We start from the raw sequence: 55492 nt of genomic DNA, 5'->3' as shown, positions 1-55492 counted from the left end.
AAAGTCGTCACGGGAGTATGAGCGCGAGTACTCAGTCCTGATACAGGGCGACTTGAGTAGACCCCGACTCAGGCGCCCGTGACCTGGATCGGGGCAGGCTGTGCGCATGACCGGACGCTACTGCTCCCTCGCGCAGCAGTCGGCCCCCGCCTTCGCGGCAGGGCTGACCGCCGAGCGGCGCAGCGCGCTCATCTCGGGCAACCGGATGTGGGTCAACGGCACGGTTCTGCACTACTGCTTCTTCGACGGCGAAGGCGACGCCTCCGTCATCCCCGTCCCGGGCACCGGGGCGATGCGGCGGGTGTCGTGGGTCGGCGCCAAGGAGCAGCGGGACGTGGTACGCGAGTGCTTCCAGGAGTGGCGGGATCTCGGGCTCGGCGTGTCCTTCGTCGAGGTCGCGGACCGCACGGAGGCCGAGGTGCGCATCGGGTTCCAGCTCGGCGACGGCTCGTGGTCGACGGTGGGCCGGGACGCGTTGCAGGTCGGCGTGCACGACCGCACGATGAACTTCGGCTGGGACCTGACCGCGCCCGGGGAGCGCGGGACGGCCCTGCACGAGATCGGGCACGCGCTCGGGATGCTGCACGAGCACCAGAGCCCGTTCGCCGGGATCCACTGGGACGACGAGGCCGTCTACGCCGATCTGGCGGGCTCGCCGAACTTCTGGAGCCGGGACAAGACGTTCTTCAACATCCTGCGCAAGCTGGACCCAGACGAGGTCAACGGCTCCGTCTGGGACCCGCAGTCGATCATGGAGTACCCGTTTTCGGGCGGGCTGATCCTGGAGCCGGAGCAGTTCCGGGCGGGTCTGAATCCGCCGGGTTCGCTGTCGCCGGCCGACAAGGAGTTCGTGCTGCGCTGGTATCCGCCGGCGGATCCGCCGCAGCCGCCCGCGCTGGTGCCCTTCCGTTCGGCGCCGCTCGGTCTCGGACCGGGCGAGCAGGCGGACTTCGTGATCGATCCGCCGGAGACCCGCGAGTACACCGTGGGCACCTTCGGCGACAGTGACACCGTCGTCGTGGTCTTCGAGGAGCGGGACGAGGAGCCCCGCTACCTGACCGGCCGCGACGACGGCGGAACACCGCACAACGCCACCATCAGGGCCCGTCTCGTCAAGGGCCGCCGCTACTACGTCCGTGTGCGTCTGTACTCGGCTTGGGGACCGGGGCAGACAGCGGTCATGTGCTGGTGACAGCACGGGAAACCGCGCCACTCGGGCGTCGCTGGACCACCTGTCCGGCGCCGGGGGAGCGGTCGGGCAACGGTCACCTTCGGGGGAGGGAGACCGTTGCCCGGCCTCGCCACGTGTCCCGGAAGCGGCCGTGATCGTCGTACGGTCCGCCCGGCACCCGCAGAGCAGCGTCGCCCTCCTCGACGTCCTCGCCTCCGGCCTCGCGCTCCCGGTTCGGCGCGGCCTGTCGATCTAGGACAGAAACCGGCCTAGTCCGCTCCTATCGTCGTCCACGACAGCCAGTACGAGTGGAGGGACCGCGATGTCCGAGCAGGCCGGCGTCACGCCGCAGGGATACACCACCGTCGCGCCCTGGGTCGTCACCGACGACACCGGGGCCTTTCTCGACTTCGTCGCCGGGGCCTTCGGCGGTGTGGAGCTCGCGCGGGTCGCCACCGAGGACGGTCTGATCGGGCACGGTGAGATCCGGATCGGCGACACCGTGGTGCTGGCCTTCGACCGGCGTACGGACTGGCCGGTCCTGCCCAGCCTGCTGCGGGTGTTCGTCGCCGACGCGGACGAGGCGTTCTCCCGGGCCGTCGAGGCCGGTGGCAGTGTGGTGACGCCCGTGGCCGACGACGCCTTCGGGACGCGCGGCGGGCGGATCAAGGACCCCTTCGGCAACATCTGGTGGGTGGTCGCCAAGGTCGAGAACGTGTCCGAGGACGAGATGTGGAAGCGGCTGCGCGACCCGGGCTACGCCGAGATCATGCGCGTGGCCCAGGGGACGCTGGACGCGGAACTCAGCGGTCGGCGCCACGGACGCAGCAGCGCGCCCGTGGGGCCGACCGGCTGAGCTCGCTCCAGTCACTCGGCTCCGGTGCTTAGGCTCCGATACCTCGGCTCCGGTACTTCAGCGTCGGCCCCACTCCCGTGCAAGCAGCTCGTACGACCGCACCCGGTCGGCGTGGTCGTGGGTGATCGTCGTGATGAGCAACTCGTCGGCGCCGGTGGCCTCTTGGAGCTGTTCCAGCTGGTCGGCGACCCGGCCCGGCGAGCCGACGAACTGGGTGTCGAGGCGGTCCTGGACCAGTTCCCGGTCCTCGTCGCTCCAGACGTGCGCGCGGGCCTCCTCGGGCGTCGGGAACGCGATCGCGCCCTCGGCCGTACGGATGCTGCGCACCCACAGGCCGTAGCCGGTGGCGAGTTCGCGGGCGGTGGTGTCGTCCTCGGCGACGACGACGTCCGCGGAGACGCTGACGTGGGGTTTGTCGAGGTGGTCGGAGGGCTGGAAGTGGGCGCGGTAGCCGTCCACCGCCTCCAGTACCGTGGCGGGGCTGACGTGGTAGTTGGCGGCGAAGCGCAGGCCCCGGGCGCCCGCGACCTCGGCGCTCTGGCCACCGCTGCTGCCCAGGATCCACAGCTCCAACTCCGCGCCCTCGCCGGGCACTACGTGTGCCTCGACGCCCTCCGGGGAGCGGTAGGTGCCGGCCAGCAGGGCGAGGATGTCGTCGATCTGCTCGGCGTAGTCCTGGGACTCGGCGTTCGGCAGCAGGAGCAGCCTGCGTTGCAGGGCGATGCGGGGTGAGCCGAGGAGGCGTTCGAAGGAGAAGCGGGGCGGGATGAGCAGTCCGTTGGGGGCGCGTCCGTCGACGACGGGTGTGGCCGTCGGCCCGGTGGCCCGCTCCGCCGGCGGACGGCCGCCCGAGCGGCCGAGGCCCAGGTCGAAGCGGCCGGGGTGCAGCGCGTCGATCAGTCCGAACTCCTCCACCGTCGACAGCGCGGTGCGGTGGCCGAGTTGTACGGCCCCGGAGCCGAGGCGGATCGTGGAGGTGGCGGCGGCGGTCAGGGCCAGGACGACCGCCGGGGAGGTGCCCGCGACCCCGGGGTTGAGGTGGTGCTCGGCGAACCAGTAGCGGGCGTAGCCGAGTTGTTCGGCCTGTCGGGCCAGGTCGATGGAGTTGCGCAGGGCGTCGGCGGCGGTCGAACCGGACGAGATCGGGACCAGGTCGAGCACGCCCAGGGGGATGTCAGACACGGACCGGCTCCTCGCTGCTGGTCGACGGTGTCGGCAGGACCGGGCCCCAGTCGAAGGGCGGGTCGGGGATGTCCTTGCGCAGGACGGGGGCGACCGCCGACTGGAAGAGTTCGAGCGAGTCCCGGTGCTGTGCGTCGGACAGACCGCTCGCGTCCGCGTGCAGGTGGACCACCGTGTGCCCGAACTGCTCGTGGTAGCGGTGCACTTTGTCGATGACCTGCTGCGGGCTGCCGATCAGGGCCGAGCTGCGCTCGACGTAGTCCTCCAGGGTCTCGAAGACCACGGGCAGACCCGCCTGCTTGAAGAAGGCCAGGTTGGACTCGAAGATCGGCCGGTACGCGGCCAACGCCTCCTGCGAGGTGGGCGTGACGAGGACGCCCGCCGTGCCGGCGCCGATCGCGATGTCGGCCGGGTCGTGTCCGTGGTGCTCCCAGCGCTCGCGGTAGTAGCGGATCAACTCGGCATACGGCTCTATGGGGTTGGTGACGTTCGCCGAGAACAGCGGGTCGCCGTAGCGGGCGGCGAGGTCGACGGACTCCTTGCTGGTCGCGCTGCCGTGCCAGACCCGGACCGGCTTCTGGTACGGCCGCGGCCACACCTCGGCGTCCTCCAACGGCGGGCGGAAGCGGGTCGCCGCCGTCACCTTGTCCTGCCGCCAGATCTGCCGGAACACCTCGTAGCTCTCGGCGTTGCGGTCCCACTGGTCCTCGGGCGTGACCTGGAACAGGTCCCGCTGGGCGGCGCCGTTGCCCTTGCCGATGATCAGGTCCAGGCGCCCGTTGGACAGGTGGTCGAGGGTCGCGTAGTCCTCGTACGCCCGGACCGGGTCCAGCAGGCTGAGGGTCGTGACGGCGGTGAACAGGCGGATCCGCTTGGTCAGGGCGGCCACATGGCTGAGGACGACGGTCGGGGACGAGGAGATGAACGGGCGCTCGTGCCGCTCCCCCACCCCGAAGCCGTCGAAGCCCAACTCCTCGGCGAGCACCGCGTTGTCGAGCACCTCGCGGAACCGTTCGTGGGTCGGTTTCAGCACCCCGGTGACCGGGTCGGGGCGGTGCACGATGAGCGTGATCGCGAGGAACTTCACGACGCGGCCCGCTCGGCCGCCGCCTCGTCCGGGTGGGCGAGACCGAGCTGGTGGCGCAGCGTCGGGCCCTCGTACTCGGTGCGGAACACGCCCTGCTCCTGGAGCAGCGGGACGACCTTGTCGGCGAAGTCGTCGAGGCCGGTCGGGGTGATGTGCGGGACGAGGATGAAGCCGTCGCTGGCGTCGGCCTGAACGTACTCGTTGATGGTCCTGGCCACCGTCTCCGGGGAGCCGATGAAGTTCTGCCGGTTGCCGGTCTCGATGACGAGGTCACGGATGGACCAGTTGTTGGCGGCGGCCAGCTCACGCCACTCGCGGGCGGTGGCCAGCGGGTCGCGGTACATCCGCACCTGGGCGCGGCCCTTGGAGATGTGGTTCTCGCCGAGGTCGGGATCGACGTCGGGCAGCGGGCCCTCCGGATCGTACGAGGACAGGTCCCGGTTCCAGACGAACTCGAGGTGCTTGATGGCGGTGGCGCCGCTGACCTGCTGGCGGCGCACCTCCTTCGCCAGTACCTCCGCCTCGGCGTCGGTGTCGGCGAGGACGAAGCTCGCGGCGGGCAGGATCAGCAACTCGTCATGCCGGCGGCCGTACTTGGCGAGGCGGTTCTTGACGTCGGTGTAGAAGGCCTGCCCCGATTCCAGCTGGGCGTACCGGCTGAAGATGGCGTCGGCGGAGGAGGCGGCGAACTCGCGGCCCTCGTCGGAGTCGCCGGCCTGGAAAATGACCGGGCGGCCCTGCGGGGAGCGCGGGACGTTGAACTGGCCGTGGATGTCGAAGTGTTGACCGTCGTGGACGAAGGAGCCGGCCTTCGCGTCCCGCAGGAAGGTGCCGCTCGCCTGGTCGGCGACTATCTCGTCGCCGTGCCACGAGTCGAAGAGCTCGTTGGTCGTGGCGAGGAACTCCTTGGCGCGGGAGTACCGCTGGTCCTGCGGCAGGAAGCCGCCGCGCCGGAAGTTCTCGCCGGTGAAGGCGTCCCAGGAGGTGACGACGTTCCACGCGGACCGGCCGCCGGAGAGGTGGTCGAGGCTGGCGAACTGGCGGGCCACCTCGTAGGGCTCGTTGAAGGTGGAGTTGATGGTGCCGGTCAGGCCGAGGTGCTCGGTGACGGCGGCTAGCGCGGCCAGCACGGTGAAGGTGTCGGGGCGGCCTACGACATCCAAGTCGTAGATTTTTCCGCCCTGTTCGCGCAGGCGGAGTCCTTCGGCGAGGAACAGGAAGTCGAACTTGGCGCGTTCGGCGGTCTGCGCGAAGTGCACGAAGGAACTGAACTCGATGTGGCTGCCGGCCTTGGGGTCGCTCCACACGGTGGTGTTGTTGACGCCCGGGAAGTGCGCGGCCAGGTGGATCTGCTTCAGCGGCTTGCTCATGGGTGCGGTCGGTCCTTCCGGCTCAGGCTGCGGCATAGCGGTTGGCGGGGCGGGCGAGGCCCAGCAGGCCGCGCAGGGTGTCGGCCTCGTAGGCCGTGCGGAAGGCGCCGCGGCGCTGGAGTTCGGGAACCAGGCCGTCGGTGATGGCGGGCAGGTCATGGCCGAGGACGGCGGGCCGCAGCCGGAAGCCGGTCAGGCCCTCGGTCGCCAACTCCTGTAGCAGGTCGGCGAGTTGGGCGGGCGTACCGGCGAAGATCCGTGCGTCGCTGTCGTACGGCTCCCCCGCGAGGGCGTCCAGGCGGGCGCGTCGGTCCTCCGCCACGGCCTGGTCGTCGTCGAGGAAGACCACCAAGTCGCCGAAGACATGGACGAGTTCGTCCGCGCGGCCGGCCGCTTCCTGCTCGGCGCGGATCTCGGCGACGATCGCGCGGGCGTCGTCGGCGTCACGCGGGGTGACGTAGCCGATGTCGGCCTGGCGGGCCACCAGCCGGTAGGGAACGGTCTGATGGGCGAGCGCGGTGACGAGGGGCTGCCCCTGCGGCGGGCGCGGGGTGATCGAGGGGCCCTTGACGCTGAAGTGCGCGCCCTCGAAGTCGATGTAGTGCAGCTTGTCCCGGTCGACGAAGCGGCCGGTGGCGGTGTCCCGGATCTCCGCGTCGTCCTCCCAGCTGTCCCAGAGCCGGCGCACGACCTCGACGTAGTCGGCGGCCTCGTCGAAGAGGTCGGTGAGCCGCTGCTGTCCGGCCGGGGTGCGCAGCTCCGCCAGGTCCAGCGGCGGGAAGGTGCGGCGGCCGAAGTGGTCGGCCTCGTGCGGACGGGCGCTGACCTGCACCCGCAGGCCCGCACGGCCGCTGCTCACGTAGTCGAGAGTGGCGATCGCCTTGGAGAGGTGGAACGGCTCGGTGAGCGTGGCGATCACGGTCGGTACGAGGCCGATGTGCCGGGTCAGGGGCGCGATGCGGGACGCGGTCAGGACGGCGTCGAGACGTCCGCGGACCTGGTCGGTGCGGCCGTCCAGCTCGGCGTAGTGCGAGGACTGGAGGCCCAGCCCGTCCTCGAAGGTGACGAAGTCGAGCAGGCCGCGCTCGGCCTCGGCGACCAGGTCGGCCCAGTAGCCGGCGGTGAACAGGTCCCGGGGGCGGGCCACTTGCTCGCGCCAGGAGGCGGGGTGCCAGCCGGTGCCGTCGAGGGCCACGGCGAGATGCAGATGCGAAGGGGAGGTCGATGACACGAGTAGGTGCCTTCCTGGAGGTCCGTACGAGATCGCCGGCCCAGGGAAATGGGCTCACGGCGCTGGGGCAACGGCGTCAGGGGCGACAGAGCGCGCCGGCGACACGCAGCAGGTCGATGTGCTGCCGCGTGGTGAGACACACGTGCACGAGGGACGCGCCACTCATGTGCTCCACCTCCACGGAGTCCGGCTTCATAAAAGACAACGGCACGGCTATGCCGTTTCTTCCGGATCCGGGGCAGCGGTCGGCCCGATGAACCGGACGAGCGAGAAGACCGTACGGGCGCGCAGCGTGAAGCCGATCGACTCGTACAGGCGGATCGCGTCGGTGTTGTTCGCCGCGGCGTGCAGGAAGGGCTGCTCGCCGCGTTCCTTGATGCCGGCGGCGACCGCGCGGACCAGGCGGGTGGCCAGGCCCCGGCCGCGATAGTCGGGGTCGGTGCAGACCGCGCTGATCTCGGTCCAGCCCGGCGGGTGCAGGCGCTCGCCCGCCAGCGCGACGAGCCGGCCCTCGTGGCGGATGCCCAGGTAGGTGCCCAGTTCGACGGTGCGGGGCAGATAGGGGCCGGGTTCAGTGCGGGCCACCAGGTCGAGGATCTCGGGTACGTCGGCGGGACCCAGGCGTACGGCCTCGGGGGCGGGCTCGGCCCACAGCGCGGTGTCGACGAGCTGGACGCCCTGGCCCGAGCGGACGATCTCCCAGCCGGCCGGGGCCTCGCTCACACCGCGCACCGCGGCGGTGCCGCCGGGGCCGACGAGCGTGGCCCGGTCGGCCCAGGCACGCGGGTCGTCGTTGTCGGTGATGGCGTGGAAGCCGGCCACGTCGACGGGGTAGCGGACGGCGCGGCCGACGCGCTCGGCGAAGTGGGCGTGCGGGCCGGTGAGCGCGGCCCAGGCCGGGTTGTCCAGGACGTGGGACGTGGTGGTTTCGAGACTGGCGGTGGAAGACATCGGGTGACGGCTCCGGTACTGGTCGCACGGGTCGGGGACCCCGCCGGGACGCGGCGGGGTCCCCTTGCTGAGAGGGTGGGTCAGGAGTCGCTGAGCGGCAGTCCGGGCGGGTTGATCTCGGACTTGGCGACGGCCTCGTTGGAGAGGTTCCAGGCGGCCAGCCACTTGGCGTACTGCCCGTTCTTGATCAGGTAGTTGATCGCGTCGGCCAGCGGCTTGGCGAGGCCGCTGTCCTTCTTCGCGGTGGCCGCGATCAGGCCCTGGAGGGAGGATCCGGCGCCGGAGTAGGTGCCCGCGTTGCGGATCGCCTTCGCCGTGCCCTTGGTCGAGGAGACCTGGTAGGCGACCGAGGGGTTCGGGGAGAGGTAGGCGTCGATCTTCCCGGAGGTCAGCGCGAGGTAGGTGCTGTTGTTGTCCTGGAAGTACTTGACCGTGAGCGGCTTCTTGCCCTCGGCGGCCAGCTTCTTCTTCCACTCCAGGAGGATCCGCTCCTGGTTGGTGCCGGCGCCCACGGCGACCGTCTTGCCGGCGAGGTTCTCGTAATTGCCGTCGAAGTTCCAGGAGTTGTCGGCCTTCACCGCGAAGCCGAGGTTGTCCTCGCGGTAGGAGGCGAACTCGTACTTCGCCTTGCGCTCCTCGGTGTCGGTGACATTGGAGAAGGCGACGTTCACCTTGCCGCTGTCCAGGCCGATGAAGAGGTTCTCCCAAGTGGAGTTCTTCAGCTCGGGCTTGAGGCCGAGGACGGCGGCGACCAGACGGGCGATGTCGGTCTCCGAACCCGTGAGGGTCTTCTGGTCGGAGCCGACGTAGCCGAGCGGCGGGGAGCCGGCGGGCAGGAAGCCGACGCCGATCTCCAGCTTGCCGCTCTTGGCTATGTCCTTGGGCAACTCGGCGCTGATCGACTTCACTTCGGAGACCTTCAGCGTGGTCTCCTTGGCGGCGCCGAGGGACAGGGCACCCACGGTGACCGAGCCGGCGGCGGCGTTGTCGGTCGTGGTGGCCGCGTCACTGTCTCCCCCGCAGGCGGCGAGCCCGCCGGCGAGGGCGGCGACGACGGTGCCGGCGGTGAGTCCGCGAGTGAGTCTGCTGCGAAGGCTGAGGGGAGACATGGCTGTTCCTAGGCTCGGTGTTCAGGACTGTTGAGGGTGAGAAGGGTGAGGCTCAGAGGACCTTGCTGAGGAAGTCGCGGGTCCGTTCGTGCTGCGGTTTGTCGAGGACCTCGTGCGGCGGGCCCTGCTCGACGATCTTTCCGCCGTCGATGAAGACGACCCGGTCGGCGACCTCGCGGGCGAAGCCGATCTCGTGGGTGACGATGACGAGGGTGGTGCCGCTGGTCGCCAAGTCCTTGATGACGGCGAGGACTTCGCCGACGAGTTCGGGGTCGAGGGCGGAGGTCGGCTCGTCGAAGAGGATGACGCCGGGGCGCAGGGCGAGGGCACGTGCGATGGCGACGCGCTGCTGCTGGCCGCCGGACAGCTGCCTCGGATAGGCGCCGGCCTTCTCGCCGAGACCGACCCGGCCGAGCAACTCGCGGGCCAGTTCCAGGGCTTCGGGCTTGCCGAGCCGGCCGGTGGCGACGGGGGCCGCGGCCACGTTGTCGAGGACGGTCAGGTGCGGGAACAGGTTGAAGTTCTGGAAGACGAAGCCGATCCGGCTGCGCTGGGCGAGGATGGCCCGCTCGCTCAGCTCCTTCAACCGCTCCCCCTGCCGCTTCACGCCGATCAGTTCGCCGTTGACGCTGACGTAGCCGATCTCCGGCTTCTCCAGGTGGTTGATGACCCGCAGCAGCGTGGACTTCCCGGAGCCGGACGGGCCGAGGATGACGGTGACCTCGCCGGGCCGCACGGTCAGGTCGACGCCGTCCAGCACCCGGTGGGCGCCGTACCACTTGTGCACGTCGTGCACCTCCACCGCGGCGGGCGTGATGTCGGTCGGCGCTTCGAGGGTCTTGGCGCTCATATCGCGGCCTCCCGGCGGATACGGGCCCGCAGATCGGTGAGGCCGGTGCGGAGCTTCTGGATCGGCGTCGGCGGCAGGGAGCGCGTGGCGCCCCGGGCGTAGTACCGCTCGACGTAGAACTGGATGACCGACACGACACTCGTCAGGATCAGGTACCAGACGGTGACGACGAGGAGCAGCGGCACGATGTCACCGGGGTAGGTGGAGCCCATCGTCTGCGCGGAGCCGAACAGGTCGAGCAGGGAGACGTAGAAGACCAGCGAGGTGCTCTTGATCAGGCCGATCAGCTGGTTGACGTAGTTCGGGGTGATGGAGCGCAGCGCCTGCGGGAACACGATCCTGCGGAACTGGTAGCTCTTCGGCAGGCCGAGGGCGGAGGCCGCTTCGTGCTGGCCCTGGTCGACGGAGAGGATGCCGCCGCGGACCACTTCGGCCGCGTAGGCCGCCTCGTTGAGGCTGAGGCCGATGACGGCCACGACCATGTCGGTGGCCAGTTTCGACTCGTCGAAGGAGAAGAAGGCCGGCCCGAAGGGGACACCGACGCTCAACGTCCGGTACAGAGCACTGAAGTTGTAGAGGAAGAGCAGCACCACGATGAGCGGGATCGAGCGCAGCGCCCAGACGTAGGTCCAGCTCACCGCGCGCAGCACCGGGGACCTGGAGAGTCTGGCCAGGGCGAGCAGGATGCCGCCCAGGAGGCCGAGGACCGCGCTGTAGGCGGCCACTTCGAGGGTGATCAGCAGCCCGTCGAGGATGGTCGGCCGCAGGAACCAGTAGCCGAAGCGGTCCCACTGGTAGAACGGGTTGGTCGCCAGGCCGTGCACGAACTGGGCCGCGAGGACCAGCACGACCGCGGTGGCGATCCAGCGCCCCGGCCGGCGCAGCGGCTGAACTCGCTGTGCCGTGAGGGGTTTTGACGGTTCGTCGGCAGGCGGTGCCTCGGCGAGGGACACGGCGGCGCCAGGGGGTTCACTCATGGTGGGCTCCGGCAGGTTCGGACACCCCGGACCCCGGCGGTGGACGCGCGACGACGGGCGGCGCGCGCGGCTGCGCGGGACTGGGGGCGGGGAGGGGAACTGCACACCGGCGGAGGCGGGTGTGCGTCAGAGGTGCGCGGGCTGGCTGGTCGTCAGCCCCGACAGCGGGCACGGCCCGGTGCGGTACACAGTGCGCTGCTGACCCGGAGCAGATCGACGGCGCGGTCGGCGACGAACAGGTTCGCGTACGACAGCACGCAGCTCTGTGGGCGGCATGCGGCCGTCCTGAGAGCTGCGTACATGGCGTCACCTGTCACTGTCGGAGGCCCCCGGAAGGGGCCGCGCGCTTACCGAAACGTCATCCGGTCCGGTCGTCACCTGGGGCACCCCACCGCGGTGCGAGGGTTGCCGGTCAGCAAGCCAGGGCTTGTCGCTGACACTCATGACCGTTCTGGGCGATATTCAAGACACTTGCCCGAACGAATGTCAACGCCGGTCCACGAAGTGGAACGACTGTGGAGCTGCTGTGGACGGGCGGTGAGCGGCTATCGGGCCGCGTGGGCCGCCCAGTCGAGGATCTGCACGGCCGCGCCGGCCGCCTCCAGACCTCGGCAGTGGGCGTGGTGCCGGCGGGCGATGCCGTCCAGGTCGAGATGGGTGCCGAAGGCCGGGTGGGCGGCCAGGCGGCGGGCGTACGCCCACAGGGTCGGGTGGTCGGCGATGCGCTCGACCGCGCAGGCGTCCAGGTGATGCCGGTGCACGGTGTCGAGTTGGACCAGGGTGACCCACAACTCGACGTCGGCCGCGGTGATCTGATCCCGGATCATGTAGTCGCGTCCGACGAGCCACCGCTCCAGCGCACCCAGCGACTCCAGCAGCGTTTCGAGGGCCGCGTCCCGCTCCGCCTGCTCTCCGCCGGACTGTCCGGCACGCTGGGCGGCTCCCTCGATGTCCTGGGCGCACATCCGCTCGACGGCCTCGATCTCCGACTCGGCGCCGCACGGGTACAGCGAGAGCCGGTCGGCGCCGAAGCGGCGGGCGAGGTCGCGGGTGATGTCCGGGGCGTGGGTGCTGACGATCCGCCCGGACCAGTCGTCGCTGAGCACCGGTCCGACGGCCGGCCCCGAGTACCGGTGGGCGCTCGCCTCGTACAGCGGGCGCAGCACCGAGTGGCCGCCCTGCGGGGAGTCGGGGACGGCGGGCAGGTAGGTCGCCGGACAGACGGTGTCCAGGCCGAGCAGGCTGTGGGTGACGGCGATGCGCAGGCCGTCGGGACACGCGGTGGACAGATGGAGGCGGTAGCGGCGCGGAACGGCGTAGTGGCCGCTGCGCGGATCGCCGCCGATGCGGCCCCGGAAGGCGGGCGCGGACGGAGTGGTGGTGTGGGCGGCCAGCGGTGTGACGGACATGACTCTCCCCGGGAGCGGGCGCGGACGTACGCGCGGCGGAAGCGACGTCGGACGGGAAGGGGCCGGGCTCAGCCGTGCGGTGCGGACGGACGACGCCGGTGGCGTCCGGTCGCGGGACGACGCGTGGGCGTCGCGGGCACGGGAGGGGCGCGGCTCAGCCTTGGCGGCTGATCGCGCTGCAGACGCGCAGCAGATCGATGTGGCGGCGGGAGGTGAGGAGAGGCGAGCGGCTCACGCGTACGGTGACCGGTCCAAGGCGCCTCATGTCATTCCCTACCTGTTCACTAGGATTCCCTTCTGGAGTGTCGATCCCCCTGGCTGCGGCGTCAAGAGGGCGTCCACCGACCGGTCGGTGTCCCGTTCGGTTTCGGTGTGCCGTTCGGTTCACATCGGCCCGTTCAGTTCACGTCGGCCCGGGCGGCACCGTCGTCCAGGGCGTCGTCCTCCTCCGCCGGGCTGTCGGAGAGGAAACCGCCTGACTGGTGGCGCCACAGCTTCGCGTAGGTGCCTTCGGACGCGAGCAGTTCCTCGTGCGTGCCCTGCTCGACGATCCGGCCGCGGTCCAGGACCACAAGGCGGTCCATGCCGGCGACCGTGCTCAGCCGGTGCGCGACCACGAGCGCGGTGCGCCCCTCCATGAGCCGCCACAGTGCCTCCTGGACGAGCAGTTCGCTCTCCGAGTCGAGGGCGCTGGTCGCCTCGTCGAGGAGCAGGATCGGCGCGTCGCGCAGGATCGCCCGGGCCAGCGCGACCCGCTGGCGCTGGCCGCCGGAGAGCTTGATGCCGCGCTCGCCGACCATCGTCTCGAAGCCTTCGGGCAGCGTGTCGGCGAACTCCGTGACGTGCGCGGCCTCGGCCGCCCGGCGGATCTCGGCGTCGGTGGCGTCCGGGCGGGCGAAGGCGATGTTGTCCCGCAGGGTGCGGTGGAACATGGCCGGGTCCTGGGGCACGTACGCGATCAGACCGCGCAGGTCGGCCTGACGGAGCCTGCTGATGTCCTGGCCGCCGATCAGGATGCGGCCGGCGTCCAGGTCCGTCATCCGCAGCAGCAGCCGGGTGAGGGTGGTCTTGCCGCCGCCGGACCGCCCGACCAGGCCGATCTTCGCGCCGCCGGGCACGGCGAGGTCGAGTCCGTCGAAGAGCGGGGCGCCGGGTCCGTGGGCGAAGGTGATCCGCTCGAAGCGGACCGAGGCGGCCCGCGCAGGCAGCGGGTCCGGCTTCGCCGGGTCGAGCACGGTCGGGGGCGAGTGCAGCAGCTCGGTGAACTGCGCGGCCTCCGTCATCGAGCTCTCCAGCCGCCGGTAGATCTGGTTGAACTCGAACATGATCCGGGTGGCGTTGGTGTAGTACGTGAACGCGACCACGACCGCCTCCACGCCGTGCCCGCCCCGGCTCAGCGTCACCGCGAGCAGCAGCCCGAGCGCGTTGGTCGCCACGGACAACGGCGCGACCAGCGTGTCGATGCGCAGATTGCCGTAGTCCCACGACATCAGCGTCAGCCGGCGGGACGTGGCGACCCGGGAGCGGTGCTCGGCGGCCTCGCGCTCCTCGGCCGCGAACGCCCGCACGGTGTCCATGTTCATCAGGCTGTCGGCCACATGCCCCGACACCCGCGCGATGGCCGCCTCACGCTGGTCCACCAGCCGCTGGCGACGCCGGATGAGGGGCGCCACGCACAGCGCCGTCACGGTGATCATCGTCAACAGGCCGACGACCAGGAGCGGTTCGTAGCGCCACAGCACAACGGACCCGAACAGCAACGGAATCAGGCTGCCCATGATGTTGAACGTCAGCGTGTCGACGAACTCCTCGAACCGCGAGGCGAAACTGAGGACCCGCTTGGTCAACGAGCCGGCGAAGTTGTCGTGGAAGAACGAGGCGTCCTTGGCGAACAGTTCGTCCAGACCGATCACGTAGAGGTGCTCGATACCGAGCGCGTCCAGGCGGTTGAGGCAGTGCAGTCCGATCCGCCAGAGCGTCTCCGCGAGCAGCAGGACGACGGTGAAGGCGAGGACGTACGGCAGTGTCGCGCGTACGCCGATGCCGTCGTCGTCGGCGATGCGGCCGACGAGCTTGGCGACGACCAGCGGCGCGATGTAGGCGATGCCGACGTTGCCCAGCGCGGGCAGCAGCATGGCGGGCAGCGTCAGCCGCCGCAGCCGCGCCAACTCCCGCCCGTAGAACCGAAGTGCGAGCAGTACCGAGCCGCGGCCCGGTACTCCGTCGTGCGATGCAGGCGTTCCCATTCCCACCCTGTCGTCGTGTCCCCGCGTACGGCCAGGCATGGCAGTGTCCTGCGACCGGTACGGCCCGGTCCATGCGTTTTTTCCGGCCTGCGGCGAGTGGTGTCCGGCTGTCGGCGGGTGGTGGGACGGCATCGCGCGTATGCGGCTCAGGAGGTGTCAGAGGTCGGCCGTACGCTGGAAAGGTGCCCCCGAACGCGCCGATGCGCCTGCCCGACATGCCGTTGCACGACCCGTTCGTGGTCGCCGACGAGCTGACCCGCACCTACCACCTCTACACGTCCAACGACCCGTCCGTGTCGGGCGTGGACGGCACCGGCACGATGGTCTACCGCAGCCACGACCTGCGCGACTGGACGCGCCCGGTCGTCGTCTTCCGCACCGAGGACCAGCCGGGCATCTGGGCGACCGACGGCGCCTGGGCCCCGGAGGTGCACCGACGGGACGGCAGGTACTACCTGTTCACGACCCTGCACAACGCGGACAGACCGCTTCCGGTCCCACCGCCCGGCCGCTGGGGCACGCCGTTCCGGCTCCCCACCCACATGCGCGGCACGGTCACGGCCGTGTCCGACTCCCTGCTGGGCCCCTTCACCGTCGTCGACCCGTCCCGCCCCACCCCGCCCGAGCACCTCATGACCCTGGACGGCACGCTGTACGTCGACCCCTCCGGGCTGCCGTGGATGGTGTACGCGCACGAGTGGCTCCAGACGATCGACGGCACCATGGAGGCGATCCGGCTCGCTCCGGACCTGACCCGGACCGTCGGGGACCCGGTGCTCCTGTTCAAGGCCTCGGACGCGTCCTGGATCACCGAGCAGCTCCCCGCCGGCGTCCCGCACCAGCTCGCGCCCTACGTCACGGACGGCCCCCAGCTCCACCGCACACCCGACGGCACCCTGCTCATGCTGTGGTCGACGTACGAGAAGAACGTCGCCGCGGAGGACGGCACGCTCAGCGGCGGCTACGTGCAGACGTACGCCGTCTCGGAGTCCGGCGACCTCACCGGACCGTGGCACCAACGTCGGCCCCTGGTCCGGCAGGACAGCGGCCACGGCATGCTGTTCCACACCTTCGACGGACAACTGATGATGATCCTGCACCGGCCGTTCGAGAACGCGCGGGGCAAGCTGTACGAGATGGAGCTGGACGGCGCGGAACTGCGCGTGCTGCGCCAACGCACCGACCTGGACGGTGAGTTGGCGTGACGGACATCGATGCCCCTCAGCCGCTGCCGCATGTCGATCTCCATCAGCACCTGTGGGGCCCCGCGTTCCTGGCCGCCCTGCGCGCCCGCACCGAACCGCCGTACCTCGACGGCTGGACCCTCCACACGGTCGGTGAGCCGCCCTACGAGGTCTCCGCCGCCGATCACGACATCGCGCGGCGCGCCGAACTGGCCGCCGCCGACGGCCTCGGCCGAGCCCTCGTCTCGCTGTCCGCCCCGCTCGGCATCGAGTGGCTGCCGGCCGAGGAGGCACGGCCACTGATCGACGCGCACCACGAGGACGCGGCCGGTCTGCCGGAACCGTTCGGGGCGTGGGCGGCGGCCGGTGTGCGGGACATCGACGCGGAGGCGACGGCCGAGGCCCTGGATTCGGGGCTGGGGCTGGCCGGGCTTCAGCTTCCGGCCAACTCCCTTACCGACGCGGCCGGTTACGCCCGATGCGCCCCACTGCTCGACCTCCTCGAAGAGCGCGATCTCCCGCTGTTCGTGCATCCCGGACCGGCGCTGTTGGGGTCGTCGGGCTCGGGGGCATCGGTCTCGGGGTTGGCGGGCCCCGTGATGCCAGGGCCCGGCTGGTGGCCCGCGATGGTCCCCTACGTCCAGCAGATGCACGCCTCTTGGTTCGCGTTCCGCGCCTTCGGGCGGCCACGCCATCCCCGGCTGCGGGTCTGCTTCGCCCTGCTGGCCGGGCTCGCCCCGCTGCACGGGGAGCGCTTCGCGGCGCGGGGTGACGGCGCGGACGAGGTGGACCGGAACGTGTTCGTGGAGACGTCCTCTTACGGTCCGCGCGCCGTCGAGGCGATCGTGGCGGCGCTCGGCGCGGATGCCGTCGTCCAGGGCACCGACCGGCCCTATGCCGGGCCACCGGAGCGACCGGGCTTCGGTCTGGGCGGAGCGGCGGAGCGGGCGTTCCGGGTCGACAACCCGTGGCGGCTGCTCAACGGGAAGGGGTGACCAGTCGACTGGTCGCTTGCCTGCCGCCGACGGCTTGCTTACCGCTCGTCGGGCGTGGGGAAGTCCGTCGACCGGCTGACGTCCGCCCACTTCTCGGCCTCCGCGGAGCGCTCCGCACCCGACTCCAGCGCGATGCGCAGCGCGTCCGAGCCGAGCAGTAGGCGCCGCGGCGGCTCTTCGGTGTCGACGGTCTCCGCGATGACCTGCGCCGCCCTGGCCGGGTCACCGGGTTCGTTGCCGTTGTACTGGGCGAACATGCGCGCCCACTCGCCGACGGTCCGGTCGTAGTCCTCGCCGATCGGAACGGGTGAAGTGGCGGCTCCCGCGACCCAGTTGGTGCGCAGTCCCCCGGGCTCGACGATGATCACCTTGATGCCGAGGGGGGCCACCTCGTTGGCGAGCACCTCCGAGAATCCCTCCACCGCGAACTTCGCGGTCTGGTAGGCGCCCAGCCCCGGGGTGCCGCCCACCCGGCCGCCGATCGACGAGATCTGGACGATGTGCCCGGAGCGCTGCCGACGCAGGACGGGAAGCACCGCCTTGGTCACGTTGACCACGCCGAACAGATTGACGTCCAGCTGGGCCCGGAACTCGCCGTCCGGGATGTCCTCGATCGCCGCGCTGGTCGCGTAACCGGCGTTGTTCACCACGACGTCCACCGTCCCGAAGCGTTCGGTGGCCGCCGTCACCACCGCGCGGGCGTCGTCGGGATCGTTGACGTCGAGCGCGACGGCGAGCAGTCGGTCGCCGTGCTCGCGCGCGAGGTCGTCGAGGCGTTCCGGCCGGCGGGAGGTCGCCACCACGCGGTCGCCGCGGTTCAGCGCGGCCAGCACGAGTTCGCGTCCGAGTCCGGCGGAGGCGCCGGTGATGAGCCAGGTCCTGGTAGTCATCGTGATCTTCCTTCTTCTTCGCAGGTCGTGCTTCTTCTGTGCGGGTCAAGTGAGTTGGGTGATCACGCCGGGACGGTGATCGTCTTGTGCTCGACGTACTCGGTGAGGCCGACGGCTCCGTACTCGCGCCCGGTGCCGCTCGCCTTGTAACCGCCGAACGGGCCGTCGAAGCCGATGGGCGCGCTGTTGACGGTGAAGGTGCCGGTCCTGATCCGGCGGGCGAGCTCGAGGCCGTGCTCCACGTCCGCCGTCCAGACGCCACCGCTGAGGCCGTACTCGGAGTCGTTGGCGATGCGCACGGCGTCGTCCTCGTCGTCGAAGGGGATCACCACCAGGACGGGACCGAAGATCTCCTCGCGTGCGATCCGCATGCTGTTGTCCACGTCCGCGAACAGGGTCGGCCTGACGTAGTTGCCCTGCTCGAGACCGGCCGGCGACTCGGGTCCTCCGGTGACCAGGCGGGCGCCTTCCTCGATGCCGAGCCGGATGTAGGACCGCACCCGCTCCTGCTGTTCGGCGCGGACCAGCGGGCCGACGAAGGTGTCCTCCGCCGACGGGTCGCCGACCTTCAGTCCGTCGAGCAGGTCCTTGAGGGCGGTCACCACGTCCTCGTACCGGCTGCGCGGCGCGAGAACTCGCGTCTGCGCGATGCACGCCTCGCCGTTGTTCATCAGCGAGGCGAACCGCAGCGCGGGCACGGCCTCGGTCAGGTCCGCGTCGGGCAGGATGATCACCGCGGACTTGCCGCCCAACTCCAGGCTGACGCGCTTGAGTTGGCGGCCCGCGACGGCCGCGATGGAACGGCCCGCGCCGGTCGAGCCGGTGAAGGCGACCTTGTCGACGCCGGGATGGGCGACCAGGTACTCGCTGGTCTCCCGGTCGGCCGGGAGGATGCTGACCACGCCCTCGGGCAGCCCCACCTCGTCGAAGAGGTCGGCCAGCAGCATCATGCTGAGGGAGTTCTCCGGCGAGGCCTTCAGGACCACGGTGTTGCCCGCGAGCAGCGCCGGGATCATCTTCGCCAGCGCCGCCGAGAACGGTGAGTTCCACGGGATGACGGCGGCCACTACGCCGATGGCCTCGCGGCGCACGACGCTGCGGAAGGGGGCGTCGGGGACGGACGGGTCGAGCGTCTCCTCCCAGCCGAACTCGCGGGCGGCCTTGAGGTAGCCGAGCGCCTGCCGGGTGAGTCCGCCCTGACCCGCCCTGTTGAACCAGAGCGGATTGCCGCGCTCGGTGGTGATCAGCCGCGCGATCTCCTCGGCCCGCCCCTCGCGCAGCTTGTTCAGCCGCACGATCAGGTCCTGGCGCTGCTCCGGAGTCGTGTGCCGCCAGGGCCCTTCGTCGAAGGCCGCCCGGGCCGCCGCGACCGCGCGGTCGATGTCGGCCGGCCGGGCCTGCACGGACCGGCCGACGAGCGACTGGTCGTGGGGTGAACGGATGTCGAGCGGGGTGGTGTCGCTCGGGTCGGTCCAGAGACCGCCTGTGTAGAGCTTGTCGCGCACGATCATGGCGCCGTCTTCTCTCTGTCCCTGTCGTGTAGAGGTTGACGCAACAAACGCTACGTCGATGTGACAGTTAATGCAACAAGCGTAATGTTATTGTGGCGCTACAGCACCCTGGAACTACGGAAGGTGATCACCGCGATGAGAGCCGACGCGGCCCGCAACCTGGACTCGGTCCTACAGACGGGGGCACGGCTGCTCGCGCGGGACCCGGCGACGACCATGGCCGCGATCGCGGCGGAGGCCGGGGTGGACCGGCGCACGGTCTACCGCCGGTTCGCGAGCAGGGAAGCCCTGCTGTCCGCCGTCTACGCGGCGAAGCTCGACGCCGCCGAGGTGGTCATGGACGCGGTCCGCCTGGAGAAGGCGCCGGTCGCGATCGCGCTGCACGGATACGTCGAGTCGATCATCCCGGTCAGCCGGCGCTGGCCGGTGGACATCCGGCGGATGATGCAGGAGGACCCCGAGGCCGAGCAGCGGGCCGAGGCGCTGCGCGAGCGGCTGGAGGCGTTCCTGCGGCGCGCGGCCGACGAGGGGTTGGTCCGGCAGGACCTGCCGCCCGGGTGGGCGACGGCGCTGTTGAGCAACCTGGTCGACACCATGGCCCATGTGTTCGTCGACATCGAACCCGGCCCGGCCGCCGACCTCGTGGTGGCCTCGCTCCTGCACGGCGTCGGATAGGGCCTGTTGGTTCTCCGCGTGGACGTGGTCAACTGCTGATCCGGAGCGGCGTCATGGCGGCGCCGGAAATGACCGCGGCCGATCATCCTGGAGGAATCGTGGTCGACAAGTGGACCGCCGAGGACGTGCCCGACCAGCGGGGCCGGGTCGCCGTGGTCACCGGCGCCAACACCGGGATCGGTTTCGAGACCGCCATGGTCCTCGCCGCGCGCGGTGCGGCGGTGGTGCTGGCGGTACGGGACACGGCCAAGGGCGAGCGGGCCGCCGGCCGGATCACCGCCGCCGCTCCCTCCGCGGACGTCTCGGTGCAGCACCTCGACCTCACCTCGCTCGACTCGGTGCGCGCCGCGGCGGACCAACTACGGTCCAGGCTCCCGAGGATCGACCTACTGATCAACAACGCCGGGGTGATGTACACACCCAAGAGCACCACCCATGACGGGTTCGAACTCCAGCTGGGCACCAACCACCTCGGCCATTTCGCCCTCACCGGGCTGCTGTTGGACCGGATGCTGACGGTCGAGGGCTCCCGAGTGGTGACGGTCAGCAGCCTGGCCCACGACCTTCGGGCCGCCATCGACCTCAACGACCTCCAGTGGGAGCGCCGTTCCTACAGCCGGGTGGGCGCGTACGGCCAGTCGAAGCTGGCGAACCTTCAGTTCACCTACGAGCTCCAGCGCCGGTTGGCGGAAAAGTCTCCGACCGTCGCCGTCGCCGCGCACCCGGGCCTCGCGTCCACCGAACTGATCCGCAACTCGGTGTTCGTCGTACGCACCTTCGTCAGGGCGTTCAACCCCCTGATCTCGCAGCCCGCGGACCGCGGTGCGCTGCCCACCCTGCGCGCGGCGACCGACCCCGACGTGCGAGGCGGCGAGTACTACGGCCCACGCGGACTCCGGGAGCTCAGGGGTTATCCGGTGCGGGTGCGGTCCAACCGGCTCTCCCACGACGAGTCCTTCCAGCGCGGCCTGTGGGCGGCGTCGGAGGAACTGACCGGAGTGACCTTCCCGGTCTGACGCGTCGCCGTTCGCGCTTCCGGTTTCGTCTGTCCTGTCATCACGCACGCTCCGAGGTGGATTCAACAGGCGCGGCCGGACCGTGGTGCCGGGCCCCCACGGCGACGGTGGCCAGCAACGCCAGCACCACCGCGGTGAACCACGTCGTCGCATTCCCCAGGCTCATGTGGAGACTGGCGACGCCGAGTCCGACGGGCAGCAGGGCCAGTCCGAGGTAGGAGACGAGGAACAGCCCGGCGAGGGCCTCACCGCGCTGGGCCGGGGCGGCCGTCGCGGCCACATGCCCGACGGCCGACTTGAACAGCACCCCCGCGCCCGCTCCGGCGAGAACGCCGGCCAGCAGGAACACAGGCAGGCCCGCGAGGTGTACGCCGATCGCGAGTACGGCCATCCCCGCGGCCTGGGCGAGGAGTCCCACGTACCAACGCGTCCGGTCGCCGAGCCGGCCGGTGCCCGTCTGGGCCGCGGCGGCGGCACCGAACACCGCGAACACGACCAGTCCCGCCAGCGCGTGGGACGGGTGGTGCAGAGTGCCGGCGACGAAGCCGGGCGCCACCGAGGTGAACAGGCCGAACACGGCCATGGAAGTGAAACCGGCCGCCGCCGCGGCGAGGTATCCGCGGTCGCCGCGGGCCACGCCGACCCGCTGCGGCCGGTACGCCGGCCGCACGGCAGGCTTCCGGACCGTCTCGGGTGTCAGGGCGACGGCGACCGCACCGATCAGCAGCAGCACGACGAAGACGGCGTACGGCAGCCGCAGCGGCGCCCCCAGGTACTCGGCGAGCGCGCCCGCGACCAGGGGCCCCACCCCGAGGCCGCCGATGTTCGCCGCGGTCGACACGATCTCGAACCGTCGCGTCGAGGCTCCGGGCCGATGCGCGGCGTGCAGTTCGTGCAGATACGCCGTCGCGGTCGCCGTCAGCATGCCCACGCCGAGGCCGGTGACCAGTCGGGCGACGATCAGCACCGGGAGCGAGGCGGTGGAAAGGAACAGCACGGCGGCGAGCAGTTCCAGCGCCAGCGCCGAGGTCAGGACCTTCTTGCGGCCCAGCCAGTCAGACACGTGCCCGGCGAGCAACAGACTCGTCAGCACACCGACGGCGTAGACGGCGAACACGACGGTCACCGTGAACGTGGAGAACCCGTCGCGGGCCTGGTACAGCGGATACAGCGGGGTGGGGACGGTGGAGAACGCCATCGCCGTCACGAACACCGCGGCGACCGTCCAGAAACCGCGGCCGTACCGGCGGACGGTGTCCGGAGCCTGGGCGACTCCGTCCTTCGGGGCGGGCGCGGGATCCGTGCGCGGACCCTTGGCCGACGTCGACAACATCGCAACACTCCGATCCATTGACGGTGGATTCCGTCGGCGGCGGACCGGCCGGCCGGCATCGAACCGACCGGCTCTGGTTCACCGTCCGGTGTTGCCAACATGCGGGCGGAGTGGTTGTTTCCCGTTCGGCGGAGATGGTTCGAGATGGCGGTTATCTGTATCGGAGATGGCCGCGCAGGCATGGCATCCGGCATGACATCCGGCACGACAGGGCCCTCTCACCGGGGGCGTCACCGGCGCGGCCTCACCTCGACTGCCGCATGATCCAGTCCCGGATGCCGGGGATGGTGCGGACGCCACGCAAAAGGGCCCTCACAGGCTCTCGCCCGTGAAGACCCTTCACACCGTCGGGACGACAGGATTTGAACCTGCGACCCCTTGACCCCCAGTCAAGTGCGCTACCAAGCTGCGCCACGTCCCGGTGCGGCTCACCCGTCGAAACGTGTGATCACGCAGGTAAACCCTACCGCATGCACACGGCCACCCCGCACGGTCACGGATCGGTCACTGCACCACGGAACGTCTCCTGCCGCATGCTGCGCAGCACTACCGTCCCCTCACGCGAAATACGCAGGGGGGTACGAAAATGACCAATCCGTACAACACTTCGCCCACCATCCCGCCCAACCCGCCGGCCGGCATACCGTCGGCCGGTCCGGCGCCGCGCTGGGCGAGAAAGCGCTATGTCGTCCCGGCGGTCGGATTCGCCTTCCTGGTGGGCCTGTTGGCCGATGGAAGCGACGACGGGAAGGAGCCGGCGTCGGCGTCGACCGCGCCTCGGGTCACCGCCACGGTCACGACGACCGCCACGGCGACCGCCACGGTCACCGAATCCGCGGATCCCGAACCGGCCGCCACGGTCACCGTCCGGGCGACACGGACCGTCAAGGCGACGGTCACGGCCGAGCCCGCCGAAGTCGCCGGTGGGAGCGACGATTCCGGCGGGCAGGACGTGTACTACGCCAACTGCGACGCGGCCCGCGCGGCCGGTGCCGCCCCCGTCCGGGTCGGTGACCCCGGATACGGGCGGCACCTCGATCGGGACGGGGACGGCACGGGGTGTGAGTAGCGGGGTGGGCCCCACGTAGGAGTGGGTCAGCCTCGCGGGCCGGAGGCCAGTGGCTCCGGGTTCGGCTCCGCCGTCTGCGAGCGGTCGCTCGGCAGGTCCGTCGACACGTCGGTGGCCGCTCGGAGCGAACCCGAGAATCCGCGGGCCCGCGTCGGGACCAGGAGTGCCGCCAGTGCCGCCGCCAGGCACAGCACCGCCAGCAGGGCGAAGCCGTGGGTGTAGCCGGACTCGTACGGCAGGCCCGAGGGCTGGAGGTGGCCGGTGACCAGGACGCTGGTCAGCGCAGCGCCGATGGAGCCGCCGATGGTGCGGATGTTGGCGTTCATGCCGGTGGCCGCGCCGGTCTGGGAGGCGGGGACGCTGCCGACGATGAGGTTGGCCATCGAGGCGAAGGCGAGTCCGATACCGAGGCCGAACACGCCCGAGACCAGGGCGACTTGCCACTGCGCGTCGTGCCACAGGGCGAGCATGCCCAGGGCCACCGCACCGAGCGCGGCACCGGTGGTGAGGAGCGACTTGGCGCCCACCGCCGGTTCCAACCGGCCGCTGAGGATGCCGGAGACGAACATCGCCACCAGCATCGGGAGCATGAGCAGCCCGGAGGCCGTGACGCTCGCGCCGAAGCCGTATCCGGCGGAGGACGGGGTCTGCACGAAGCCCGGCAGGAAGGACCACAGCGAGTACATGCCCGCGCCGAACAGCAGCGCGGCGGCGTTGGTGGTCCACACCGCGGGCAGCCGCATCACGCGCAGGTCGATGAGCGGGGACCGGGAGCGGGCCTCGGCCAGCAGCCACAGCGCGAACAGCACGACGGCCGCGGCGAACAGGCCGATCACCCGGCCCGAGCCCCAGCCCCACACGCTCGCCTGGCTGAGCGGTAGCAGCAGGGCGACCAGCCATGCCGAGAGCAGCCCGGCGCCGAGCCAATTCACCTTGCCCTCCGCCCTGTTGGGCGACTCGGGCACGTAACGCAGGGCGATGAGCGTGGTCACCGCGACGACGCCGACCGGGATCCAGAACAGCCAGCGGTAGTTGAGCGCGGACACGATGGGGCCGGCCGCCACGATGCCGACGCCACCGCCCGCGGCGATCACGGCGGACAGGTTGCTGATGCTGCCGCTGACCCGGGAGGCGTCGAACTCGTCCCGGATGATGCCGAACGACAGCGGGAACAGGGCGCCGCCGATGCCCTGGACGACCCGGGCGACGATGAGCACGCCGATGTTCGGCGCGAGCGCGGCGAGCAGACAGCCGAGCGCCACGACGACCAGGACGGACACCAGCGTGCGCTTCTTGCCGATGAGGTCGCCGACCCGGCCGAGGATCGGCGTGAAGACGGAGGCGGACAGCAGATAGGCCGTCATCACCCAGGTCGCGGTGGACTGCGAGGTGTGCAGCGCGTGCTGGACGGTCGGCAGGGCCGGCGCGATCAGCGACTGCAGCATGGAGAACACGCCGGCACCGGTCGCGAGCACCGCGAAGGTGAGACGGGTGGACTTGCGGGGCATGAAAAGGCCTCTCCGAACCGAGGGGAGATGGAGACAGGGAGAGAAGAAGAGAGGAGGGAGCAGAGATGGGAGATACGGGGGTGGAGTCGCGTCGGCCGGGCGTGCGGCCGCACGCATCCGCACCGGGCCCACCCACACTGGTAAAGTGGAGGTACCCCTCCACTGTAGCGGAGGCACACCTCCGGTTCAACCCGTCCCACCCCGGGAGGCACCCGTGACCGCCCAGCCGTCGCCCACCAGCGAGGCCCTGACGTTCCCCGTCAGCGAGATCGTCGCGTCCCAGCGGCCCCACCGTAAGGACGCGGCCCGCAACTACGACGCCCTGCTGGTCGCGGCCCGCGAGGCCTTCGCCGAGAACGGCGCGGAGGCCTCCCTGGAGGACATCGCCCGCCGCGCGGGCGTCGGCATCGGCACCCTGTACCGGAACTTCCCCACCCGCCGCCATCTCTTCGAGAGCGTGTACGCGGACGAGGTCAACGACCTGGTGCGGGTCGCCCGGCAGGTCGCCGACCAGGAGCCCTGGGAGGCCCTGACGTCCTGGCTCGCCCGGTTCGCCGCCTACATGGTGACCAAGCGGGCGATCCGGGAGGCCCTCGACGGGGAGTCGGAGATCCTCAACGCCTGCCGCGACTCCATGTACGCCGCGGGCGGTCCGCTCTTCGAGCGCGCCCAGGCGGCCGGCGTCGCGCGCAAGGACATGGACTTCGGCGATCTGATCCGGATGGTCGCGGGCGTCACCGGCACGACCTTCCTGGACGACGCCCAGCGCGACCGGGTCCTGGCCATCGCCCTGGACGGCGTCCGCGTGATCCACTGAGAACGGAGCCCGCATGTCCTTCCTGGCCAGGCCGGCGGTGGCCGCGTTCGTCGCGAAGGCGATGCAGCGCGCGACCCTGTCCGCCGAGCGTCGCTCCGGCGGGCGCGGATCCGCTGCCGCGTCGCACGCACGGTTCCCCGAATACCCGCGTGTGGTCACCGAGTTGACGATCCCGACGTCGGTCGCGCCGGCGCGGGCCGTGGTGTACCTGCCGACGACCGAAGGCGACGATCCCCCGCCGGTGCACGTCAACTTCCATGGCGGCGGATACGTGATGTCCGTGACGGAGATCGACGATCCGCTGTGCCGGTTCCTCGCCGTCGAGGCGGGGGCGGTGGTGATCAACGTCGACTACGCCGTCGCCCCGCAGCATCCGTTCCCGGCTCCCCCGCGACAGGCCTACCAGGTCGTCCGCTGGGTCGCCGAGCACGGCCCGGAGCACGGGTGGGACGGCGGGCGTCTCACCATCGGTGGGCAGAGCGCCGGCGGTGGGCTCGCGGCGGCCGTGGCGCGGCAGGCGTTGGAGGAGAGCGGGCCGTCGATCGCGTTGCAGGTGCTGCACTATCCGCCGCTGGATCTGACGACCGAGGCGAGGTCCAAGCGGGCCGCCGTCGACAAGCCGGTGCTGCGGCCCTGGATGACCGACGTGTTCGACACGGCGTACATCCCTGACGTCGAGCTGCGTCGGGATCGGCTCGTGTCGCCCGCGCATCCGTCCGACACGGTGGACTTGACGGGCATCGCTCCGGCGGTGGTCATCACCGCGGAGTTCGATCTGCTCAAGGCCGAAGCCAAGGCCTACGCGGATCGGTTGCGGCTGGCGGGGGCACTGGTGGAGTACCGGGATGTGGGTGGGGCCGATCACGGATATGACGGCCAGGACGATCAAAAGGCCCGCGAGACCTATGAGTTGATTGCCCGTCAGATACGGAAGGCGACTAGCGGCTGATCCCGCAGTTCCCCGCGCCCCTAAGAGAAAAGGGCGTAGGGAGAACCGCCGATCCAAGCACTAGCCGATCACCCTCGGCAGCCTCACGCCCAACCTCTCCGACTGTTCCGTCAGGTCGCGCCACACCTTCGGGGCCACCGGGATGCCCCGCTCACCCCGCTCGGCGGCCACGGCCGCGCTGCGTTCGCCGGGGTAGTGGACACCGTCCGCGCCCTCCGCCACCGGCAGGTCCTTGAGCGTGGCCAGAGTGGTGTCGACGTTCGCTGTGAAGGCGTCGGGGTCGCCGAAAGCGGCCGGGTCGAGGGCGATGAGCAGGGCGTTCTGGCGGTGCTTGCGGCCGGCCGGGTCGTCCGAGTGGAAGGCGGAGAAGATCGGCGCGCCCACGAGGACGCTGGTCAGCAGCTCGAAGGCCAGTGACATGCCGGAGCCCTTCGCACCGCCCAACGGCAAGGGCATGACCGCCAGTTCAGGGTCGGTGGTGGGGGTGCCGTCCTCCGTGGCCGCCGCGCCCTCGGGCAACGGCGCGCCGCTCGCCTTCGCCTGGCGGATCCTGCCGAGGGCGATGGTCGCGGTGGCCATGTCGAGGAGCAGCGGGGCGTGGTCGCGGGCCGGTACCGCGACGGCGAGCGGGCTGGTGGCGACGGCCGCGCCCTTGACGCCGGTGTAGCCCATGTTGGGCATGCCGGCCACGAACCCGATCCCGACCAGGCCCTGTTCGGCGATCCTGGAGACGTAGTAGCCGATGGCGCCGGTGTGCACGGTGCGGCGGACGCCGACGGAGGCGATGCCGGTCACGCGGGCCCGCCGTACGGCCTCGTCGGCGGCGGCGCTGAGGGCCACCGGACCAGGGGCGCGGTCGGCGTCGAGGACGGAGGCGGCCGGTGTGGTCGACTCGACGGTGATTTCGGCGTCCGCGTTGGCGACACCCTTGGCGAGCAGCTCCAGGTAGGCGGGGACGCGGGCGATGCCGTGGGAGTCGACTCCGCGCAGCGCGGCCCAGACGAACACGTCGGCGGTGGTGCGGGCGTGTTCGGGACTGAGGCCGCCCTTCTCCAGGAGGGCCGCGGAGAAGGTGCGCAGGTCGTCGGCGGGGACCAGGACCTTCGACGGTGTGGTGGACATGGTGGCGGGTGCCTCCTGGATCAGGCGTTGCGGATGAGCGGATCCGAATCAGCGGGTGACGAGCACGTCGACGACGGCGGTGGTGCCCCCGGTCACAGCCTTGAGGGCGCGCTCCAGCGCGGGCGCGAGCGCGTCCGTGGTGTCGACGGTCTCGGTGTGCATGCCGAACGGCTCGGCGAACCCCGCGAGTCGGGGCAGCCGGCGCAGGTCGGTGCCGAGCCATTCGCCGGTCTCGGCGGCAGCACCGTCCGGGTAGAACCGTCGGTGGTTGAGGTTCATCGACTTGTACACGCGGTTGTTGAACACCACGATCAGCAAAGGGAGTTCGTACGCCTTGGAGGCGTCGTACGACGGGATGACCGGGTTGTAGGTGAAGGCGCCGTCGCCGATGGTGAGCACCACCGGGCGTTCCGGCGCGGCGAGTTTGACGCCGAGGGCGACCGCGATGCCCTGGCCGAGGCCGCCTTGGACGTAGAAGTAGGAGTCGGGAGTGTCGGTCCGCAGGTGCCGTTTGACGATCCGGCTGTGGGTGATGGTCTCGTCGACGACGATGCCGTCCCGGCCGTCGAGGAGCGTGCGCAGGGTCGCGGCGACGAGCACCGGGTCGATGCCCTCGGCGTCGGCGGACCGACTCTCGGCGTCAGCGGCCCGGCTCTCCGCGTCGGTGACGGCGGCCAGTTCGGCCGCGTGCCGCTGCTCCTGCGCCGTACTGCGGACGGCGATCGCCGCCTCGTCGAGATCCTTCGCCCGTTTCGTCAGCTGGCGCAGGGTGTTGGTGACGTTGCCTTCCAAGTAGCGGTCGGCGAAGAGGACTTGGTAGACGACGTGCGGGCGCTGCGGCACCTCGTCGATGACGACGACCTTCGCCTTGGCGGGGCGGCGGGACGGCGGGTAGAAGGGGGCGCGGCAGTTGACCAGGAGGATCAGGTCCGCCTCCGCCATCCACGGTCCGATGTCGCTGCCGGCGTGCAGCGGGTGGGTGCGCGGGAAGTTGCCGCACACCGCCGAGTCGGGCTCGACGACCGGGATGTGCCAGGCCTCGGCGAAGGCGACCAGGGCCTCGAAGCCGCCTTCCTCCCGGCCTGCGGTCTCCGTGACGATCACGGGGTTGGCGGCCTCACGGATCAACTGGCCGACGGAGTCGACCTCTTCGGGCGAGCTGTGCGTGGAGCCCGGCGCGACGATCGGCTTGGCCGCGCGGCCGTCCCACTCCTCCAGAAGGATCTCCAGCGGGATGTTGAGGTACGCCGGTCCCGCCGGCGCCCGCCAGGCCAGCTCCGCCGCCCGGGTGATCATGGTGGGCAGGGTGTGGACGCTCGCGGCCTCGTTGGACCACTTGGTGAAGGGCTGCGCGATGCCGTGCGGGCCGCCCACGACGGACAGATTGCGGTACCACTGGCCGCCCGGATCATGGCCGGGGGCGTCGCCGTACGTGGTGGACTCCGAGGAGGCGACCACCATCGGGACGCCGGCGAGGAGCGCGCCGTGCACGGCCATGGAGCCCTGGAGCAGACCCGGGGCCGCGTGCAGCAGGACGCCCTGGGGGCGCCGCCTGAGCAGGCCGAAGCCGGTGGCCATGCCGACGGCGACGGTCTCGTGGGTCAGGTCGAGGTACTCCGGGGCGGGTTCGCCGTCGCGGTGCCGGCGGGCCAGCGCCTCCCACACGGGGGCCCACTCGGATCCCGACGAGCAGAAGAGGTACTCGGCGCCGACGGCGTTCAGGGCGGAGACGACGGCGTCACCGCCGTCGACGCCCGGGTTGTGCGGGTAGTCCGTCATCTCTGGTGCTTCCTCAGCCCTCGATCGGCCAGTTCAGGACCTCGGAGATACCGCGGCCCATGATCCATTCAAGCTCCTCGGGCGTGAAGTCCCAGTGCTTGGTGAACTGCTCGATCGTGTCGGTGTAGGTGATGCCGTGGCCGAGCAGGCGGGTGATGTCAGTCCCGTAGAAGCAGCGCTGCGGTCCCATCCTGTCGACCATCTCGCGGACGTACTTCTGGATGTTGTTGTTCGGGAAGGGCTGGGTGGAGTAGCCCGGCAGCGCCGACACCTTGACGTAGATGTTCGGGTGGGCGGCCAGGTCGGCGGTCTCCGAGACCCAGTAGCCGATCGCGTCGTCCACGCAGCGGGCCATGATGCCCATGTGGTCGATGATGATCTTCAACTCGGGGTGCTTGTCGGCGATTTCGCCCAGCTCCCGCTTCCAGATCGGGGCGTGGACCATGGTCGGGATGCCCAACTCGGCGGCGACCGGCCAGTACCAGTCGTTGGTGCCGTCGATCATCCAGTTGCGGTCCTGCGGCCGGTGGAAGGTCAGACGCGTGCCCTTCACATGCGGGTTCCGGGCGAAGTCCTTGAGCATCGCCGTGCCCTCTTCGGGCTTGTTCTGCGGGATGCGGGCCATGATGCCGAAGCGGTCGGGATGCGCCTCGCACGCCTCCAGGGCGTAGTCGATGCGGTCGCCCTCCCAGGACGGCGGCAGGATCAGCGCACGGTTGACGCCCGCCTCGTCCATCAGCTCCAGGGCCTCCTCGTAGGAGAAGGGGTCCTCCCGGTGGCCGTTGAGACGGATGCGCTCCCGGGCGCCGGGGACCCAGGGGCGGTCCGGGGTCTCTTCCTTCCAGATGTGAATCTGGGTGTCGACGACGAACATCCTTCAACTCTTTCTGTCGAACGGGGTGATGGGCGGTACGGAGGGAACGCTAGGCGGGTCCCGCGGCCTTGCGGAGTCCCCTGGAGCGCAAGCAGTTGTTGCGTGAAAGTGCGCCGCACGCAGGGCATTTTCAGTTTGCGGAGGCATCTTCGAAGACCGCGCGCACGATGTGTTCGGCGATCGCCATCGACGCGGTGGCGGCCGGCGAGGGCGCGTTGCGTACGGCGGTGACGCGCCCGGCGCGATGGATGCGGAAGTCGTCCACCAAGGTGCCGTCCCGGTCCAGGGCCTGGGCCCGCACACCCGCGCCGCCGCGCACGACGTCACGGACGCCGACTCCGGGGACGTACAGCCCGGCGTCCCTCATGAAGGCCGCCGTGGAGAAGGAGCCGCGGTACTCCTTGATTCCGGTACGCCAGTGCTGGGCCGCCATCTTCCAGGTGCCGGGGTAGGCGGCGAGGCCCAGCAGGTCCCTCGGTGAGATCCTCGTCCGCGTGTAGCCCTCCCTCGCGAGGGCCAGCACCGCGTTGGGCCCGACCTCCACGGAACCGTCCACGCGAGGCGTGAAGTGGACGCCGAGGAAGGGGTAACGCGGGTCCGGTACCGGGTAGATGAGGCCGCGCACCAGGTTCGTACGCTCCGGCCTGAGCAGCATGTACTCGCCCCGGAACGGGATGATCCGCGGTTCCTTCGTGTCCTTGGCGAGCCGCGCGACCGAGTCGGACCAGAGGCCCGCGCAGAGGATCAACCGATCCACGCGGATACGTTCCTGCCGCGACCCCACTTCGATGCCGCCGGGCACGTCACGGAGCGAGCCGACCTGGAAACCCAGCTTCACCTCGCCGCCGGAGTCGACGACATCCTTGGCGAAGGCGCGGGCGACGGCCGGGTAGTCGGTGATCGCGGTGCGCGGGGAGTGCAGGGCGGCGATTCCGCCGGCGTGCGGTTCGATCTCGCGGATCTCCTCGCGGGAGAGCTTGCGCAGGTCGGGCACGTGGTTGTTGCGGGCCCGCTCGAAGAGGGCGTTCATCCGGCCGAGTTCGTCCTCGCGGACGGCCACGACCAGCTTGCCGGTCTCGCGGTACGGGAGTTGGCGCCGCCGGCAGTACTCGCGCAGCAGGGCCACGCCCCGGACGCACAGGTCGGCCTTGAGGCTGCCGGGCGTGTAGTAGAGACCGGCGTGCACGACACCGGAGTTGTGGCCGGTCTGGTGGCGGGAGACCGCCGGCTCCTTCTCGAAGACGACGACCCGGGTACCGGGACGACGCAGCGCGATCTCGCGGGCGGTGGCCAGCCCCACGATGCCGGCGCCGACGACTCCGACGGTCTCGTCAGCCACAACTCTGCTCCGGATCACCGAGGTTGACGGCGACCGTCTTGACCCGGGTGGAGAAGCGGAGCACCTCGTCGCCCTGCTCCTTGTACGCCGTACCGGAGTCGTGGAACCCGCCGAAGGGCAGATGGACGTCCCAGCCGGTGGTCGTGGAGTTGACCGCGACCTGCCCGCACTCGGCCGCGTCGACGAAGCGGTACGCGTGGCCCAGATCCCGGGTGAAGACGGCGGCGGCGAGCCCGAAGTCGGAGTCGTTGACCGCCTCGACGGCCGCGTCGAAGTCGGCGACGGCCCGCAGGACAAGCACGGGACCGAAGACCTCCTCGCGCCAGATCGCCAACTCGGCGGTGACATCGGCGAGTACGGTCGGCTGGACGTAACAGCCGTGCATGCGCTCGCCGTTGGTGTCGGCCTGGCCGCCGGTGAGGACGGTGGCGCCCTGGTCGAGTGCGCGGGCCAGGTCGGCGAGGACGGAGTCGCGCTGCCTGGGGCTGGAGAGAGGGCACAAGGTGGTCGCCGGGTCGCTGCCGGGGCCGACGGTGAGCGTCTCGACCTCGGCGACCAGCAACCGCGCGAACTCCTCGTACACCGGCTGCTCGACGATCACCCGGCTGGTGGCGGTGCAGCGCTGTCCGGCCTGGCCGAAGGAGGCGGCGACGACGGCCTTCGCGGCGGTCGGCAGGTCGGCGTCGCGCAGGACGACGGAGGCGTTCTTGCCGCCGAGTTCGCCCTGGAAGCGGACGTTGCGGTCGGCGAGGCGGCGGCGGATGCGGTGGCCTACGGCGTTGGAGCCGGTGAAAGTGATGCCGACGATGCGTTGGTCGTCGAGGAGGGCCTCCTCGATCTCCGCCGTGCGCCCGGTCACCACGTTCAAGACGCCTGCCGGCAGGCCCGCGTCGTGCAGGGCGCGGGCGAAGTGCAGGGCGGACACCGGGGTTTCGGTGGCCGGCTTGAACACGGCCGCGTTGCCGGTGGCGAGCAGCGGGGCGAGCTTGCGGGCCGGGGTGATCAGCGGGTCGTTCCAAGGGCTGATCACGAGGATCACGCCGATGGGTTCGCGCTGGGTGTGCGTACGGTGGTCCGGCCGTGCGTCGTGCAGGAGCGTGCCGTAGCCCTGCCGGGCGAGGGCGGCGTAATACTCCAGGAAGTCGGCTGCTTTCAGGGTTTCTCCGGTCGCCTCCGCGCGGGTCTTGCCGTTCTCTGCGGTGACGTCGGCGGCGATCTCCTCGACCCGCTCTCGGATCAGGCGGGCCGCGTCGGTGAATATCCGGGCCCGCTCGAAGGGGCTCGTGCGCTTCCAGACGGCGAACCCGCGTTCGGCGTGGTCGTAGGCCCTGGTGACGTCCTTGGCGGCGAGGGCGGGCACGCGGGCGAAGGGGGCGCGGACGTCGGCCGGGTCGTGGACGTCGATCCAGTCGCCGGTCGTGATCCACTCCCCTCCGGAGAGGGTTTCGAGAGTACGCATGCGGTTCACCACATCTCACTGAGCAAAGGGGGACCAGTCCCGCGGCGGCACGCATTGGTTGCGCTCCGCGCGAGCCGCTCATCAGGGGAATCGTGTTGGAATCGGCGGGTCGGAGGATCGGAATCGCCGAGGAGAGAAGAGGAGAGAACAAGACATGGCTTATGCAGTCATCGCCCGGTACCAGTGCGCGCCGGAGGACGCGGCCGCGGTGCGTGACGCCCTGCTGGAGATGCGCGAGGAGACCAGGGCCGAGCCCGCGAACGAGGCGTACGAGGTTCATGTGGTGGCCGACGGGTTTCTGCTCTACGAGCGGTATGCCGACGAGGCCGGGTTCGAGGCGCACAAGGCTGCGCCGCATTTCAGGACGCTGATCGCGGAGACTGTTTGGCCGCTGCTTATTGAGCGAACGGTGACCTTTGCCGAGGCGCTTTAGCGTCTGCCTGGCTTGTGTGCGATGTGGGGCGCGGGTTGTGTGTGGCTTGTCGCGCAGTTCCCCGCGCCCCTAAGGGCGTTCTAGAACTCGTTGCCCCAGCAGTAGCGGGCGATTGTCTCGACCAGGACCAGCTTCTGGCGCTGGGCCTCTGCCGTCAGCAGCGGCCGGCTTGCCACATCCGCGAAGCCCCGGGACGGAGAGACCGCTCCGTCCTCCAGGTCCTTGAACTCCCCTACCGCATCGATCCGTTCCATCACCGTGTCGATGTCTTCCAGCTCCGGCGTGGTCGCGTCGACGACGCCCAGGCAGAAGTCGCGGTCCTCCGGGAGCGCCCTGACCAGGTCCAGTTCGGCCTGGGTGCCCTGGTCGAAGGGGAGGATCCAGCGGTCGGCCGGGATCTCGGCGTACAGCTTCTCGGTGCGGGCTCGGTCCGCCTCCGCCGGTGCCGCCCAGCCTGGGCAGACGCCTATGCGGACGCCCTCGGGGCGCTCGTCCATGCGTACCGTCAACGCCTCCACGGCGAGCGTGTCCTCGAAGGACAGCGCGCCCCGGTCGCCTGCCAACTGGTCGAGGAGCAGCGGGTTGTTGAGCTGGATGAGGCGTACGCCCTTGGCTACCAGCAGCTCGATCTCCGCCCGGATGATCTCCGCGAGGGCCTCCCCCAGCTCGCGGGCGGAGGACACGCCCAGGCCGGGTTCGTAGGTCGTGGCGGCCAGGTATGCCGGAGAGGGCAGCGATGCCTTCGGGGCGATCACCGTCAGTTCGGCGAGCTTGGCGGCCGAGTCGGCGAGCAGTGGTCCGGCCGCCTTCGGGAGGGACTCTGCGACCCAGTGGGCCAGGCCGTCGGGGTCCGTCTCGTTCGTACGGCTGAAGCCTGACACGCCGTCAAGTACCGCGCTGCGGAAGTCTTCTCGCGGGAAGTCGCCGTCGGTGACGACCGTGGAGCGCAGCTTGCGCTGGAAGGTCACGGCGTCCTTGACCGCCTGCTCCACGCCGATCGCGGCGAGGTCGCCGGGGCGGACCAGGCTGCCGTGGTGGTCGATGCGGTAGTTGAAGGTGTCCGCCATGACGTCACGCGTCCTTTCCGGACGGGGCCGACTTGCTCTCGGTACCCGCTGTGCCCCAGGCCGCGAACTCCAGCTCGTAGCCGAGGGATTCGAGGACCTCCTCGGCGATCCGCTGGTCCTCGTCCGCGGTGCCGCCGGCGATGCCGAGACCGCCGATGATCTCGCCGTTCCTCTTGATGGTGAGGCTGCCTTCGGTGGCCATGATCGGCATGGAAGCGCCGGGGAGTTGGGACAGCTGGGAGAAAAACACCGGCTGGCTCTCCTGCCACTTCTTGAGCATCGTGCCAGGGCGTTGCATGATCGCGGCGGTGTAGGCCTTGGCGCGGGCGATGTCCGGGGTGAGCGGGCGGGCGCCGTCCGGGCGGCGGATCGCGATCGGGAAGCCGCCGGCGTCCACCACGGCGACGCTCACCGCCTTCCCGATCGCCTGGGCGCACTTGTGGGCGGCGTCGATGATCTCCTCGGCGGCGTCCAGGGTGAGGCTGCTCATGCGGCTTCCTTCGGTGCGGTGAGGGTGCGGCGCAGGTGAGTGACGGCCGCGTTGTACTGCGCGGGCGCCTCCCAGTACATGGAGTGCGGGGCGCCCGGGACGATCTCCAGGTGCGAGCCGGGAAGGAGTTCGTGGGCGCGGGTCACGGTCTTCACGCTGAGCACCGCGTCCTTCTCCCCTGCCAGGAAGGCGACTTGTACGCCGGAGGCCTGGATCTCTTCCAGGGACGGGCCGTTGGTGTCGAGGTTGCGCAGGTCCTGCATCCGGGCGACGTTGAAGGTGCCCATCTGCTGGAAGAGGAAGGTCAGATCGGCGCGCTCCCGCTGGAACGGCTGGGTGAGCAGCCGGTCGATGACGAGCAGCTTCACGGCCTCGGCGCGGTCGGCGGCGGCCAGCTCCTTGAGCTCGGGGTGGCTGATGCCGCCAAGGGAGTGGCCTAGGACGACGGAGGAGACGCGCTCGGGGCGCAGCAGTCCGGCACGTAGGGCGGCGACGGAGCCGATGGACTGGCCGACGAGCATGGCGTCGGTGATGTCCTCGGCGTCGAGGACGGCGACGACGTCACCCGGGAAGTCCTGGCCGTCGAACTCGGGCCTGGACGAGTGCGGAGGGGTGGGCGAGTCGGACTTGCCGAAGCCGCGCAGGTCCACGGTAAGGATCGTGAACTGCTCGCGCAGGGCAGCCACTTGCTGCCACCAGGCCGCGTGATGACCACCGCTGCCGTGCACGAACAGGATCGCCGGGCCGCTGCCGTGGCGCTCGTAGTAGATGGAGGTGCCGTCTGAGTCGGCGATAGGCATGAGGATGGACTCCCGTGCGTGCAGGCTCAGTTGGGGCGCTTGGCGTGGTGGACCAGCTCGATCATGGTGTGGTCGGGGTCGTGGATGTAGCAGAACCTGGACTGGTTCTCGGGGCGTTGGATCGGGCGGGTGTGCCGGATGCCCAGGTCCTTGAGGTGGTCGAGGAAGTCGTCCCAGTCGTCGACCTCGACGGCGAAGTGATAGGGCGCCATGCGCTCCATCTCCTCGACCGGCGTGAAGTGGAGGTCGAAGTTGCCTCGCGTCATCAGCACCACACGGGTGTTGGACTTGGGCATGATCCGCTTCATCCCGAAGACCTTGGTGTACCACTCGGCGGTCCGGTCGGGGTCGGTGGTGGGGAAGTTGACGTGGTGGATGTAGCGCGGTTCCTTGCTCATGGCTCGTTCCCTTCGAGGTGTACGGGGTTGGAGAGCACGCCGATACCGCTGATCCCGATCTCCACGGTGTCCCCGGGCTCCAGTTGGCAGGTGGCCTCGGCGCCCATCCACAGCACGTCACCGGGGTGCACGGTGGTGTGCCGGGTGATCTCGACGAGGTGGTCGAAGGGGTCGAACACCATGTCGCCGGTGGGGAATTGGGCCCGCGTCTCGCCGTTCACACGCAAGGTGGTGGTCTGGGCGAGGGCGTCGACGTCGGTCTCGATCCAGGGCCCCATGGGCTTGAACGTGTCGCTGTTCTTGCTGCGCCAGAAGGTGCGGTCCTGGTGCTGCCAGGTGCGAGCGCTGACGTCGTTGCCGATGGTCCAGCCGAAGACCGACTCGCGCGCCTCCTCGTAGGTGGCACGCCGCAGCGTTCGCCCGATGACGGCGACGAGTTCGGGCTCGGCCTCGAAGCGTCCGGTGACCTCGGCGGGCTTGACGATGGGTGAACGGTGGCCGGTGAGCGCGTTGTTGGCCCGGTAGCCGACCTCGGGGCGCTTCGGGGTCTCGACGCCGGTGTGCGCGATGTGCCGCGGGTAGTTCATGCCGACGGCGTAGAAGACGGGCGGGAGGACGGGCGGCAGCCAGACGGCCTCCGCGACCGGCACGGTGCCGATCACGTCCGGGGCGCCGTCGAGCGAGGAGCCGGACAGCGACTCGTGAGCTGAGCCGGACGGCAACTCGAACGGAGAACCGGCCAGCAGCTCGATGCCCCGCTCCCCCACCCGGCCCCAGACCGCCCGCCCGTCGACCGAGATCCGCGCGTACCTCATGGCACCAGCAGGTGGGAGACGCGCTTGGTGACCAGGTAGGAGTCCAAGGCCTCGGGCCCGCCCTCCCGTCCGTAGCCGCTCTCCTTGACCCCGCCGGAGGGCGCCTCGTGGACCGAGCCGCCGCAGTGGTTGAGGGAGAGGATGCCGGCCTCCAGCTCGGCGGAGAGCCGTTCGGCGGTGGCCGCGCTGCGGGTGAATCCGTAGGCGGCGAGGCCGTACGGCAGTCCGTTCGCGGTCTTCAGGGCCTCGTCGAGGTCGGTGAACGGCACGATGGGCGCGAGCGGTCCGAACGGCTCCTCGTGCATCACTTCCGCGTCCGCCGGTACGTCGCTGAGGACGGTCGGCGCGAAGAAGTACCCGGCGCGGTCGAGCCGTTCGCCGCCGGTGAGCACCTTGGCCCCGCGGGCGACGGCGTCGGCGGTCAGGCGCTGCATCGCGGTGAGCCGGCGTTCGTTGGCAAGCGGGCCCATGGTGGTGCCCTCGGCCAGGCCGTCGCCGACGACCACGGACTCGGCGGCCGTCACGAACTCGCCGGTGAAGTCGTCGATCAGGCTCTCGTGGACCAGGAACCGGCTCGGCGAGGTGCACACCTGCCCGGCGTTGAGGAACTTGGCCTGGGCCGCGCGCCGGGCAGCCATCGCTGGGTCGGCGTCCGCGCAGACGATCACCGGCGCGTGCCCGCCCAGTTCCATCAGGGCGGGCTTCATGACCTTGCCGGCCTCGGCGGCGAGAAGTTTGCCGACCGGGACGGAGCCGGTGAAGGCGACCAGGCGGATGACCGGCGAGGCGATCAACTGGGCTGATACGTCCGCCGGTTCGCCGAAGACGAGGTTGAGGACGCCGGCCGGCAGACCCGCGTCCACGAAGCAGGCGACCAGGGCGGCGGCGGTCGCCGGGGTCTCCTCGGAGGCCTTGATGACGATCGAGCAGCCTGCGGTCAGCGCGGAGGAGATCTTCCGCATGGGGCCACCCGCGGGGAAGTTCCACGGCACAAACGCGGCGACGGGGCCGACGGGTTCGCGGCGCACGGAGAGCACGGTGCCGGGGGCGGACGGGATGAGGCGGCCGTACGCGCGGCGGGCGTCCTCGATGTGCCAGCGCAGGGTGTCGGCCACCCGGCGGGCCTCACCGGCGGCCTCCGCGAGGGGTTTGCCCTGCTCCTGGGTCATGATCCGGCCCACTGCGGCGGCGCGTTCGGTGAGCAGATTGGCGGCGGTGTGCAGGATCTTGGTGCGCTTGGCGATCGACGTACCGCGCCAGGTGCGGAAGCCCGTGTCGGCGGCTGCCAGGGCGCGGTCGAGGTCGGCGGGGGTGGCGAGGGGTACGTCGCCGATCACCATTTCGGTGGCCGGGTTCACGATCGGGGCGGTACGTCCGGTGCCGCCCTGGCACCACTCGCCCGCTATGTACATGCGGACGGCGGGGTAGCCGTGGTCGGTGGTCATGGGTGGGTGCCCTCTCAGGGTCAGGACCGGTCAGGGGCTTCCTGGTCGCGGTTGGTGCGCAGCGCCCAGATGTGGTGCGGCGGCGTGGTCTCGTGGACGCGGGTCTCGTAGGTGTCGTCGACCCGGTCCATGTCTGCGGCGTACTCCACGCGGCCACCGCACGGCGCGTGCAGGAAGCGGAAGACGTTGGAGCCGATGGTGTGCCGGCCGAGCCGACGGGCCTCCCGCCACCCCTTGTCGATCATGTGGTTGCCGCCCTCGACGACGTCGTCGATGCCGGGGACCTCGTAGGCGATGTGGTTGATCCCGGCCCGGTCGGGGCGGTGGCACAGCAGCATGGTGTGCTGGTCCTCGTCGCCCGGGGCCTGCATGAAGACGCCCATGGGCTCGACGACGTCGGTCGGGCGGAAGCCGAGGAGTTCGGTGTAGAAGGCGACGGCCGCCTCCTTGCCGGACTTGGGGATGTTCAACGCCACGTGGCACATGCGCAGCGGGCGGACCCGCTCGATGGCCGTCAGGGCGGTGTTCCAGCGGTTGACGCTGCCGAGCGCGTTGGCCGGCCGGGGTGTGACCGGTGCCGGCTTGGGGCGGGCCAGGGTCAGTCCGACGCCGAAGCCGGTCTCGTCGACGGTGTGGTGGACACCGTCGACGCTCTCGCGGACCTCGCGGTCCTTGGCCACGACGGCCACCAACCGCTCCAGCTCCTCCTGCGTGTCGACGCCCCACACCACCTCGCGCAGTGTGGGCCCGTCCTCGACCGGCGACGGCAGCGGCGGTCCGAGGGCGGTGTCCAGGTGGAGGGTCTGACCGGTGAGCGTTTCGAAGACGGCGTGTTCGTCGGTCCGTTCAAGGAGGAAGAGCCCGAAGTCGTCGAAGAAACGGGCGCATTCGTCGAGATCGTCGATGCCGTAGATGATCGATTCGATTCTCTGGATTCCCATGGATTCCTCGCTTCCGGGTCGCCTCGTGAGCGTAGGTTCGCGCGCGCCCGCCCCTCAATGGCCTGAGCTCTACGAGGTGCGCAATCGTTTCTTGCGACAGCCGCCGGCAGTTGTCCGCGTATCGGTTATCCGCGCATCGCGGGGATGGGATTCTGTGAGAACCACTCGGCGAGGAAGTCCAGGAAAACACTGACCTTGCGCGGGGTGTCCTGGCCCGGACCGTAGATCGCGTACAACGGGCGGTCCGGTACGGCCAGTTCGGGCAACAGCACCTGGAGCGCGCCGGAGACGAGGTCGTCGTAGGCCGGGCGCTGCGGGAGCAGGGCGATGCCGCGGCCGTGGACGGCGGCCTTCTGCAGCGCGATGTAGGAATTCGACGAGAACGCGATGTTGCGGATCTTGTGCAGGGTGCTCTGGTGTCCGTGGCCGATGCGCCAGACCGGGTCGTTGACGTGCACGAGGCAGTCGCGGGTGGCGAGGTCGTTCGGGTGGGCCAGCGGGCCCTCCCGTTCGACGTACGTCCTGGACGCGCACAGCACGAAGGGCAGGGAGGAGATCTTCTTCAGGCGGACGCTGGAGTCGCGCAGATCCCGGGTGTGGAACGCGACGTCGAATCCGCTGTCCAGGAAGTCATAGGTACGGTCGGACATTCCGCCGAGTTCGAAACGGACCTGGATTTTGGGGTGGGCCGCCGAAAAGGCGGCTATCGCGTCGCCGAGGTCGAGGCTGCCTATCCATTTCGGGCAGATGATGCTCAGCATCCCCTCGGCGCGGTCGTGCAGATGCGCGATGCCGGCGTCCTCGGCCTCGATCTCGTCCAGAATGCGGGCGGCGAATTCCGCGTACCGCAGGCCCGGTTCGGTCAGGCTCACCGAGCGTGCCGTGCGGTTCACGAGTCGGACGCCCACCTGTCGCTCCAGCTCGGCGACGTGCCGTGACACCAGCGAGCCGGACGAACCCAGTTTCTTGGCGGCTCCGCTGAAACTGCCGACCTGTGCGACGGTCACGAAGCTGTGCATGAGGAGCAAGCGATCCATGTTTTCCTCCGCGCCCTCTACTTCGGGCAGTACTGAGGCGCTTCGCTCAGGTTGTCCTTGGTGACCAAGACAAGAGGAATGTTGGCAATCTTGTCAACCTTCTTGTCACCGAGCAGTCCGACGGCGTTCTTGACCGCGGTGTCCCCGATCGTCTTGGCCGAGTTCGCGACGGTCGCCGAGAACTCGCCCGCCTTCACGGCGGCGAGTCCTTCCTCGGTCCCGTTGACGGTGACGATCTTGACGTCCTTCTTGCCGGCCGCGTCGAACGCCTTGCGCACCGAGAACGCCATGTCCTCGTTGGCGACGAACGCGTAGTCCAGGTCGGGCTGGGCCTCGATCATGTTCTCGGCGACGTCCTGCGCCTTGGCCGGATTGAACATGCCGGGCTGGTTGGCGACCACCTTGGCGGTGGCCGGCAGCGCGCCCTTGAAACCGTTCACCAGCAGGTCGGAGGCGGCGCCCGGGGCACCGGCGACGATGCCGACCTTCACGTCCTTGCCGCCGGCGTCGTCGGCGACCCAACCGGCGTCCAGGGCACCGACCTTGCCCAGGTCGACGACGGCCGCTCCGAGGATGTCGTTCACGTCGCTGGTGGCCACCGACGTGAGGTAGATCGGGATGTCGGAGGCCTTGGCCTTGGCTATGTCGCCCTTGAGGGAGTCGACGTTGACCGTCTGCACGATCAGCGCGCTCACATCACGGGAGATCATGTCCTCGATGTTGGACAGCTCGGTACCGGCGTTCTGGTGCGAGTTGGCCGTGTAGACCTTCGCGCCCTCCGTCTTGGCCGTCTCCTCGACCGCCTTCTGCAGACAGGTGTGGAAGCTGGTGTCACCGCCGTTGACGAACCCCAGGGTGAGGTCGCCCGAAGTGCTGCTGCCACTGTCGCTGTCGTTGCCGCAGCCGCTCAGGACCAGCGTGGTCGTGACGGCGGTGACGAGCAGCGCGCTGCGGGAACTGACGGAAATTCTCATGGGGTTTCGCCCTTTCAGAGGGACAGGGTTCGGAGAGGCAAGTGGGTCAAGTCGTCCAGGTGGCGGGGCAGTTCAGTGGCGTGACCTGGCACGGGCCTTGTGCATCTCGTTGGCGATGGCCGCGACGAGCAGCACGGCGCCGACCGAGACCGGCTGGTAATTGCTGGAGAAATCCAGGAGGTTGAGCGCGTTGGCGACGACACCGAGGAGCACCAGGCCAAGGGCGGTGCCTACGACGGTGCCGTAGCCGCCGGCCAGCGAGGTGCCGCCGATGACGACCGCGGCGACGACGGCGAGTTGGAGCGAGAGTCCGGCGGTGCCGCCTGGGCTGGAGGAACCGAGGCGGGAGAGCAGCATCAGACCGGCGAGCCCGGAGAGGGTGCCGGTGAGGCCGTAGAGGGTGAGTTTGCGGGCGGTGACGTTGATGCCGCTGAGCCGGGCCACGTGTTCGTTGCCGCCGATCGCGAAGGCGTCCCGGCCGAACACGGTGAACCGCATGACCAGGGCGGTCGCGATCAGGACGAGGACGGCGACGACCAGCAGATAGGGCACGCCGAGCACCTTGTCGTTGCCGAGCGCGAACATCCGGGTGCCGATGGAGATGGTGTTGCCGTCGTGCACCAGCAGCGCCACGCCGTCGAGCAGGGTGGCCGAGGCCAGCGTGGCGACGAAGGGTGCCACGTTGGTGAACGTCACCACGAGCCCGTTCACCAGGCCTATCGCCGTGCCGAGGAGCAGCGCGACGACCACTGTGTACGCCGTGGCGTGTCCGCCCGCGAGCAGCTTGGCGGCGACCGCGGCGGTGACGGCGACGTTGGAGCCCATGGAGAAGTCCATGCCGCCCGCGGTCATCAGCAGCGTGAGCCCCGCGGCGAGCACCGCGTTGACGCTGATCTGGCTCAGGACGTTGATGATGTTCCGGTCGGTGGCGAAGGTCTCGCTCTGCGCGGCCGTGAAGATCACCACGAGGGCGAGGACGACGATCAGTCCGGCGTGCGGTACGTCGCGCAGCGCGGCGAGCGAGAAGCGGGACCGGCGGGACGGCTCGGGCCGGTCGGAGACGCCGGGGGCATCGGGAAGTGTCTTGACGCTCACTGCGGTTCGCCTCCGAGGGCCGTGGCGACGAGTTCGTCGCGGGTGATGGCGGTGATGTCGTGCTCGGCGACCGTGCGGCCCGCGCTCACCACGACGACCCGGTCGGCCAGGCGCATGACCTCCTCGGCGGACGAGGAGGCGAGCAGGACGGCCACGCCCCGGGAGGCGAGGTCGTCGATGAGGGTGTGGATGTCGGCCATCGCCGCGATGTCGACGCCGTTGGTGGGGTCCTCCAGGAAGCAGGCGGCCGGGGAGGTCTCCAGCCACTTGCCGAGCAGCACCTTCTGTTGGTTGCCGCCGGACAGCGCGCTCACCGGCGGGTTGCCGGACAGCGCCTTGACGCCGTAGCTGCGCCTCAACGGGGCGGCGCGCCGGGCGAGTTGGGTACGGCGGTGCAGGCGCCGGCGGTGGAAGCGGTCGTCGGCGAGCATCAGGTTCTCGTCCAGGGAGAGTTCCGGGACCAGGCCCAGGGCGCGGCGGTCGCCGGTGACGCAGCGCAGTCCGCTGGCGAGCGAGGCGGGGACCTTGCCGAAGGGCACCGGGCGTCCCTCGACGGTGAGTTGACCGCCGTCGGGCCGCTGCCGTCCGGACAGCAGGTCGAACAGGCGGGACTGGGCGTCCCCGGCAGGCCCGAGGACGGCCACGATCTCGCCCTTGCGGACGTCGACGGTGAAGTCCCGGATGGCCCGACCGTGGGTCAACCCCCTTACGGAGATGCCGACTTCGTCCTTGGGCTCGGGGCGTTCGGGCCGGGTGGAGACGACATCGCGGCCCACCATGGCCCGTACGAGATCCGTGTGGTCCATCTCCGCGGCGGGTGCCGTGCGGACCACTCCCCCGTCCCGCAGGACCGTGAGGCGGTCGGCAACGGCCATAACCTCGTCGATGTAGTGGGAGATGTAGACGACGGCGACGCCCTCGTCCCGCAACGTCCTCACCAGGGACCGGATTTGGTCCGCGGACTCGGCGCTCAGGCAGGCGGTCGGTTCGTCGAGGATCAGGATCCGGCCGCCGCGGCGGACCTCGCGGGCCACCTCGACCATGGTCTGTTCGGCGACGCTGAGCGAACCGGCGGTGCGCTCCACGTCGATGTCGATGCCGAGCCCGTGCAGGGCGGCACGGGCCTGGTCACGGACGGCCTTCCAGCGCACGGCGCGGGCCCGGGTGGGCAGGTCGCCCAGCAGGACGTTCTCGGCGACGGTCAGGCCCATGGCCAGTTCGCGGCGCTGCGGGACCGAGGCGATGCCGAGCCGGCGCGCCCTGCGCACGGTGATTCCGTGCTGGACGTGTCCGTCGACCTCGACCGTGCCGCCGTCGGCCTGGTGGACCCCGGAGAGGATCTGCACGAGGGTCGACTTGCCGGCGCCGTTCATGCCCATCAGGGCGTGGATCTCGCCGGGGTACAGGTCGAGGTCGACACCTTTGAGGGCGGCGGCCCCGCCGAAGCTCTTGCGGACGCCCCGGACACGGAGCACGGCCGCGGGCCTGTCCTCGAAGGCCGGGGCGGGCTGATCGGCCGGTGTCACGGCGGCACCTCCCTGCGTGCTCGGGCCGGTCAGGGAACTCACGGCTGCGGCCGGTCGGCGACGAGGTCGACCCGCCCGTGGCCGCGGATGTCGGGGAAGGGCGGTTCCTTGTCGGCCTGGAGGTCCACCTGGAAGGTGTTGAGGCACATGCCGAGCATGGTGAAGTTGCCGAGCGCGCCGATGGTGTCGACCAGGCCCTTGGAGCCGAAGTGCGCGAGGGCCGCGGCGAAGGTCTCGTCGGTGACGAAGTGCTCGTCGAGGATCTCCCGGCAGAACCGGTAGAAGGCCTGGTCCGCAGCGTTGTCGAAGACGGCCTCACGCTTCTCGGCGATGGCCTGGACCGCGGCCTCGGGGATACCGGCCTCGATCGCCTGGTGCACATGTGCGTTCCAGGAGTACTGGGCGTCCCAGTTGCGGGCGGCCATCAGCAGCGTCAACTCCCGCAGATGCTTGGGAAGGCTGCAGTCGAATCGGGCGAACGCACCAAGGGATTCGGCCCGTTCGCACATGTCCGGGCTGTGCAGCCAGACCCGGAAGGGACCGCGGACCGCACCGCGCCGGCCGGCTATGCGGGCGGCCAGCTCCTGCTGTCGCGGATCCATTTCCTCTTCGCTGAGAACGGGGAGCCTCATCTGGCCGTACCTGCCTTTTCTTTCCGCCGCGTTTCGGGCACGGAACGGGAAACCGTCCGACGCGAGCAGACCGTACAGCCGGGTTCCGGAAGCTCAGCCCCTCCCGGACTGCAACGTAAAACTGCACGCTGGAGGGCACCCATTCACCCGCGCGCGACCTAACGTCGGTCAACACATCGCCGCCCGAGGATCGGAGAGGAAGCCCGGATGACCACGATCATCAAGGTCGCGTCGGTACCGCCACTGGACCGCGGAGGTGCCGTCGTCTCGACGCCGCTGATCACCACGCCGTCGGCCGGCGGGGAGAACAGGATCACCAGCGGGATGAGCGTCTATCCGGTCGGCTCCGGCGCCCCGCTGCACTCGCACAACTGCGACGAGCACGTGACGATCCTGGAGGGCGCGGCGGAGGTGTGGGTCGACGGCGAGGTGACCAAGTTGGAGCAGTACGACACCACTTACGTCCCGTCTCCGGTCCCGCACCTCTTCCGGAACATCGGCGACGTACCGCTGCGCATCCTGTGGGTGTACTCCTCGGGCTATGTGACCCGGACGTTCACCGAGACCGGGAAGACGGTGGAACACCTGTCGGACGAGGACCAGATGGGCAAGGACTGATCGCCGCACGGCAGTTGAGAACGCCGGACCGCCGGCCCCGCATCCCGTGCGGTGGCCGGCGTCCGTCGTTCCATGACCCGTGCGTGCTCAGTGCGCGGTGACCAGCTTCCGCTCGCTGTCGGTCGGGGTGTCGGACTTGGCGCTGCGCAGTGCCGCGATGCCGATGAAGACCATGGACGAGACGCCGGCGAGCGCGAAGGCGGTGAAGCCCCAGTCGCCGTTGCCGGCCGCGAGCAACTGCCCGCCGAGCCACGGTCCGAAGACGGCGCCGAAGCGGCCCATGCCGGAGGTCCAGCCGACGGCGGTGGCGCGGTTGTCGGGCGTGGAGCGGATCGAGACGGTCGCGTAGATCATCGTCTGGGCGCTGTTGAGGAAGACGCCGGTGAGGAAGACGACCACCATCGTCACCGCCTGCGCCATGTGGACACCGAGCAGGAAGACGCCAACTGCCGTGAGTGCGAACCAGATCGCCGAGATGCGCGGGGCGCCGAAGCGGTCGGCGGCACGCCCTGCGACCAGCATGCCCACGATGCCGCCGAGGTTGAAGACGACGACGAAGGTCAGGGCGTTGGCCAGTTCGTAGCCCTCGGCGCGCATCAGGGTGGGCAGCCAGGTGGCCACGCCGTAGACCAGCAGCAGTCCGCCGAAGGAGGCCAGCCAGTACAGCAGGGTCTGGGTCCACTCACCGCCGCGGAACAGACCGACCATGGCGTCCCAGCGGTCCGCGGCGGTCTTCTTGCCTGCCGCGGCCGGGAGTTCGACGTCGTAGCGCCCGGCGAGTTCGCGGGCCTCCTCGGTACGTCCCTTGGCGACCAGGAAGCTCAGCGACTCGGGCAGGAACCTGGCGAGCACCGGCGCGAAGGCCAGCGGGACCACGCACACCCAGAAGGCGGCGCGCCAACCGACCGGATCCACCAGCCACTTGGCGACGTAGGCGGACAGGATGCCGCCCGCGTGGTGGGCGGTCATCAGCATGCCGATGGTGAGGGCGGTGCGGCCGCGCGGGGCGTAGTCGGAGACCATGCTGATCGCGGTCGGCAGCAGACCGCCGAGGCCGACGCCCGCGAGGGTCCGGCCCAGGCCGAAGACCTCGATGCTGCCGGAGACCGCGCAGATCCCGGAGGCCAGCGAGAAGAGCGTCACGCAGGCGACCATCAGCTTCTTGCGGCCGATCCGGTCCGCGACCGTGCCCGCGGTGAGCGCGCCGACCAGCATGCCGAAGGTGGCGTAACTGCCGAGGTCGCCGGCCCGGTCGGCGGTGAGCCCGAAGGTCTTCGTCTCCAGCAGGTGCGGCAGCACCGAGCCGTAGATGAACATGTCGAGCCCGTCGAAGAGCACGGCCAGCCAGCACAGGCCGACGACGATCAGCGCGAGTCTGCTGCCGCGGACGGACGAAGGGGACAGGGAGGGGGACGGGGAGGAGGACATCGTTGGTTACCTCTCGTGCTTGGTGCGCTAGACGCTAAGGAGCCACCCCCGGGATAGTCAACGTTTTTGTCAACAATCTCATCGACAGTTGCTCGGGGGTGGCTCTCGCGCACCGCTCAGCCGACCGGCGGCGTCCCGTGCCTGTGGAAGGACTCGATGGTCTTCAGGCCCCAGGCCTGCCCCTTCTTCCGCTCCTCCTCGGTCCAGGTGATCAGCGGCCAGTCGGGCGCCAGGACGAGCCGGGTGAGCGGGTTGCACAGCTCGATCCGGTTGCCGCCCGGCTCGTAGACGTAGAGGAAGAACGTCTGCTGGATGGCGTGCTTGTGCGGTCCCGTCTCGATGAACACGCCTGTGTCGATGGCGAGATCGGCCGCGCGCAGGATGTCCTCGCGGGTGTCGGTCGCGAAGGCGATGTGGTGCAGCCGGCCGGTCGAACCGGTCCAGTCCTCGGTGTAGACGACGTCGTACGACTTGTTCGTGTACGTCAGCCAACGCGCCGCGATCCGCCCGCTGTTGAGCTGGATCTGCTCCGTCGGCCGCGCGCCCAGCACGTGTTGCTGGAACTCGGCGCTGGAAAGAACGTCCGCGGCGAGGAAGTTGATGTGGTCAAGGCGCCGAACTCCGACGCCCCGGTTGGGCTTGGCCTGCGGCTGGTTCTTCAACGCGGGCTTCAGCTCGTCGGGCGCCCGGTAGTACTCGCTCTCCCAGTACAGGGCGTGCTCGTGGCCGTCCGGGTCGGTGGTGACGTAGAGCTTGCCGAGGCCGGGTTCGTCCTCGACCCACCTGCCGGTGCCGCCCGCGTCCTCGACCGCCTCGACCCGGCGCTGGAGGGCCTCCTCGCTGGAGGTGCGCAGGGCGAGCCGGCCGAGGCCGGGCTGGTCGCGGGCGGTGAGGACCAGGCTGTGGTGCTCGTAGTCGTCGTAGGTCCGGAGGTGGACGGTGTCGCCGTCCTCGCCGTTGACGGTGAGCCCGAGGTAGTCGGTGAAGAAGGCGACGCTCGCGTCCAGGTCCGGGGTGAAGAGCTGGGCGTGGCCGATATGGGCGATGTCACCGAGCGGCGGAGCCATCGTTGCCTCCAAGGGGGCGTGCGGGTACGGACGTTGGAGCAGCGGGTCGAGCGAAGACCGTGCCGTCGAAGATCTTGCGTGCGGTACGTACGACCGCGGTGCGGCGGACCACGGGAGCGGAACCTTGGGCTCCGGCGGCCACGGTAGTTTCGATGTCTAGGAATCCGCTGGGATGTTCGATGCGAATTCGGTCACTTTGCGGAGGTTCCTTCGCTGGTGCGGGGATGTCCGCGATCCCCTCCCCCACCCCGCCCGGCACCAGCAGCCCCGCCGCCACGCTCGCGGCGCCCAGGACGCCGATCGAGGTGTGGCAGCGGACCGGGATGAAGGTGCGGGTCATGACGGCCCCGCCGGCCGTGGGCGGCGCCAGCAGGCTGAGCTTGGGCACGGTGGCGCCCTCGACGTCACCGAGGCCCATCAGCTTGCCGGCCGCCAGCCGGATCTCCCGGAGCCGGTCGGCGAGGGTGAGGTCCTCTTCCAGGTCCTTGGGCGTTTCGTAACCGGTGACGTCGAGCGCGGCGGCCGGGATCAGGACGACCGGCATGCCGTTGTCGACGCACGTCACCTCGGTGCCGGCGATCACGTCTCGGACGCGCCCGGTCGGCAGCAACTGGCCGCCGCCCTGCGGGAATTCGATCACGACCGGCGCCGCGGTACCGGGCACCCCGGATATCTCCGCGGTGCCGGTGTAGTCGACCCGGCCGCCCGGCGTGGGGAAGCTCGCGATCGCCAGTTCCCCGGTGTTGAGCATGCGGATACGGACGGACGTCTCGCCGTCACCGGAGGCCACGAGCCCCCGCTCGACGGCGAACGGGCCTATGCCGGCAAGGATGTTGCCGCAGTTCTGCCGGTCGGTGACCTCGGGGCGGTCCACGGCGACCTGGAGGAACAGGTAGTCGACGTCGGCCTCGGGGTCGGCCGAGGCGGAGACGACGGCCGCTTTGCTGGTCAGCGGGTGGGCGCCGCCCAGTCCGTCGATCTGGCGCGGGTCGGGGCTGCCCATGACGCGCAGCAGCAGGTCGTCGCGTTCGACGGGGTCCGGCGGCAGGTCCTCGGCGAGGAAGTAGGCGCCCTTGGAGGTGCCGCCGCGCATCAGCATGCAGCGGACCTCCTCGGGCCCGCCGGTCACGGCTGCTCCCCCGCGTACTCCTCATAGGTCTTGTACTCGACGCCGAGCCGCTCGAGCGTCTCCCTCAACCCGTAGCGGTCCAGGCCGAGTTGGCCTTCGAGGAAGGCGGCGCGGGTGGCGGCCTCCTTGGCCTCACGGGCCTCCGACTTCGCCGCCGTCTCACGGGCCTGCTCGCGCGGTACGACGACCACGCCGTCGTCGTCCGCGACGATCACGTCTCCGGGGCGGACGACCTGGCCGTCGATGGCGACGGGCACGTTGACCGAACCGCCCGTGGCCTTGACGGTGCCCTGGGAGGAGACGGCGCGGGACCAGCCGGGAAAGCCCATGTCGCGCAGTTCCTGGGTGTCGCGGATGCCCGTGTTGAGGACGACGCCACGCACCCCGCGGTGGTGCAGCGCGGTGGCGAACAGTTCGCCGAACAGGCCGTCCGTGCACGGGGAGGTGGTGGTGACGACCAGGATGTCGCCCTCGCCGCACTGCTCCACGGCCGCGTGGATCATCAGGTTGTCGCCGGGCCAGCCGAGCACGGTGACCGCGGTGCCCGCGACCCGAACTCCCTGCTGGACTGGGCGAATCGACGGTCCGAGCAGACCTGTGCGGCCCATCGCCTCGCTGATGGTGGCCACGCCGAAGCCGGCCAGCGCGTCGACGTCCTTCGCGTCCGCCTTCGGCGGGTTGGTGACGATCACTCCGCCCATGGCTATGCCAGCTCCTTCGCGATCTGCGGGAACGGCCGCATGTACGCCTCGGCCATGGTGGTGTGGGCGAGCCCCAGGTTCGGGCCCGCGTTGCGCTTGAGCTGGACGCCGCGGCGGACGGCGAGGTCGGTGTAGTAGGCCCACAGGTGCTGTTGGGCGCCGAGGCACTCCATGGCCTTGCGCTTGGTGTCCCACACCTCGGTGATGTCGAGCAGGACCTCCGGCCTGAAGCCGCTCATCTCCGGCTGGTGCGGCTCGAAGTAGAAGACCGGCGGGGCGCCGATGATGTCGCCCTCGCCCGGGTAGCCGATGGCCTGCGCGAGGATGCGGGCCTCCAGCGCCATCCGGTTGGCGGCCGGATGGTCACCGTTGTAGGGGTCCTCGGTCGGGTGGGTGAGCACCACGTCCGGCTGGGTCTCGCGGTAGACGGCGACGAGTCGGTCCGTCAACTCGGCTGTGGCGACCAGCGGGTAGTCGCCGGCGTCGAAGAAGCGGACCTCGGCGCCCAGGGCGGCGGCGGCCCGCTCGGCCTCGTCCCGGCGGATCGCCTTGATCTCCGCCAGCTGCCTGCCCTCCCGCCACGCCTTGGCGGACTCGCCGCGCTCGCCGAAGGTCAGACACGCGACGGTGACCTTCTCCCCGCGGGCGGCGGCCAGGGCGACGGCGCCGCCCGCCCGCCACACGAAATCCCCGGCATGCGCCGTGACGACGAGCGTGGATCGTGGGGTGGCGGGCGCGTTGGCCTGGGTCATTGCTCGAATCTCCTTGTGGACAGGTGAGCGCCCACCCCCATGCGTGTCCTCGGCGCGGATCAGTCGCGCAACGCCTCGATCACGCTGGTGAGATGGGCGCGGACGGCCGCCTCGGCCGCCTGCGGATCCCTGGACCTGATCGTCTCGATCATGGCCAGATGCTCGTTCAGGGAGTGCTGCGGACGCCCCGGGCGCAGTGCCAACTGGAAACGGTGCCGCACCAGTTGGGCGTTGAGCCGCTCCAGCAGGTCCACGGCCGTCGCCTGGCCCGAGAAGTCCCGGACCTTGGTGTGCAGTTCCTGGTTGAGCTCGGAGTAGGTCACCGGCTCACCGTCGGCCACGGCCTTGGTCATCGCCGTGCCCAGCTCGGTCAGCTCGGCGAGCTGCTCGTCGCTGGCCAGGGTGGCGGCCTTGGCCGCGCACAGACCTTCGAGGACCATGCGGCACTCGGTGATGGCAACCGCTTCCTCCACGGTCACCACCCGCACCCGCGAACCCCGGTTGCGGATCCGCTCGACCAGCCCCTGGGACTCCAGGTCGATGAGTGCCGCACGAATGCTGGCCCGGGTCACACCGAACTGCTCGGCGAGCTCGTTCTCCACCAGTCGCTGTGCCGGTGCCATCTCGCCGTGCAGGATCGCCTGCCGCAGCTGCGCGAGCGCATGCTGCTTGGCCTGCTCCCCGGTGCTCGGACGGGCTTCTTTGAGCATCGTGCCCTCCCTGAGTGAGTGCCTGTCGAACCTAAATCTAGCCAAACAAGATTGTCAACAATTTTGTCTGCCGTATTGCCCGCAGGAAGCCGGGAGCGCTACCTTCCCGGGGCGGCGCCGCCACCCCAGATCCTTCCGCCCCACCCCGGAAAGGAACCCGCATGATCCGGAGAGGAACCCGCGTGAGGCGACCACGCCTGCCGTACCGCCTGTCCCGCACCAGAGCCGCCCTCCTCGCCTCCGTCGCCGCGGCCGCGCTCACCGTCACCGCGGTCCTGGTGGCCCCCACCAGCTCCGCCGGCCCCACCACCGTGACCGCCACCGCGGGCCGGGACCTCCCCGTCACCCAACCCACGCTGCCCTGCGCCCAGTTGGCGGCTCAGGACTTCAGCAGGCTCGACGGCGCCGCCACAGGCATCACCGCGGCCACGGTCGTGGCCAAGAGCGACACCAACAAATACGAGTACTGCAAGGTCACCGGAGTCATCGCCCCGCAGATCCACTTCGAGCTGCGCCTGCCCACGCAGACCTACCGCGGGCGCTACCTCCAGCTCGGCTGCGGCGGCTACTGCGGCAGCGTCAACGTGACCACCTCCCCCGCCGCCACCGCGGGCTGCGCCCCGCTCACCGACGGCACCTTCGTGGTCGGCCAGGACGACGAGGGGCACACCGGCACCGGCGGCGCCGACGTCTGGGCCACCGACCCGCAGCTCAAGGTGGACTTCGGCTACCGCTCCGAGCACGTCTTCGCCGTCGCCGCCAAGGCGATCGTGAAGTCCTTCTACGGCGCCCCGCCCACCTACTCGTACTACTCGGGCTGCTCCGACGGCGGCCGTGAGGCCCTGCTGGAGGCGCAGCGCCACCCCGACGACTTCGACGGGATCCAGGCCGGCGCGCCCGCCTTCAACCAGACGGCGCTGAACGGCTTCGAGGAGGCCTACCTCGGCACCGTCGACTTCCGCGCGGACGGCTCGGTGATCCTCCCCGCCGCCAAGCTGGACATGCTGCACACGGCGGTCATAGCCCGGTGCGCGGACGACGGGATCGGCAACGGCACGATCCAGGACCCGGACGCCTGTGCCTTCGACCCGGCCACGCTCCAGTGCCCGGGTGACGAGGACGCCGCGAACTGCCTCACCACCGAGCAGGTCACCGTCGTACAGAAGATCTACCGGGGCGTGACGGCCCCGGACGGCACCCACCTCTACACCGGCGGCGAGGCGAAGGGCTCCGAGCCGCAGTGGGCGGGGCTGGTCATCCCCAAGGACGGCCAGACGCAGAAGGACCTCTTCATGTACCGGATCGGCTCGGGCTTCCTGCGCTGGCTGGGCACCTGGACGGCGAAGCCCCAACTGGAGCTGACCGCCGACCTGTTCACCGAGCGGAGCTTCGAGAGGACGATGAAGGAGTTCGCCGGCATCTACGACGCCACCGACCCCGACCTGACCCCCTTCTACAGGTCGGGCGGCAAACTGATCATGTGGCACGGCCTCGCCGACGGCTACATCCCGCCCACCGGCTCGATCGCCTACCGCCAGGCGGTGGTCGACACGGTCGGCAGCGCGACGGCCGACCGGTTCTACCGCTTCTACACCGTCCCCGGCATGTTCCACTGCGCCGGCGGCTACGGGGCGACGAGCGTCGACTTCCTCTCCCCGCTGCTGGACTGGACGGAGTCCGGCAAAGCCCCCGGCGCGGTCACCGCGGCGAAGCTCGACAGCGACGGCTCCACCGCCTACACCCGCCCGGTGTATCCCTATCCCCAGCAGGTGAAGTACGCCGGCACGGGCGACCGGGACGACGCAGCCAGCTATGTCGCCTACACGCCGAAGGGCAAGACGGCCGACGACGCCTTCCGTTGGGCGGGCGCGCCGTTCAGGTCCGGCACCGAGCTGTGGTGCGAGAGCGCGAACGGCCGTGACATGAGCTGCGCGCGGCGCAGGTCGAAGAGCTGACGGGCGGGCCCGGCGGTGTGTCAGGGCCGCCGGGCCCCCTCGTCGTACCGCCTCTCGGTCAACGGGCGGTGGGGACGCTCCTCGGCAACGGGTCCTCCGCGTGGGCGACGAAGTCATCGGTCAACCGGTGGAAGAGCGTGGCCAGTTGCTCCAGGTCCTCGGCCGACCAGTCGACCAGGGCCAGCGCCATGCCCTGTCGGCCGGCCTCCCGGATCCGCCGGACGGCGGCGAGACCGAGGTCGGTGAGCTGGACGCGCTGGGCCCTTCGGTCGTCGGGATCGACGATGCGGACGACGTAGCCGCCCTGCTCCAACTGCCTTAGCTGGCGCGTGACATGGGACGCCTCGACGGACAACCGCACCGCCAGCACGCCGGGCCGCAGCGGCTCGCTCTCGGCGATGTGCCGCAGGATCGTCACCGCGGCCCGGTCGAGATCCAGTCCCGCGACCGCCATCAGCCGCTCGTGCTGCCGGGCACGGCCCACCAAGTACGTGATGCGGCTGAGGACCTGCTCGATCTCGACCACGGTCGCGGAGACGGGTGCCGGGGCGGATCGGGGTGCGGGCATACCGACGAGACTAGATCTACTTGCCTAACTTAAGCAATATCCCGGACCGCACAATTGCTTGCTTGACTTAAGTAACCCAATCATGCTTGCCTAAGTCAAGGAAACCAGTCCATCAGACCGGGATCGCGTCGAGCGGATGCGGTCCCCTGCGCCGAGCCCGTGGGGACGGGGTACGGCGCGGTCGACGGGCCCGGCAGCCGGAACACTCCCCCCGTCCGGCGCCGGGCCCGGCGACACCTCTTTCCATGCGTCCCGTTGTCAGTGCCTCCCCTTGCCGATGCCTCCCTCGTCAGTGCCTCAAGAAAGCGAGTCTCTCCATGGCCACCATGAAGTCCGTCAAGACCGGCGACCGGAACCACATCGCCGTGGTGGACGTCGAGCGTCCCGTACCGGGTCCGAAGGACGTCCTGATGAAGGTGCGCGCGTGCGGTATCTGCGGCACCGACACCTTCTTCCTGCACATCGGCGGTATGCCCGCGGGCGCCGACGGTTCGATGCGCTCCATCCCGCTGGGCCACGAACCGGCCGGCGAGATCGTCGAGGTGGGCGCCGACGTGACCGACCTGAAGGTCGGTGACCGGGTGGTGGTCAACCCGCAGGGCGTGCCGTCCGGCATCATCGGGTGCGGCGGCGAGCACGGCGCGCTGAGCGAGTACCTGCTCCTGGAGGATGCCGAGCTCGGCAGGACCCTGACCCGCTTCCCCGACACCGTGCCCTTCGCCGTCGCCGCGCTCAACGAGCCGATGGCGGTCGCCCGGCACTGCGTCAACCGCTCCGAGGCGAAGCCGGCCGACAAGGTCGTGGTCTTCGGCGCCGGGCCCATCGGACTGGGCGCGACGATCTGGCTGAAGCTGCGCGGGGTGGAGCACGTGGTCGTCGCCGACGTCATCCCCGAGCGGCTGGAGACCGCGTTGGCCGTCGGCGCGGACGCGGTCGTCAACTCCGCCGAGGAGGACGTCACCGCCCGGCTGACGGAACTGCACGGCCAGGCCGCCAACGCGCTCGGACAGCCCCGGGCCGGCACGGACATCTACATCGACGCCGCCGGTGTCGCGGCCGTCGTCAACACCACGATCGACTCCGCGAAGTGGGGCGCCAAGCTCGTCATGGTCGCCGTGCAGAAGAAGGGCGCGGACATCGACCTCGGGGGCATGCTGCGCAGCGAGTTGACCCTGATCGCATCCCAGGGCTACCCCACCGAGATCTTCGAGGTCACCCCCGAACTCGTCGAGCACCACGAGCGTTTCGCCCAACTGATCAGCCACCGCATCCCCTTCACGGACGCCGAGCACGCCTTCGAACTCGCGTTGACACCGGGGGCGGCGGAGAAGGTCGTCGTCACCTTCGAGGCGTAGGGCTCCGCCGGGGGGCGGCTCTGGAATCTTCCGTCTGCCACGGATGGTGCCGTGCGGCACGTGGGGCGGGCGGGTGCCGGAGCGGTGGAGTTCCGCGGGACGGGCGCCGGGATCTCAACGGCCGCGCGGGGCTACTCGACGACGGTGGTCCGGCGGGCGCGACGGTCGCCTCTCGCGGGGCGGTGTTGGGTGGCGTGGGGTGGGGTGGGGTGGGGTCGTATGCCCGAGGCGGGGCGCCGCCGGCTCTGCGTCGGGTCACGGCAGCGGCCTCCACCAGCGGCGCGGGCGGGTGTGCGGCTGTCCCGGCGGCGGCAGTCGCAGCGGCGGCTATGTCGGCGTTCGCGTCGGAGAGTTGAGCGGTGTTGCGCACGGCCGCATCCGTCCGGGCGGCGCCCCACGCTGCCCGGCGGACCCCTTCACCGGGCAAGCCACAACAGGACACGCGACCGACCTTCCGACCAACGGGCTCCCGGCCGTCCGCCCCGACACCGCTCCTCAGCCCCCCCCCCGGCAGCCACCCCGGACAGGAACCCCACCCTCATGTTCGACAACCTGCAGCCCCCTCCCCCCAACCGCCCCCGCGCAGTGGACGCGATC

At 70.3% G+C, this 55492-nt stretch carries 54 protein-coding genes, 1 tRNA gene and 1 riboswitch (1 of these 56 cut by a window edge); of the genes, 13 read left to right on the top strand and 42 right to left on the bottom strand.

What is annotated here, in order from left to right; genetic code table 11:
* Nucleotides 1-11 carry the start of a LuxR family transcriptional regulator AbsR2 gene (locus tag ACWD5F_RS25060; RefSeq protein WP_451257477.1) on the bottom strand. It extends 1840 nt beyond the left edge of the window, so the window shows 11 of its 1851 coding nt (coding positions 1-11); its start codon is at nt 9-11; its stop codon lies beyond the left edge, outside the window.
* A gap of 95 nt (nt 12-106) precedes the next feature.
* Between ACWD5F_RS25060 and absR1 the strand changes: the two genes are divergently transcribed.
* Nucleotides 107-1192 carry a beta-glucuronidase AbsR1 gene (gene absR1 / locus ACWD5F_RS25055; protein WP_401711711.1) on the top strand — a complete coding sequence of 362 codons (1086 nt, stop codon included), beginning with the start codon at nt 107-109 and terminating at the stop codon, nt 1190-1192.
* A gap of 301 nt (nt 1193-1493) precedes the next feature.
* On the top strand, nt 1494-2027 hold the full coding sequence (locus ACWD5F_RS25050) for a VOC family protein (RefSeq protein WP_451257474.1): 534 nt from the start codon (nt 1494-1496) through the stop codon (nt 2025-2027).
* 57 nt (nt 2028-2084) lie between these two features.
* On the opposite strand, the gene ACWD5F_RS25045 is transcribed toward ACWD5F_RS25050, so the two are convergent.
* From ACWD5F_RS25045 to ACWD5F_RS24990, 12 genes are all read right to left on the bottom strand, one after another.
* Nucleotides 2085-3209, bottom strand: coding sequence for an LLM class flavin-dependent oxidoreductase (locus tag ACWD5F_RS25045; RefSeq protein WP_451257472.1), 1125 nt, complete (start codon nt 3207-3209; stop codon nt 2085-2087).
* On the bottom strand, nt 3202-4296 hold the full coding sequence (locus tag ACWD5F_RS25040) for an LLM class flavin-dependent oxidoreductase (protein ID WP_451257470.1): 1095 nt from the start codon (nt 4294-4296) through the stop codon (nt 3202-3204). Before ACWD5F_RS25040 ends, ACWD5F_RS25045 begins: the two co-directional genes overlap by 8 nt.
* A complete protein-coding gene (locus ACWD5F_RS25035) occupies nt 4293-5666 on the bottom strand; it encodes an NtaA/DmoA family FMN-dependent monooxygenase (protein ID WP_451257468.1) in 1374 nt (457 codons plus the stop codon). Before ACWD5F_RS25035 ends, ACWD5F_RS25040 begins: the two co-directional genes overlap by 4 nt.
* Nucleotides 5667-5688: 22 nt before the next feature.
* Complete coding sequence (locus tag ACWD5F_RS25030) at nt 5689-6897, bottom strand: LLM class flavin-dependent oxidoreductase (RefSeq protein WP_451257466.1); 1209 nt, start codon at nt 6895-6897, stop codon at nt 5689-5691.
* Nucleotides 6898-6973: 76 nt separating this feature from the next.
* Nucleotides 6974-7063 carry a putative leader peptide gene (locus ACWD5F_RS25025; RefSeq protein ID WP_401711728.1) on the bottom strand — a complete coding sequence of 30 codons (90 nt, stop codon included), beginning with the start codon at nt 7061-7063 and terminating at the stop codon, nt 6974-6976.
* A gap of 47 nt (nt 7064-7110) precedes the next feature.
* Nucleotides 7111-7848, bottom strand: a complete 738-nt coding sequence (locus ACWD5F_RS25020; RefSeq protein ID WP_451257464.1) for a GNAT family N-acetyltransferase — start codon at nt 7846-7848, stop codon at nt 7111-7113.
* A gap of 80 nt (nt 7849-7928) precedes the next feature.
* Nucleotides 7929-8957 carry an ABC transporter substrate-binding protein gene (locus tag ACWD5F_RS25015; protein WP_451257462.1) on the bottom strand — a complete coding sequence of 343 codons (1029 nt, stop codon included), beginning with the start codon at nt 8955-8957 and terminating at the stop codon, nt 7929-7931.
* 52 nt (nt 8958-9009) lie between these two features.
* Nucleotides 9010-9807, bottom strand: coding sequence for an amino acid ABC transporter ATP-binding protein (locus ACWD5F_RS25010; RefSeq protein ID WP_401711735.1), 798 nt, complete (start codon nt 9805-9807; stop codon nt 9010-9012).
* Nucleotides 9804-10784, bottom strand: coding sequence for an amino acid ABC transporter permease (locus ACWD5F_RS25005; protein WP_401711738.1), 981 nt, complete (start codon nt 10782-10784; stop codon nt 9804-9806). Before ACWD5F_RS25005 ends, ACWD5F_RS25010 begins: the two co-directional genes overlap by 4 nt.
* Before the next feature lie 338 nt (nt 10785-11122).
* Nucleotides 11123-11232: riboswitch (SAM riboswitch) on the bottom strand.
* Nucleotides 11233-11329: 97 nt separating this feature from the next.
* Nucleotides 11330-12193, bottom strand: a complete 864-nt coding sequence (locus ACWD5F_RS25000; protein ID WP_451257459.1) for a glutathione S-transferase C-terminal domain-containing protein — start codon at nt 12191-12193, stop codon at nt 11330-11332.
* A gap of 154 nt (nt 12194-12347) precedes the next feature.
* On the bottom strand, nt 12348-12458 hold the full coding sequence (locus tag ACWD5F_RS24995) for a putative leader peptide (protein WP_401711743.1): 111 nt from the start codon (nt 12456-12458) through the stop codon (nt 12348-12350).
* A gap of 133 nt (nt 12459-12591) precedes the next feature.
* Complete coding sequence (locus ACWD5F_RS24990; protein ID WP_451257457.1) at nt 12592-14439, bottom strand: ABC transporter ATP-binding protein; 1848 nt, start codon at nt 14437-14439, stop codon at nt 12592-12594.
* Nucleotides 14440-14639: 200 nt separating this feature from the next.
* Between ACWD5F_RS24990 and ACWD5F_RS24985 the strand changes: the two genes are divergently transcribed.
* Together ACWD5F_RS24985 and ACWD5F_RS24980 are read left to right on the top strand one after the other, a co-directional pair.
* Complete coding sequence (locus tag ACWD5F_RS24985) at nt 14640-15644, top strand: glycoside hydrolase family 43 protein (protein WP_451257576.1); 1005 nt, start codon at nt 14640-14642, stop codon at nt 15642-15644.
* A gap of 23 nt (nt 15645-15667) precedes the next feature.
* Nucleotides 15668-16618, top strand: a complete 951-nt coding sequence (locus ACWD5F_RS24980) for an amidohydrolase (RefSeq protein WP_451257574.1) — start codon at nt 15668-15670, stop codon at nt 16616-16618.
* 38 nt (nt 16619-16656) lie between these two features.
* Here the strand turns inward: ACWD5F_RS24980 and ACWD5F_RS24975 are convergent, their stop codons facing one another.
* Entirely contained in the window at nt 16657-17508 is an 852-nt protein-coding gene (locus tag ACWD5F_RS24975; RefSeq protein ID WP_451257455.1) for an oxidoreductase, read from the bottom strand.
* Nucleotides 17509-17570: 62 nt separating this feature from the next.
* On the bottom strand, nt 17571-19019 hold the full coding sequence (locus ACWD5F_RS24970; RefSeq protein WP_451257453.1) for an aldehyde dehydrogenase: 1449 nt from the start codon (nt 19017-19019) through the stop codon (nt 17571-17573).
* 135 nt (nt 19020-19154) lie between these two features.
* Between ACWD5F_RS24970 and ACWD5F_RS24965 the strand changes: the two genes are divergently transcribed.
* Nucleotides 19155-19694: a TetR/AcrR family transcriptional regulator gene (locus tag ACWD5F_RS24965; protein WP_451257451.1), complete on the top strand. Its 540-nt coding sequence runs from the start codon at nt 19155-19157 to the stop codon at nt 19692-19694.
* A gap of 53 nt (nt 19695-19747) precedes the next feature.
* On the top strand, nt 19748-20710 hold the full coding sequence (locus tag ACWD5F_RS24960) for an SDR family NAD(P)-dependent oxidoreductase (RefSeq protein ID WP_451257450.1): 963 nt from the start codon (nt 19748-19750) through the stop codon (nt 20708-20710).
* 40 nt (nt 20711-20750) lie between these two features.
* Here ACWD5F_RS24960 and ACWD5F_RS24955 read toward each other — a convergent pair whose 3' ends face one another.
* Nucleotides 20751-22043 carry an MFS transporter gene (locus tag ACWD5F_RS24955; RefSeq protein ID WP_451257448.1) on the bottom strand — a complete coding sequence of 431 codons (1293 nt, stop codon included), beginning with the start codon at nt 22041-22043 and terminating at the stop codon, nt 20751-20753.
* Between the two features lie 347 nt (nt 22044-22390).
* A tRNA-Pro gene (locus ACWD5F_RS24950) sits at nt 22391-22464 on the bottom strand.
* A 165-nt stretch (nt 22465-22629) separates the two neighbouring features.
* On the opposite strand from ACWD5F_RS24950, the gene ACWD5F_RS24945 reads away from it, so the two are divergent.
* Nucleotides 22630-23112, top strand: a complete 483-nt coding sequence (locus ACWD5F_RS24945; RefSeq protein WP_451257446.1) for an excalibur calcium-binding domain-containing protein — start codon at nt 22630-22632, stop codon at nt 23110-23112.
* Nucleotides 23113-23138: 26 nt separating this feature from the next.
* Here the strand turns inward: ACWD5F_RS24945 and ACWD5F_RS24940 are convergent, their stop codons facing one another.
* Complete coding sequence (locus ACWD5F_RS24940) at nt 23139-24620, bottom strand: MFS transporter (protein WP_451257444.1); 1482 nt, start codon at nt 24618-24620, stop codon at nt 23139-23141.
* Between the two features lie 214 nt (nt 24621-24834).
* On the opposite strand from ACWD5F_RS24940, the gene ACWD5F_RS24935 reads away from it, so the two are divergent.
* Entirely contained in the window at nt 24835-25437 is a 603-nt protein-coding gene (locus ACWD5F_RS24935; protein ID WP_451257442.1) for a TetR/AcrR family transcriptional regulator, read from the top strand.
* A 13-nt stretch (nt 25438-25450) separates the two neighbouring features.
* The gene (locus ACWD5F_RS24930) at nt 25451-26386 is read left to right on the top strand and encodes an alpha/beta hydrolase (protein ID WP_451257440.1); all 936 of its coding nucleotides are present in this window, start codon (nt 25451-25453) and stop codon (nt 26384-26386) included.
* Between the two features lie 60 nt (nt 26387-26446).
* Here the strand turns inward: ACWD5F_RS24930 and ACWD5F_RS24925 are convergent, their stop codons facing one another.
* From ACWD5F_RS24925 to ACWD5F_RS24905, 5 genes are all read right to left on the bottom strand, one after another.
* On the bottom strand, nt 26447-27508 hold the full coding sequence (locus ACWD5F_RS24925) for an Ldh family oxidoreductase (RefSeq protein WP_451257438.1): 1062 nt from the start codon (nt 27506-27508) through the stop codon (nt 26447-26449).
* A 48-nt stretch (nt 27509-27556) separates the two neighbouring features.
* Nucleotides 27557-29287, bottom strand: a complete 1731-nt coding sequence (locus ACWD5F_RS24920) for a thiamine pyrophosphate-dependent enzyme (RefSeq protein ID WP_451257436.1) — start codon at nt 29285-29287, stop codon at nt 27557-27559.
* Nucleotides 29288-29300: 13 nt separating this feature from the next.
* Nucleotides 29301-30161, bottom strand: a complete 861-nt coding sequence (locus tag ACWD5F_RS24915) for an amidohydrolase family protein (protein WP_401711784.1) — start codon at nt 30159-30161, stop codon at nt 29301-29303.
* A 130-nt stretch (nt 30162-30291) separates the two neighbouring features.
* On the bottom strand, nt 30292-31500 hold the full coding sequence (gene lhgO / locus ACWD5F_RS24910) for an L-2-hydroxyglutarate oxidase (protein WP_451257434.1): 1209 nt from the start codon (nt 31498-31500) through the stop codon (nt 30292-30294).
* On the bottom strand, nt 31493-32959 hold the full coding sequence (locus ACWD5F_RS24905; RefSeq protein WP_451257432.1) for an aldehyde dehydrogenase family protein: 1467 nt from the start codon (nt 32957-32959) through the stop codon (nt 31493-31495). The genes lhgO and ACWD5F_RS24905 overlap by 8 nt, the downstream gene beginning before the upstream one ends.
* Before the next feature lie 154 nt (nt 32960-33113).
* Between ACWD5F_RS24905 and ACWD5F_RS24900 the strand changes: the two genes are divergently transcribed.
* A complete protein-coding gene (locus tag ACWD5F_RS24900; protein WP_451257430.1) occupies nt 33114-33392 on the top strand; it encodes a putative quinol monooxygenase in 279 nt (92 codons plus the stop codon).
* A gap of 80 nt (nt 33393-33472) precedes the next feature.
* Here the strand turns inward: ACWD5F_RS24900 and ACWD5F_RS24895 are convergent, their stop codons facing one another.
* The 12 genes from ACWD5F_RS24895 to ACWD5F_RS24840 form a co-directional block, all read right to left on the bottom strand.
* Nucleotides 33473-34459: a methionine synthase II (cobalamin-independent)-like protein gene (locus tag ACWD5F_RS24895; RefSeq protein ID WP_451257428.1), complete on the bottom strand. Its 987-nt coding sequence runs from the start codon at nt 34457-34459 to the stop codon at nt 33473-33475.
* Nucleotides 34460-34463: 4 nt separating this feature from the next.
* Nucleotides 34464-34949: a GlcG/HbpS family heme-binding protein gene (locus ACWD5F_RS24890; protein WP_451257427.1), complete on the bottom strand. Its 486-nt coding sequence runs from the start codon at nt 34947-34949 to the stop codon at nt 34464-34466.
* Nucleotides 34946-35749, bottom strand: a complete 804-nt coding sequence (locus ACWD5F_RS24885) for an alpha/beta fold hydrolase (RefSeq protein ID WP_451257425.1) — start codon at nt 35747-35749, stop codon at nt 34946-34948. Before ACWD5F_RS24885 ends, ACWD5F_RS24890 begins: the two co-directional genes overlap by 4 nt.
* Nucleotides 35750-35775: 26 nt before the next feature.
* Nucleotides 35776-36147: a VOC family protein gene (locus tag ACWD5F_RS24880; protein ID WP_451257423.1), complete on the bottom strand. Its 372-nt coding sequence runs from the start codon at nt 36145-36147 to the stop codon at nt 35776-35778.
* Nucleotides 36144-36962 (bottom strand): fumarylacetoacetate hydrolase family protein, encoded by an 819-nt coding sequence (locus ACWD5F_RS24875; RefSeq protein WP_451257421.1) that lies wholly within the window; start codon nt 36960-36962, stop codon nt 36144-36146. Before ACWD5F_RS24875 ends, ACWD5F_RS24880 begins: the two co-directional genes overlap by 4 nt.
* Complete coding sequence (locus ACWD5F_RS24870; protein ID WP_451257419.1) at nt 36959-38407, bottom strand: NAD-dependent succinate-semialdehyde dehydrogenase; 1449 nt, start codon at nt 38405-38407, stop codon at nt 36959-36961. Before ACWD5F_RS24870 ends, ACWD5F_RS24875 begins: the two co-directional genes overlap by 4 nt.
* Before the next feature lie 20 nt (nt 38408-38427).
* Complete coding sequence (locus ACWD5F_RS24865) at nt 38428-39348, bottom strand: VOC family protein (RefSeq protein ID WP_451257417.1); 921 nt, start codon at nt 39346-39348, stop codon at nt 38428-38430.
* 125 nt (nt 39349-39473) lie between these two features.
* A complete protein-coding gene (locus tag ACWD5F_RS24860) occupies nt 39474-40385 on the bottom strand; it encodes a LysR family transcriptional regulator (RefSeq protein WP_451257415.1) in 912 nt (303 codons plus the stop codon).
* 17 nt (nt 40386-40402) lie between these two features.
* A complete protein-coding gene (locus ACWD5F_RS24855; RefSeq protein WP_451257413.1) occupies nt 40403-41359 on the bottom strand; it encodes a sugar ABC transporter substrate-binding protein in 957 nt (318 codons plus the stop codon).
* Nucleotides 41360-41431: 72 nt separating this feature from the next.
* The gene (locus ACWD5F_RS24850; RefSeq protein ID WP_451257411.1) at nt 41432-42454 is read right to left on the bottom strand and encodes an ABC transporter permease; all 1023 of its coding nucleotides are present in this window, start codon (nt 42452-42454) and stop codon (nt 41432-41434) included.
* Nucleotides 42451-43980 (bottom strand): sugar ABC transporter ATP-binding protein, encoded by a 1530-nt coding sequence (locus ACWD5F_RS24845; protein ID WP_451257409.1) that lies wholly within the window; start codon nt 43978-43980, stop codon nt 42451-42453. Before ACWD5F_RS24845 ends, ACWD5F_RS24850 begins: the two co-directional genes overlap by 4 nt.
* A gap of 38 nt (nt 43981-44018) precedes the next feature.
* Nucleotides 44019-44582 carry a carboxymuconolactone decarboxylase family protein gene (locus ACWD5F_RS24840; RefSeq protein WP_451257407.1) on the bottom strand — a complete coding sequence of 188 codons (564 nt, stop codon included), beginning with the start codon at nt 44580-44582 and terminating at the stop codon, nt 44019-44021.
* Between the two features lie 237 nt (nt 44583-44819).
* Between ACWD5F_RS24840 and ACWD5F_RS24835 the strand changes: the two genes are divergently transcribed.
* Nucleotides 44820-45230 (top strand): cupin domain-containing protein, encoded by a 411-nt coding sequence (locus ACWD5F_RS24835; RefSeq protein ID WP_451257405.1) that lies wholly within the window; start codon nt 44820-44822, stop codon nt 45228-45230.
* Between the two features lie 87 nt (nt 45231-45317).
* On the opposite strand, the gene ACWD5F_RS24830 is transcribed toward ACWD5F_RS24835, so the two are convergent.
* The 6 genes from ACWD5F_RS24830 to ACWD5F_RS24805 all read right to left on the bottom strand — a co-directional run bounded on the left by ACWD5F_RS24830 (nt 45318) and on the right by ACWD5F_RS24805 (nt 51017).
* Complete coding sequence (locus tag ACWD5F_RS24830) at nt 45318-46658, bottom strand: MFS transporter (RefSeq protein WP_451257403.1); 1341 nt, start codon at nt 46656-46658, stop codon at nt 45318-45320.
* 116 nt (nt 46659-46774) lie between these two features.
* Nucleotides 46775-47725 (bottom strand): catechol 2,3-dioxygenase, encoded by a 951-nt coding sequence (locus ACWD5F_RS24825; RefSeq protein WP_451257401.1) that lies wholly within the window; start codon nt 47723-47725, stop codon nt 46775-46777.
* Nucleotides 47706-48824 (bottom strand): 4-oxalomesaconate tautomerase, encoded by a 1119-nt coding sequence (locus ACWD5F_RS24820; RefSeq protein ID WP_451257572.1) that lies wholly within the window; start codon nt 48822-48824, stop codon nt 47706-47708. The genes ACWD5F_RS24825 and ACWD5F_RS24820 overlap by 20 nt, the downstream gene beginning before the upstream one ends.
* A gap of 26 nt (nt 48825-48850) precedes the next feature.
* Entirely contained in the window at nt 48851-49555 is a 705-nt protein-coding gene (locus ACWD5F_RS24815) for a 4-carboxy-4-hydroxy-2-oxoadipate aldolase/oxaloacetate decarboxylase (RefSeq protein WP_451257399.1), read from the bottom strand.
* A 2-nt stretch (nt 49556-49557) separates the two neighbouring features.
* Entirely contained in the window at nt 49558-50307 is a 750-nt protein-coding gene (locus ACWD5F_RS24810) for a PIG-L deacetylase family protein (RefSeq protein ID WP_451257398.1), read from the bottom strand.
* A 59-nt stretch (nt 50308-50366) separates the two neighbouring features.
* Entirely contained in the window at nt 50367-51017 is a 651-nt protein-coding gene (locus ACWD5F_RS24805) for a GntR family transcriptional regulator (RefSeq protein WP_401711842.1), read from the bottom strand.
* Nucleotides 51018-51199: 182 nt separating this feature from the next.
* On the opposite strand from ACWD5F_RS24805, the gene ACWD5F_RS24800 reads away from it, so the two are divergent.
* The gene (locus tag ACWD5F_RS24800; protein WP_451257396.1) at nt 51200-52972 is read left to right on the top strand and encodes a tannase/feruloyl esterase family alpha/beta hydrolase; all 1773 of its coding nucleotides are present in this window, start codon (nt 51200-51202) and stop codon (nt 52970-52972) included.
* 58 nt (nt 52973-53030) lie between these two features.
* Here ACWD5F_RS24800 and ACWD5F_RS24795 read toward each other — a convergent pair whose 3' ends face one another.
* Entirely contained in the window at nt 53031-53540 is a 510-nt protein-coding gene (locus ACWD5F_RS24795) for a MarR family winged helix-turn-helix transcriptional regulator (protein WP_451257394.1), read from the bottom strand.
* A gap of 317 nt (nt 53541-53857) precedes the next feature.
* Here ACWD5F_RS24795 and ACWD5F_RS24790 point away from each other — a divergent pair, with 317 nt between their 5' ends.
* Entirely contained in the window at nt 53858-54895 is a 1038-nt protein-coding gene (locus tag ACWD5F_RS24790; protein ID WP_451257392.1) for a zinc-dependent alcohol dehydrogenase, read from the top strand.
* Nucleotides 54896-55492 lie beyond the last annotated feature (597 nt).

The organism is Streptomyces sp. NPDC002499 (assembly GCF_053595415.1).
The sequence above is the reverse complement of the archived record's forward strand: the minus strand, read 5'-3'. Positions and strand labels throughout refer to the sequence as shown.

Bases quoted from the DNA above. Each gene is read 5' to 3' on its own strand.
- absR1 (WP_401711711.1), top strand. From the start codon at position 107: ATGACCGGACGCTACTGCTCCCTCGCGCAGCAGTCGGCCCCCGCCTTC.
- ACWD5F_RS25050 (WP_451257474.1), top strand. From the start codon at position 1,494: ATGTCCGAGCAGGCCGGCGTCACGCCGCAGGGATACACCACCGTCGCG.
- ACWD5F_RS25035 (WP_451257468.1), bottom strand. From the start codon at position 5,666: ATGAGCAAGCCGCTGAAGCAGATCCACCTGGCCGCGCACTTCCCGGGC.
- ACWD5F_RS25025 (WP_401711728.1), bottom strand. From the start codon at position 7,063: ATGAGTGGCGCGTCCCTCGTGCACGTGTGTCTCACCACGCGGCAGCAC.
- ACWD5F_RS25020 (WP_451257464.1), bottom strand. From the start codon at position 7,848: ATGTCTTCCACCGCCAGTCTCGAAACCACCACGTCCCACGTCCTGGAC.
- ACWD5F_RS25015 (WP_451257462.1), bottom strand. From the start codon at position 8,957: ATGTCTCCCCTCAGCCTTCGCAGCAGACTCACTCGCGGACTCACCGCC.
- ACWD5F_RS25010 (WP_401711735.1), bottom strand. From the start codon at position 9,807: ATGAGCGCCAAGACCCTCGAAGCGCCGACCGACATCACGCCCGCCGCG.
- ACWD5F_RS25005 (WP_401711738.1), bottom strand. From the start codon at position 10,784: ATGAGTGAACCCCCTGGCGCCGCCGTGTCCCTCGCCGAGGCACCGCCT.
- ACWD5F_RS25000 (WP_451257459.1), bottom strand. From the start codon at position 12,193: ATGTCCGTCACACCGCTGGCCGCCCACACCACCACTCCGTCCGCGCCC.
- ACWD5F_RS24995 (WP_401711743.1), bottom strand. From the start codon at position 12,458: ATGAGGCGCCTTGGACCGGTCACCGTACGCGTGAGCCGCTCGCCTCTC.
- ACWD5F_RS24990 (WP_451257457.1), bottom strand. From the start codon at position 14,439: ATGGGAACGCCTGCATCGCACGACGGAGTACCGGGCCGCGGCTCGGTA.
- ACWD5F_RS24985 (WP_451257576.1), top strand. From the start codon at position 14,640: ATGCGCCTGCCCGACATGCCGTTGCACGACCCGTTCGTGGTCGCCGAC.
- ACWD5F_RS24975 (WP_451257455.1), bottom strand. From the start codon at position 17,508: ATGACTACCAGGACCTGGCTCATCACCGGCGCCTCCGCCGGACTCGGA.
- ACWD5F_RS24970 (WP_451257453.1), bottom strand. From the start codon at position 19,019: ATGATCGTGCGCGACAAGCTCTACACAGGCGGTCTCTGGACCGACCCG.
- ACWD5F_RS24965 (WP_451257451.1), top strand. From the start codon at position 19,155: ATGAGAGCCGACGCGGCCCGCAACCTGGACTCGGTCCTACAGACGGGG.
- ACWD5F_RS24960 (WP_451257450.1), top strand. From the start codon at position 19,748: ATGGCGGCGCCGGAAATGACCGCGGCCGATCATCCTGGAGGAATCGTG.
- ACWD5F_RS24955 (WP_451257448.1), bottom strand. From the start codon at position 22,043: ATGTTGTCGACGTCGGCCAAGGGTCCGCGCACGGATCCCGCGCCCGCC.
- ACWD5F_RS24945 (WP_451257446.1), top strand. From the start codon at position 22,630: ATGACCAATCCGTACAACACTTCGCCCACCATCCCGCCCAACCCGCCG.
- ACWD5F_RS24940 (WP_451257444.1), bottom strand. From the start codon at position 24,620: ATGCCCCGCAAGTCCACCCGTCTCACCTTCGCGGTGCTCGCGACCGGT.
- ACWD5F_RS24930 (WP_451257440.1), top strand. From the start codon at position 25,451: ATGTCCTTCCTGGCCAGGCCGGCGGTGGCCGCGTTCGTCGCGAAGGCG.
- ACWD5F_RS24925 (WP_451257438.1), bottom strand. From the start codon at position 27,508: ATGTCCACCACACCGTCGAAGGTCCTGGTCCCCGCCGACGACCTGCGC.
- ACWD5F_RS24920 (WP_451257436.1), bottom strand. From the start codon at position 29,287: ATGACGGACTACCCGCACAACCCGGGCGTCGACGGCGGTGACGCCGTC.
- ACWD5F_RS24915 (WP_401711784.1), bottom strand. From the start codon at position 30,161: ATGTTCGTCGTCGACACCCAGATTCACATCTGGAAGGAAGAGACCCCG.
- ACWD5F_RS24905 (WP_451257432.1), bottom strand. From the start codon at position 32,959: ATGCGTACTCTCGAAACCCTCTCCGGAGGGGAGTGGATCACGACCGGC.
- ACWD5F_RS24900 (WP_451257430.1), top strand. From the start codon at position 33,114: ATGGCTTATGCAGTCATCGCCCGGTACCAGTGCGCGCCGGAGGACGCG.
- ACWD5F_RS24895 (WP_451257428.1), bottom strand. From the start codon at position 34,459: ATGGCGGACACCTTCAACTACCGCATCGACCACCACGGCAGCCTGGTC.
- ACWD5F_RS24890 (WP_451257427.1), bottom strand. From the start codon at position 34,949: ATGAGCAGCCTCACCCTGGACGCCGCCGAGGAGATCATCGACGCCGCC.
- ACWD5F_RS24885 (WP_451257425.1), bottom strand. From the start codon at position 35,749: ATGCCTATCGCCGACTCAGACGGCACCTCCATCTACTACGAGCGCCAC.
- ACWD5F_RS24880 (WP_451257423.1), bottom strand. From the start codon at position 36,147: ATGAGCAAGGAACCGCGCTACATCCACCACGTCAACTTCCCCACCACC.
- ACWD5F_RS24875 (WP_451257421.1), bottom strand. From the start codon at position 36,962: ATGAGGTACGCGCGGATCTCGGTCGACGGGCGGGCGGTCTGGGGCCGG.
- ACWD5F_RS24870 (WP_451257419.1), bottom strand. From the start codon at position 38,407: ATGACCACCGACCACGGCTACCCCGCCGTCCGCATGTACATAGCGGGC.
- ACWD5F_RS24865 (WP_451257417.1), bottom strand. From the start codon at position 39,348: ATGGGAATCCAGAGAATCGAATCGATCATCTACGGCATCGACGATCTC.
- ACWD5F_RS24860 (WP_451257415.1), bottom strand. From the start codon at position 40,385: ATGGATCGCTTGCTCCTCATGCACAGCTTCGTGACCGTCGCACAGGTC.
- ACWD5F_RS24855 (WP_451257413.1), bottom strand. From the start codon at position 41,359: ATGAGAATTTCCGTCAGTTCCCGCAGCGCGCTGCTCGTCACCGCCGTC.
- ACWD5F_RS24840 (WP_451257407.1), bottom strand. From the start codon at position 44,582: ATGGATCCGCGACAGCAGGAGCTGGCCGCCCGCATAGCCGGCCGGCGC.
- ACWD5F_RS24835 (WP_451257405.1), top strand. From the start codon at position 44,820: ATGACCACGATCATCAAGGTCGCGTCGGTACCGCCACTGGACCGCGGA.
- ACWD5F_RS24830 (WP_451257403.1), bottom strand. From the start codon at position 46,658: ATGTCCTCCTCCCCGTCCCCCTCCCTGTCCCCTTCGTCCGTCCGCGGC.
- ACWD5F_RS24825 (WP_451257401.1), bottom strand. From the start codon at position 47,725: ATGGCTCCGCCGCTCGGTGACATCGCCCATATCGGCCACGCCCAGCTC.
- ACWD5F_RS24820 (WP_451257572.1), bottom strand. From the start codon at position 48,824: ATGCTGATGCGCGGCGGCACCTCCAAGGGCGCCTACTTCCTCGCCGAG.
- ACWD5F_RS24815 (WP_451257399.1), bottom strand. From the start codon at position 49,555: ATGGGCGGAGTGATCGTCACCAACCCGCCGAAGGCGGACGCGAAGGAC.
- ACWD5F_RS24810 (WP_451257398.1), bottom strand. From the start codon at position 50,307: ATGACCCAGGCCAACGCGCCCGCCACCCCACGATCCACGCTCGTCGTC.
- ACWD5F_RS24805 (WP_401711842.1), bottom strand. From the start codon at position 51,017: ATGCTCAAAGAAGCCCGTCCGAGCACCGGGGAGCAGGCCAAGCAGCAT.
- ACWD5F_RS24795 (WP_451257394.1), bottom strand. From the start codon at position 53,540: ATGCCCGCACCCCGATCCGCCCCGGCACCCGTCTCCGCGACCGTGGTC.
- ACWD5F_RS24790 (WP_451257392.1), top strand. From the start codon at position 53,858: ATGGCCACCATGAAGTCCGTCAAGACCGGCGACCGGAACCACATCGCC.